This is a genomic window from Plantactinospora sp. B6F1 (genome assembly GCF_040120695.1).
GTDB lineage: Bacteria > Actinomycetota > Actinomycetes > Mycobacteriales > Micromonosporaceae > Plantactinospora.
On record NZ_JBEEAC010000002.1, the window covers coordinates 1 to 56,295 of the forward strand.

Here is a 56,295-nt window from a genome sequence, read left to right on the forward strand (position 1 = left end):
ACTCCGGCATCGGCCTGCACACCCCGGCATCAGTGCACTTCGGCACTGCCGACCAGGTCCGCCTCCAGCGAGCCGAGGTCCTCAACGCCGCCTACGCGGCCAACCCCAACCGCTTCCCACGGCAGCCCACGCCGCCACCCATCCCCGGCGCTGCCTGGATCAACCAACCACCAGCCGCCACACAAACAATGTGACCAATCCCTGCCTCATTGATCTTGACAGGTTCCGTAGCGGTCGTGACCCGCCAGAGGGTTCCGAAACTGGGTTAGGCGAGATCGGAAACAGCCCGCTCGATGCTCAGCTCGTACGTGCCCGGTCTCTGATGGCACGAGCCTGGGAGGTGCGTGGCGGGGACTGGGCCGCCACCGTCCGTCCAGAGCAGTGGGCTGAGTTCAACCCCCTGCTGCACCTGGCCGGACAGGCGAACGACCTGGCATTGCGGCTCGCACCCGAGGGCCCCACGCCGTGGGCGAACCGGCTGCGGCTCATGATCAACCAGAGCGCGCCACGGGAGGACGTCGAGGAGACGTGGCGGCAGCTGACCCGGCGGGACCCCTGGCATCGGGAGGGGCACGTACTCAAGCTGACCTACCACTGCAGGAAGTGGAGCGGCTCGCACGAGGCGTTGTTCGGCTTCGCCCGGTCGGTCGCCGCCGCGGCGCCTGCGGGCTCGCCGCTGCACGTACTGCCGGTGCGGGCCGCCTCCGAGTGGGCGCTGTGGGAGCAGGAACGCGGGTCCCCGGGGCCGCACCGCCGACGAGATCGGCCAGCGGTGGCGGCGGGATTCGGTCATGCAGTCCGTCGACAGCGCGCTGTCCCGGTGGTTCCACCAGCCGGCCACCCGGCACGCCGACTGACTCAACGACGTGAACCTCTTGGCGTACGGGCTGGCGCGCACTAGCCGCGACGCCGACGCCGCGCCGGTCTTCGCGTCGATCGGCCGGTACGTAACCGACGTTCCGTGGTCCTGGTGGGGCGGCGTGCGCGGCGATGCTGCCTTCGTCCGAGCCCGCCGCCGCGCCCGCCACGCTGCCCGGCCACCCCAGGTCTACGGCGCATCGCGGCTTGGACCACACTTCGTACCCCAGGCCGCGAGCTTGATCACCGAACGGCGCCTGCCGCGTAAAGCGCAATCGGCCCGCGCTGACAACCCCACCGTGTACGGGCCCTGTTGTCGCTGTTGGAACGCCACAACTCAGCGGGCCGGACAGCGGGCGGTTCGGCTTGTTCGGGGGCCGATGACGGTAACCAGCGCTGAAACGGGGGCGACCAGATCCAGGCCCGGCCAACGAGAGTCGCGGCAGTTCGCGAGTTGTGCTGGACGACGCCGCCGAAAACCAGCATATCGACGCCAGCGGCGACGACGGTGCGATCGGTGACGTCACCATCGGGAACGGCGGGCACCTGCTGCCAGGTGCCGGTGGTGGTGTCGAGCACTGGCCCGGCGACGTCGACATAGACGGCGGCGGCGTTGGTGTAAGCACCGGCGCCCGGGGTTCCTGTGGTCGGTGGTGCGGGCAGTACCGACCAGGTGCCGGTTGTCGGGTCGATGCGACCGCCGTTGGGGTACGGGCGGCCCCAGTTGCCGATCTGGCCGCCGTCGGCGTGGCCCAGCGTGGGGTTGACCAGTTCGCCGTTCGCCGCGATCCACGGGGCAGTGGTCAGGATGGTCGAGTCGGTCAGCCGCTCCCAGGAGCGGTTCGTCAGATCCAGGGTCGCCGCTCGGGTGACGGGGGGCTTGTCCGCACCCGGATTGCTGACCAGTTCGTGGTCGAACAGCACGACCTCACGTCCGGTCCATGCCATGGTGCGGTCGTAGCCGGCGCCCAGCGGGTCAGTTGGTAGCGGAGCCCAGGTCCGCGTCTGAGGGTCGAGGACGTAATCCTTGCCGGACCGGATCTCGTGGCTACCCGGGTACGCCACCAGCCGGTCACCGGCGGCGAGGATCCGGTAGCCGGCGTCGCCGTCGAACGGCGCCGGTAGCCGTTCCCAGCTGTCCCGATCAATGTCGTAGACGAGCAGTTCTGCGGGTACGGCCAAAGCAGTGGCGCCGGCCAGGATGTACGCGACGGACCCGATGATGACACCCTGCGCTCCCGACAGCGGCGTGGGGGAGTCAGCAAGCCGCCGCCAGTGGCCACTGAGCGGATCGAGGGCCGCCCCGTCCGTCAGCGGCGTCCGGGCGAAAACACAGTGGGCGGACACCGGACATGCCTCGTCCCTGCCGCCGATGATCAACACCTCGCGTCCCGTCCACACTCCCAACGCCGCCGCCCGAGCAGCGAGCGGGAAACTGGGTATCTCGCGCCACACTCCCGCCGGTGGCGGCACCTCGCCGGCCGGCGAGCCAGCCGTCCCGCACGCCGTCACGGCAAGCACACCACAACACGCCGCAGCGATCAGAGCCGAAGGGTTGCCTCTCATGACGGTTAAACGACGTGTCCACCGCCCCGGTTCCGCCAAACCGGTGCTCCAACTTCTCGGCTGTCAGGGACGAGCCTCGCCTTGAAGCACAGCGAGCGTAGCCGCGAACGAGGCGGTCAAGCTTTCTAGAACCGCTTTCCCTTTCGCGTCTGTGGCCAGGGACGGTTGGCCGATCACTCCGCTCTCGGTGTAGCCGCGCATTCCCAGGACCAGCAGGTCAGGGCGCTCGGCAAGGTGATCGGCGTTCCGATAGCCATCCCTGACGACCTCAGGACACAGGTGTAGCAGCAGGGAGGTTTCGATCTCGCCAGCGTGCATATCGTCGTGGCTGCTACTGGCCAGCCCAGCCCGCTGGCGGGCGGTTGCCCAGTCCTGTCGCCCGGGGAAGAGGGCCATCCGGCGGTCGCCGACGTTGGCTTCCTGCACCACGTTGGACAGCACGTAGTTCCCGCCATGGCCGTTGACCACGACCAACCGATCAACACCCGACCCGCGCAACGACTCCGCGACGTCGGTGATGATGCGGGCCAGGGTGGACGAGCGGATACTCACCGAGCCGGGCCAGCCGGTGTGCTCCTGCGAGCAACTGATGGTCACGGGTGGCAGGAGCATCAGGTCGTAGGCGGTGGCAGCAGCCTTCGCGATGGCGCAGGCGACGATCGTGTCCGTGAGCAGGGGTAGGTGATCTCCGTGTTGCTCGAAACTGCCGACGGGTAGCACGGCGACGTCCGCGGCCCGGTTGGCCTCATCCGTGGCCGTCGCGGTGGTGACCAAATCCATGATCACAGTCTGACCGTCGTGGCGACGAGGGAGAAGGCATTCCTGAACCCGACCACCTCGACGGCCGTCGTCCTCCCGGCGAGCCGGGTATGCAACTGGTTAAGGGTGCGCATCGCGCGCGCGGACGATGTCGCAGCGGTCAGAGTCAACGCTCGGCTTCCCTCAGTACCCGCCTCGACCAGCCGGCCGGAGGTGACGTAGGACAAGGCGAGCCAGGCTCGTGTCAGCGCTTCGTCCTGCCGGTAGTCGACAGGCCAGCCGGCCAGAACCTCCTCAAGTGCACGCACTGCCGCCTCAGCTCGGCCGAGACGCAGCAGACAGTAGCCCTCGTGGGCCCGCAGGTAGGCGAGAGTGCAGTGGCGGCCAATGGTGTCCGAATCGTCCGCGCCGACGTCCGCCGCCCGATCGATCAAACGATGTGCGGCCTTGATCGCGACCAGCGAGCGTGATTGGTCGCCACGGAGAGCGTGCCCCTGGGCCTGGCGAATCAGGCACAGGGCGCGGTCACGATCGGTGAGTGACACGAAGGTCTCGGCAGTCCCGGCGAGGGCGGCGGCTTGAGCGCCGTCGAGGCGGTCTGCGGCCTGCTGCGCCTGCCGCATCAAGACGTAGGCGGCCATCCGCTTGTCTCCCACCCTACGCGCCAGCCGAAGCGCCTGGTCGAGCCAGTGCGTCGCGGCGGTGGCGTCCCCAAGGTTGTCGGCGGTCCATGAGCCAAACTCCGCCCACCGCGCCTCCACCGCCAGCAGACGCTGCTTTACGTCATCCGACGCCTCGTCACGGTAGCGGCGGATGACGGCCGACTCTCGACAGACAGCGTCGTAGACCTGCCGGGATCCGAACATGTTGTGAGAGACGGCGAGGAGTCGGAGCATCTCGGTCCAGTGCAGGGCCAACACGGGGTCTACGCCCACCGAGGCGTGTCCCAGCCCAACCGAGCCCCAGCCCTCGGACCGGCCTACCGGCCAAGCGGCCAGACCGCTCGATGTTGCCGTGGGCCACGCGACCCGGCCGTCAGGAAATGGCTCCCGGCCCGTCCCGGTCAGGACGTCGCCGAGTGCTGGCGGCGAATCGCGTTCGACCTCACCCCACCGCGCACGTTGCCCAGCATCGACTTTCTCCTGATCATGCCGCTGCTTGAGTCGCCGGTACTCGTCGTACCCGGCAAGCAACTCACCACCGGCACCCAGCAGCCTCTCGCAACGCTGCCAGAAGATCCGATCAACAACCTGCTGGCCGCGCTCAACCCCGGCGACGGTGCTCCGAGTGCTGTGCACCCGCGCGGCCAGAGCAGCCTGAGTTAAACCATGCGAATTTCGCCGTTCGGCAAGCTTTGCGCCGACTGCGCGCTTCGCATCTTGGACCTGCTGCGGATCGATCACGAAACCCCGACCTCCACGACCGCGCTACCGGACACAAGTGCCAATCGACGCAGAGCGAAGCCACCGTAACCGACCACGACCCGGCCGGGCGAGCACTCACCAGGCCAAGAATCCGCCGTCCCAACATTCGGATCCCTCGGCGAGGTGCAAGCGATGCCGCCAAAACGCCCTCGCACACAGCGGGACGCCACCGGACAGGGCCGGATGCAAGGGATGCCCGTCGCACGAGCACCCACCGAGCACCCAACCATCCACAGGGGACAAAAACACGAAGGCGCCTGACCCATTCTCCCGCAGGTCAGACGCCTTTCGATCTTGCGCGCCCGAAGGGATTCGAACCCCTAACCTTCTGATCCGTAGTCAGATGCTCTATCCGTTGAGCTACGGGCGCAACTGCCGGGTCAGTCTACACACCGACCTAAGCGCGGAGACTCCGGGATTCGAACCCGGGAGGGGCTTTAAGACCCCAACCGCATTAGCAGTGCGGCGCCATAGACCAGACTAGGCGAAGTCTCCCCGTGGTCCCATCAGACCACGTCGGTCGAGGATACAGGGCAGCGACCCGGCGGGGCAAAGCGACTTCCCGGACAGCCCGTGCACCACCGTGGCCAGCCCCATCACGCCCGGCGGTCACCGCCCAGACCTCCACCGATTCCTGTTCGGTGCCGATCCGCCACCGAGACTAGGCTCACATGATATGGAGGAGCAGCCGCCCACCGAACCGCCACGCCGCCGCCCGGAGCCGAAGTCGACGCGCCGCTCCGGCCCGGCCAGGGCCGCCTTCACCTCCGGCCCGGAACCCTCGACGGAGACGCCCGACCAGTCCGTGGTGCCGCCCCGGCTGCCACGCGCCCGCAAGACGCCACCGACTGTGCTCTTCCAGCCACCAGCCGAGCCCGAGCCGCTGCCGCCCAAGCGGCCTCTCGCACGACCTACTCAATCACCCGAAGCAGTCGCGCAGCCGACTCCTGCCACGCCGTCGTCGGCCCCAGGCCGGGCCGATCGCGTTCCGCCGGCCATGGCGACACCGACCGGTGCGCAGACCGCCGGCACAGCCCCGACAACCGACCCGGCTCCGGCTCCGGCCAAGAAAGCGGCCAGAAAGGCGGCCGGGGAAGCCGCTAGGGAAGCGGCAGCGAAGCCCGACGAGGGGACCGCCGGCGGAGCGACCTCTCCGCCGGTCGGGCCTGCCGGCCCGGCCGGTGGAGCGACCGCCAGCGACACCGCCGCAGAGAACGCCCTCACGAAGGCGGCCGGATCCGAAGCCACCGCCAGCGAGGCCGGTCCGGCGAAGAAGACCACCACCACCAGGAAGACCACCACCAGGAAGACCGTCGCCAAGAAGACCGCCGCCACGAGGGCGACCCCCACGAAGAAGACCACCGCCCGGAAGACCGCCGCCACGGAAGCGACCGCCACGACCAAGGCAGCCCCTAAGAAGGCCGGCACCGTGACGAAGGCCGCCGCCAAGAAGGCAGGCCCCGCCAAGAAGGCTAACCTCGCCAAGAAGACCGCCCCGAAGAAGGCGCCCGAGACCACCGACCCCGCGGATAGCCCCGTGAGCGAAACCACGACCTCCGCCGATGCCGACACCGCCGGGCCGACCAGCACCGCCGGGCCGACCAGCATGGCGGAACAGACCGGCATGGCGGTACGGACCGATCCTCCCGACGAGAAGTCCGGCACGCCGAGCGGACCGACCGGTGTCGGTACGTCGTACCCGGTCGGCGCACCCGACGTGATCGTCCGGGCGGATCGGATGGATCGGGCGGGTCGGGCAGCCTCGGGGCGTACGCCTGGATCGGAGGCGCGGACCTCGACGGCCCGGCGGATCCTCGACCACCCCGGGTACGCTCCCGAACTGCTCGCCCTGGCCGCGGTACGCGGACTGGGCCCGGAGGCCCGAGCCTGGGCGACAGCGGTCCGGGCCGCCTACCCGGGCGCCACCGCCGACGGCCTGGTCCGGCTGGCCACCCGACGGTACGTGCGGCTCGCCGCGACCGGCGGGGCCCTGTCCACGGCGACCGGGATACTCGCCCCGCTCGCCGAGCTGGTCGCCGTCACCTGGGCTCAGGCCGGTCTGGTGCTGCACCTGGCGGCCGCGTACGACCATGATCCGACCCGGCCGGAGCGGGCCGTCGACCTGTTGGTGCTGACCCGGGTCCACCCGGATGTGGCGAGTGCGCGGGCGGCCCTGGACGCCGCCGAGGAGGCGCTCGCCGGCCGGCGGGAACGTCCCGGATCGGCCGCCGCCGCCGACGACGACTCGACGGAGGGCGTCGACGCGGAACCGGGCCGGCTGGCCGAGGCGGGCTGGCGGCTGGCCGCGCCGGTGGCCGCCCGGACCGTGAACTGGCTGGCGCTGCGGCTGGCTGTACGGCGACTGCCCGGGGCGATGACGCTGGCCGCCGCGATGCTGAGTTCGAGCGATACCGAACGGCTCGCCGCCCGGGCCGTCGGGTACTACCGCTCGGGACCGGGCTGGTCGAACCCCGCCGAGCGTCCGGGGTGACGGTCGGGGGCGAGCCCACCGCCTACAACCAGTCGAACCACTCCTCGGGCAGCAGCGCGTAACCGACGAAGGCGACCACGTCCAGCAGGGTGTGCGCCACCACCAGCGGCAGCACCCGCCTGCCGCGCAGGAAGAACAGCGCGAACACCACTCCCATGACCACGTTTCCGACGAACGCGCCGAAGCCCTGGTACAGGTGGTACGAGCCGCGCAGCAGTGCGCTGGCGGCGATGACGGCGCCGATCCGCCATCCCATCTCGCGCAGCCGGGTCATCAGGTAGCCGACCACGACGATCTCTTCGAGGATCGCGTTCTGCGCGGCCGACAGGACGAGGACCGGGACCGCCCACCACAGGTCCGGCAGCTTGGCCGGGACGACGCTGGCGTTGATGCCGAGGTGCGCGGCGACCCAGAAGAGTCCGAGTCCGGGCAGGCCGATCGTTGCGGCCAGCGCCGCCCCCCAGGCCAGGTCGCGGCCGGGTCGCCGGCCGTCGAGGCCGAGCAGCTCCCGGGCACCGCCCCGAACCTGGTCGGGCAGCGCGTCCCGGGCGAGCAACCCGTCGCGGCCCAGGGTCGGGTCGGTCCGGTCCCGGTTCAACAGGTGTACGGCGAGCAGCACCGGCACGAGGGCGAAGAAGATCCCGAGGAGCTGGTACGTGAGGTCGAGCCAGGGCCGCGTCGACTGGGAGGCGTTCAGCGTGGCGGTCTGCTGGGACAGCGGCCGGTCGGCGGTGAGCCGGGCGATGATCGTCACCGCCGAGTAGACGGCGGACTGCCCCAGGGACAGCCCGAGTACCAGGAGCACCTCGGGGCCCAGCACGCGTCGGGAGAGCGGGCGGGCGAGATCAACCGTCACCCGACAACTGTGCCCGATCGGAGCGTCCGCCGGGGGCGTCCGCAACGGTCTCCGCGCCGGCCTCCGCGCCGGTGTCCGCGCCGGTGTCCGCGCCGGCCTCCGCTACCGAACCGACGGCGAACCGGGTACGTCGGATTTGGCATCGCACACTTCCCGGCCGGTCCGCAGGCATTTCGGCTCCCGCCCGGAGTCGGTTCTCCGACAACGGGCGATTGGCCTTCGATCGCACATTCTGTGCGACCAACCCTGACTCACGGTATTCATTCTTATCCGCGCAGTGGCCCCGACCGAGAAGGTGTCATGGACAACCTCGCGCAGCTGTTGAAGGAGAGCTGGACCCTCGTCGAAGATCGACGGGACAAGATCGCGGGATACTTCTACGCCCGGATGTTCCTGTCCGATCCCGCCCTGCGCACACTCTTTCCGGTGCAGATGGACGGCCAGCGGGACCGCCTGTTGGAGGCGATCGTGACCGCCGTCCAGACCATCGACGACCCTGAGAGCTTCGACGAGTACCTCCGCTCGCTCGGCCGCGACCACCGCAAGTACCACGTCAGGCCGGCGCACTACGACACGATGGGCAGCGCGCTGCTGGCCGCGTTGCGCGAGACCGCGGGCGAGCAGTGGACCGTGGAGTACGACCAGGCGTGGCGGGACGCGTACCGGGTGATCGCCGAGCGCATGCAGGCGGGCGCGGCCGACGACCCGAACCCGCCGTTCTGGCACGCGGAGGTGATCGGCCACGAACGCCGGGGCAGCGACGTCGCCGTACTGACCTGCCGTCCACTCCAGCACCACCTGCCCTACCGCGCCGGCCAGTACGTCAGCGTCGAGGTGCCGCGCTACCAGCCGCGCCTCTGGCGGACGTACTCGATCGCCAACGCCCCGCGCGCGGACAACACGCTCGAGTTCCACGTCCGGGCGGTCGGTGCCGGCTGGGTTTCCAGTGCCCTGGTCCGCCGGGTCAGGGTCGGTGACCTGTTGCGGGTGGCCGCCCCGATGGGGGCGATGACGCTGGACCGGTCCTCCACCAGGGACGTGCTCTGCGTGGCCGGTGGGGTCGGGCTGGCTCCGATCAAGGCGCTCGCCGAGGAACTGGCCTCCTACAACCGCAGCCGGTGGATGCACGTCTTCGTCGGCGCGGCCGGCCGCGACGACCTGTACGGGCTGACCGAGCTCCAGGACCTCGCCGCCCCACATCCGTGGCTGTCGATCATTCCCGTGTGCAGCGCGGATCCGGGCTTCGACGGCGAACGGGGCGAGATCACCGACGTCTTCGCCCGGTACGGCCCGTGGACCACCCACGACTGCTACGTCTCCGGATCGGCCACCCTGGTCCGCTCCGCACTGCGCGCCCTCGCCGCCGACAACGTGCCCCCGGAGAACATCCGGTACGACGCCTTCGGCGACCTCTAGACACCCTCCCTCTCCCCCAAAGCCGGGTCTCCGTGCCCTACCTGCAGGGCACGGAGACCCGGCTCCCGTTTCAATGGGCCACGCGAAGCCGGCCCGCGCCGAGCGGCCCGCGCCGAGCGGCCCGCGCTTGAGCAGCCCGCGCCGAGCGGCCCGCGCGGAGCCGGCTCAGTAGCGCCAGGGGTTGCCGGTGTCCCGGTACTCCTCGATCGGCACCAGTGGGACCTCCGGATCCATCCGGTCGACGTAGAGCCGGCCCTCCAGGTGGTCGATCTCGTGGGCGACCAGTCGGGCCATGGCGAGTTCGAACGACGTGATCATGCGCTTGCCGTCCCAGCGGGCGTGTTCGACGTCGAGCCGGAGCGGCCGGGCGACCAGGCCACGGAGGTCGAAGAGGGAGAGGCAGCCCTCGTACTGCTCGTCGGTCTCCAGCGCGGCGTCGACCACCCGGGGGTTGAGCAGTACGACCGGCTCGGCGTCCCGCTCCGGTGGGCGAACCACGGTGGCTGCCCAGGGGAGCCCGATCTGCGGCGCGGCGAGCCCGACCCCCTTGCTGAACGGGTGCAGTTCGTCGAGGCGTTCCAGGGCGGCCCGGAGCCGGGTCACCACCTCCCGGGCGTGGGCGTCGTCCCGGGGCAGGTCGAACTGCCGGGCTGGCTGGCGGAGCAGGTCGGCGCCGAGCTGCACGATGCCGGCGGCCCGCATCCGGTCGCTGGCCCGGCCCTCCGATTCGGCCGGCGTGCTGGCGGGTGCGGTCGGCTGGGCCCGGTAACGCCACTCCAGCCGGTATCGGGCGTTCAGCGGTGGGTCGTCGGTCGACCACTCGAACAGCGCCCGGCCGTCCTCGTCGTGCCGGACCAGTGGCGTACGCAGCGGCCCCTCCTCGGCCGACAGCGACGTCTCCACGCCCCAGACCTGCGGGTCGAGATCGATCGGCAGGTCGAGCCGGAGCGCGAGCCGGCGAGTGGGCAGCCGTACGGCGCGCTGGAACCACTGCCCCCACTTGTCCTGGTTGACGCGGTACGAGTACTCGGTGGTGATTCGCTCGCCCGGATAGAGCGGAAACCGGCCGTCGCCGTTCTCGAAGAGCAGCCACACCTCCTTGAACGCGTCCCGGTCGTGCTTCTTGCGCCACTCCATCGGCTCGCGGCTGCCCTGGTCGTCGCAGAACGCCTGGAGGTCCAGTTCGCCGAAGGTCAGCGGATTCTGCCGGTGGTGCCGGTTGGACCGGGCCGGGTCGTTGGGGTAGCGATCCACGGCGATCCGTACCAGGTAGCGGGTCACCGGCTCCGTCCCGGCGTTGTAGAGCGCCCGCCGGATCACGCAGCGGTACGCGCCCTCGTGGTAGGCGAGGGTGGCGGTCTCCTGTTCCACGATCAGGCCGGTGCCGGGCGGCATCCACTGTTCGGGCACGGGTGGGTCGCGGTGCGCGACGGCGCTGGAGCGGGCCTGCCGCAGCTCGTCGTACTCCTGGAAGCGCTGCCAGATCGCTCCGGCAGCGCCGAGTACGGCCTCCGCGCGCCGGGCGAAGTCCTCGGTCGGCCGGTGCCGCCGACCCTCGACATGGCTGACGTAGGAGGGGTCGAACCCCATCCGGGCCGCGAGCTGCTTCTTGGTCATGCCCCGCTCGACCCGCCGGCGGGAAAGCTCGGCCGCGAACGAGTCGGCAGCCCGCTCGATTGGCGTGGTCATCAGGTTCCTCTGGCCGGGAATCTCAGTTTGCTGGCCGAGCCGGCCAGTCTGACAGAACTGGCGCGTTAACGACAATGGCTTGACATTCCGGGCCCTGTAGATCACCATCCCGGGCCCCGTAGCAACCTCGCGTCCCGGTCGGATCCGCGACGTGTCGGGAAAACATCTCGGTCGGGCACCCGAAACCTCCCGACTCTGGTTAGCCTTGCCTTAGTAGGCTAGGGTGACGTTCAGTCGTCAGACGTGGGGGGTTGATCCAGGTGGCATCGAGGCAGACCAGTCCGCTTGCGGACGTCGTGCCGGGCACCTGTCCGCCCTTCGGACCGCTGCGAAACGGCGACCAAGCGTGACGATCCTGATCGGCGATCGGGCCGCCACACCACTGGCTCCGGTGACCGCCACGCTGCGGGCCGCCTTCGGCACCGACGATCTGCCCGGCCTCGCGACCGGCCTGCTGATCTCCGACGAGACCGGCTGGACCCCGGCGACCGAGCTGGTGGACGGCACCCGGCTGCCCGAGTTGCTGGCCGTCAGCCGGCACCGCTTGGGCGCCAGCTCGCACGCCGCCGCCGCGCTGGCCTGGAAGTCCTACACATACTGGCTGCTCCTGCCCGTGGTGCTCGGCTGGGCCTCCGCGCGCCGGGTGCCGCTGCTGCGCCCGTCGGACGTACTGATCCGGTTCGAGGACCAGCGGCCGCTGCTCACCCTCGGCCTGCGCCGCTCCACCGAGATCGCGGTGCTTCCGTCGGACCCGCTGGCCCTGCACGGCCTGCCCGAGGTGCGGGTGGTGCTGGGTGAGGCCGAGCTGCTCGCGGCGCTGCGCTCGTCCCTGCTCGACACGCACCTGACCCCGATGCTCGATTCACTACACCAGCAGGTGCGGGTGGGTGCCCGTACGCTGCTCGGCTCGGTCGCGTCGAGTGTGGCGTACGGCGTGCTGCGGGCCGCCGACGCGCTGCCCGGCGGCTCCGCCGAGACGATCGGGGCGCTGCTCGACACCCTCGGTGTGGCGGACCTGATCGAGCTGGTGCCCGGCCCGACCGGCGAGCTGACCGTCCAGCGCAAGACCTGCTGCCTGGCCTTCACCCTGCCGCAGCCCAAGGTCTGCGCCGGCTGCTGCATCCGTACCCCCTGACCGCCGGGCCGCGGCCGCAGCGGGCCACCCCGGCGCCGCGTTCCCGGACGTCGCCGGGCGTGGTGAACCGCCGCGGGAGATCGACGCTGGACTGTTACCGCCCTGACATGCCGGTCACACCTCTTCGGGTTATGTTCGGATGGTCTGTACCAAAACAACCCTCAACTGGTCACAACCGATGCCTGAAGTCACGAGTTCGGCTCGCACGAGTGCCCCAATTTTCCTACGGTCGTCGTAGATGGTTCACTCTGTCGGTCCAGTGCAGGTCGAGTCAGAGCGTGAGGGATCTACGCATGGCAGAAATAACTGGAGATCAGCGTATTCAGGAAGAGGTGCTTGAAGGCCTGGCCACCGCCGTCAACCACCGACGCTGGTTCGTCGAGCTGGCCCTCCCCTACCTCGGGGACAACCCGATCGAGATCGGCAGTGGCCTGGGTGACTACGCCATCGAGTGGGCGCCGTTCCTGGAGCGGTTCACCGCGACCGAGGCCGACCCGGACCGGCTGATCGCTCTGAAGGAACGCCTCGCCGGCGAGCCGAGCATCGAGGTACGTCAGATGCTGTTGCCCACCACCGAGGACGGCGACTACAGCGCCGCCGTCTCCTACAACGTGCTGGAGCACATCGAGGACCACGTCGGGGCGCTGCGCAGCATGCGCAACCTGGTCCGGCCCCGCGGGGCGGTCGTGCTGATCGTGCCGGCCTTCGAGTTCGCGATGAGTCCCGCCGACATCGCCACCGGGCACGTCCGGCGCTACACCAAGAAGACCATGCGGGCCGCCCTCGAAGAGGCGGGCCTGGAGGTCGAGACGCTGCACTACGCCAACGCGCTGGGTCTGCTCGGCTACTACATGGCGACCAGTGTCTTCCGGCTGATGCCCAAGGAAGGGCCGATGGTCAAGGTGTACGACACTCTCGTCCTGCCGGTGACCAAGGCCGCCGAGCGGGTGGTCCGCCCCCCGTTCGGCCAGTCCGTCTTCGCGGTCGCCCGAGTGCCCGCCTGAAGCCACCACGGGCCACGGGCCGGCATCGGCACATCTCCCGGATGCCGGCCCCGCCGCCAGCCTCAGCCCTTGACCTGGTACGTCGGCCGGATCACCGCCCGGGCCAGGGTGTGGAAGGCCAGGTTGAAACCGACGTACGCCGGGCTCGCCTCCGGGGTGAGGTCGAGCTTCTCCACATCAAGGGCATGCACGGCGAAGACGTACCGGTGCGGGCGATCCCCGGCCGGCGGGGCTGAGCCGCCGTACGTCTGCTCGCCGTAGTCGTTGCGCACACTGAACGCACCCGGGACACCGGCCGACGACGTCTGCCCGGCTCCCCTGGGCAGCTCGGTCACCTCGACGGGTACGTTGACCAGCACCCAGTGCCAGAATCCGCTTCCGGTGGGCGCGTCGGGGTCGTAGCAGGTGACCGTGAAGCTCCTGGTCTCGGCCGGGAAGCCGGTCCAGGCGAGCTGCGGCGACAGGTTCGCGCCACCGACGCTCGGGTGGATGAACTCGGCGGCCATCGGCTCGCCGTTCTGCACGTCGTCGCTGGTCAGCGTGAACGCCGGAACGGTCGGCAGCAGCTCGTACGGGTCGGGTGGAACGGGTCGGTCGAGAGTCATCGCGAGTCCTTTCCGCGTGGCGGGTGGCTCGGGCCGAGAACCGGCCTCGTGCCCTTTCTACCCGTTCGACGGGTAACCACCCGCGCGCACCTCGCCGCCGGCCACCTGCGCCCACTGTCGCCCACCCCGTCCGTCCGGTCGGGACTCGTCTGCCCCGGCACGCAGCCGGGCGGCGGTACGTAGCTGGCCGGGGGTGACGCCGGGCGGGGGTACGGCGGCGCGACGGTGGATCTCGACCACCAACGGGCGGCGTGGCTGCTCGACTCGGGCCAGATAGCCACGGGCCGCCGCCAGCGCCTCGCAGTGCAGTACGCCGCAGGTGCGGCAGATCCCCTCCGCGTCCGGGGCGTGGTCGGCGACGATCCGCCGGGCCACCAGGATCAGTCGGTTCCGCACCTGCACCGGGGTGAGCCGCAGCTCCATGGCGCCCTCGCTTCACTCCGTACGCCCACCCGGGCGTGACCGTCGCCAGCGGCCCCGTACCGCCGATTTCCACAGAAGTTGTGCACACAGAATCACTGTGCGATTACTACGCGTAGAGCGTAGGGGTACCTACCGCGTGGCAGTCAACCGAGTGTGGAACATCTCCCAGGTACCGGAACAGCCCCCGGACAGCCGAAACGACCGCAAGCGGGGAGGCGGGGAGCTTCGCCTCGAACCCACAGACTGGTAGAGATGATCTCCCCGCCGTCCGTCACCCGCCGGCCCCACGTGGTCGTGTCTACGACTCGCGAACCGATCATGTACGGGAGGATGTCGAATGGCTGCGGGTGTGGGGACACACGCCCCGATGCGGCAGCCAACCGGACCACGGCCCGTGTATCACCCTGATAGCCCGGGTCGGCGCCATCCTCGACGCTATGGACGAGCCGCTACTGACGTCGGAGGACCGGCCATGACTCCGATGTTCGACGGCTGGTCACCGAACCTTGAGGATCTGACCGCCCGCCGATTCCTGCTCGTGCACCGCAACGGTTGCCGCTTGCCAATCCTGTGACGGAGACGGGAATGCCGGCACCTGACGTGGGCCGTCGACTACTTCCGCCAGCCCGACCAGCCGGTGCCGGGACAGTTATCCACAGACCCCGATGACAGCCCCTGCCCACCCGACCAGTCGGCGGCAAGCTCCACACGTCGGCGAGGCCACTCCGACCAGCGCCGGCCACACTTACGGGGCGGTGGGGCGCCGCGACAGTAGGCCACCTGCAGCAGGACGCGGCCCCGTCCACCCGGGCGGGGCCGCAGCGCGTTCGGACGTGACGGGCTCGACGAGCGGGCATGACCGCTGTCACCTGGCCGACACGGAGCGAGTACGGTCGATCACGAGGCGCCAGGATGGCCGGGCCGACAACCGCCCGAGGGAGATGCCGTGACCCACCAGCCGCCCACAGACCCAGTCCCGCATGTCCCCGGCCCGCAAACGCCGGCCTACAACCCGCTCGCCGGAGACCCGCCGCCTCCGTCGCCCTCGTACGCCACCCCGCTGCACGCACCGCCCAAGAAGCGATCCTCGGCGCCGTGGATCGTCGGCGGCCTAGCCAGCATCGTGCGCGTCGACATCAAGGTCGTTTCCGACCAGTTGGGGCACTCGACGACCACGATCACGCGGGACAGCTACCAGCACGTCCGGCGGGCGATGCACGACGGTGCGGTCGAGGCGGTCGTGGCGCTGCTGCCGGAGCGTACCCGGGTCGAGGCGGCCGAGTGACCAACCGGGTGTCCATGGCGTGTCCACAGCGAAGGGGCACGGCTCCTGGCCGCACCCCTGGCGATTCGGTGGTGATCTGCGTTTGTACTGGTCAGCGCGGAGGGCGTGGGATTCGAACCCACGAGGACGTTGCCGCCCTACCGGTTTTCAAGACCAGCGCCATCGGCCACTAGGCGAGCCCTCCCGGTGCCGCGGTGGTCGATCCGACGGTCCACGGCCGTGCCTAGTGTGCCATGGCCGGTCGCCGACCGGGCGTACCCGGCCGGGGAGCCGCCGACCGACCCCGGCGGCCCTCGACGAGTCCCGGCCGGATCGACCGGCGTACCCGGCACGGGACCACCGATTCCGGGCCGAGGCTTCGAACGCATGCCGGATCGGGTAAGACTGGAGCGATGAAGGCGATCACGATCCCGCAGCCGGGTGGGCCCGACGCGTTGGTCTGGGCCGACGTGCCGGACCCGACTCCGGCGCCGGACGAGGTGATGCTCGAGATCCGGGCGAGCGCGGTCAACCGGGCCGACCTGCTGCAACGCCAGGGACACTATCCGCCTCCGCCGGGTGCCCCGCCGTACCCGGGACTGGAGTGCGCGGGGGTGGTCAGCGCGGTCGGCGCCGAGGTGACCGGCTGGAGCGTCGGCGATCCGGCCTGTGCGCTGCTCAGCGGCGGCGGCTACGCCGAACGGGTGGCGGTGCCGGCCGGGCAGCTCCTGCCGGTACCGGCGGGGGTCGACCTGGCCGACGCGGCGGCGCTGCCCGAGGTCGCCTGCACGGTCTGGTCCAACGTGGTCCAGCTGGCCCGGCTCGGCAGCGGGGAGACGCTGCTGGTGCACGGCGGCGGCAGCGGCATCGGCACCTTCGCGGTCCAACTCGGCGCGGCCCTCGGCGCCACCGTGCTGGCCACCGCACGGGGCAGCAAGCACGACCGACTCCGTGAGCTGGGCGCCAGCGGCGTCATCGACTATGCCGAGGAGGACTTCGTCGAGGCGACGGAACGGCTCACCGACGGCCGGGGCGCCGACGTGATCCTGGACATCATGGGTGCGTCCTATCTGGGACGTAACGTCCGGGCACTGGCCACCGGCGGCCGGCTCGTGGTGATCGGCCTTCAGGGCGGCCGCCGGGGCGAGCTGGACCTGGCCGCGCTGTTGGCCAAGCGGGGGTCGGTGGCCGCCACCGCGCTGCGCTCCCGACCCGCCGTGGAGAAGGCCGCGATCGTCCGGGGCGTACGTGAGGAGGTCTGGCCGCTGGTCGAGGCGGGCATGGTCCGCCCGGTTATCTACCGGCGGTTGCCGATGTCGGAGGCGGCCGAGGCGCACCGGATCGTCGATTCCAGCGACCATGTCGGCAAGGTGCTACTCACCGTCGACTGAGTCACCTCGCTCAGAGACCGGGGCGGGCAGCATCCGGCGCGGGCCGGCGCCCTGGGCGGCCAGTTCGTCGCCCGGGTTGTAGAGGTTGCAGCTGCGCAGCGACAGGCAGCCACAGCCGATGCAGTTGCTCAGGTTGTCGCGGAGCCGGACCATCAGGTCGATCTTCTCGTCCAGCCGATGGCGCCATTTCGCCGAGAGCCGCGCCCAGTCGGCCTTGGTCGGGGTACGCCCGTCCGGCAGCTCGGCGAGCGCCGCCCGGATGTCCTCCAGTGACACCCCGAGCTGCTGGGAGATCCGGATGAACGACACCCGGCGCAGCGCGGCCCGCTCGAAGCGCCGCTGGTTGCCCCCGGTACGCCCGGCCTGGATCAGCCCGAGCCGCTCGTAGTAGCGCAGCGCCGAGGTCGCCACGCCGGAACGGGCGGCCAGCTCTCCGATGGTCAGGGCCTCCTGCCGCACGTCATCCCCCTCGTCATGCCTTCGCGATCCTCTGCTCTTGAGTTGAAGCGCACTTCAACTTGCAGGGTAGGGGAATGACGACGACAACCGCACCGGGGCGTAGCCCCACCCGGCGATCCGCACCGCAGGTCCGGCGCACCGGCCCGCCGGTCGAACTCGGGCCGCTGCTACGCCGGCTCACCGGTGACGAGAAACACGCCGCCAGCGCACACTCGACCCTCGACGTGCTCTGGGTGCTCTACGACCGGCTGCTCCGGGTCTCCCCGGCGACCGTCGACGACCCGGACCGGGACCGATTCCTGCTCTCCAAGGGGCACGGACCGGCCGCGTACTACGCGGTGCTCGCCGCCAAGGAGTTCATCCCGGAACACTGGCTCGACGACCTTGCCGGTCCGGAGAGCCGGCTCGGCCACCACCCGGACCGGATGCTGGTCCCGGGGGTCGAGATCGGCACCGGCTCGCTCGGCCACGGCCTCGGGCTGGGCATCGGCACCGCGCTCGGGCTCCGCGCCCAGGGCCTGACCCAACCCCGGGTGTACGTACTGCTCGGCGACGCCGAACTCGACGAGGGATCGAACCACGAGGCGATGGCGTACGCCGGCGCGACCGGGCTCGACAGGCTCACCGCGATCGTGATCGACAACCGGTCCGCCACTCACGGCTGGCCGGGCGGGATCGCCAGCCGGTTCACCGTGCACGGCTGGTCCGCCGCCACGGTCGACGGCCGGGACCACACCGCGATCGAGAACGCCCTCACCGCCACCCGACCGGACCGGCCACACGTGGTCGTCGCGGTCGTCGACCCCAAGGAGTGACCGACGATGCGCGACACCTTCGTCAACACCGCCAGCGCGCTGCTGGACGACGACCCGCGTACTGCGGTCGTGCTCGCCGACATCTCGGCCTCGGCCTTCGCGCCCACCGCCCGGCGACACCCGGACCGGGTGCTCAACGTCGGCATCCGGGAGCAGTTGATGGTCGGGGTGGCCGGCGGGCTCGCCCTGACCGGGCTGCGCCCGATCGTGCACTCGTACGCCACGTTCGCCGTCGACCGGGCGTACGAGCAGCTCAAGCTCGATCTCGACCATCAGGGGGTCGGGGCCGTCGTGGTCACCGTCGGCGCGTCGTACGACGGGGCGAGCATGGGCCGCACCCACATGTCCCCGGGCGACGTGGCCCTGCTCGACACCCTCACCGACTGGACGGTGCACGTGCCCGGGCATCCGGCCGAGGTACCCGAGCTGCTCCGGGCCGCCGCCCGGCACGACGACCGGGTCTACGTACGGCTCTCCACTCAGGTCAACGAGGGACCGCTGCCCGGGGCCGGACGGCTGGCGGTGGTCCGGCGAGGCTCGGCCGGCGCCGCCGTGGTGGTGGCGGTCGGCCCGATGCTCCGCCCGGTGCTGGCGGCGGTCGCCGGGCTGGACGTGACGGTCGGATACACCCACACGCCGCGCCCGTTCGACGTCGTCGGACTCCGGGAACTGGTCGGGGCGGCCAGCTCGGCCGGCACCCCTGCGGCGGTGGTACTGGTCGAGCCGTACCTGGCCGGTACCTCCAGTGCACTGCTCGGCACCGCGCTGGGCGGGGTACCGCACCGGTCGCTGTCGCTGGGGGTGGGTCGCACCGATCTGCGGCGCTACGGTGAGCCGGCCGACCACGCCCGATGGCACGGCCTCGACCCGGCCGGCCTGCGCCGCTCGATCAGCGCTTTCCTCGGGTGAACCCGACCCGGTGCCGGGACCGCCAGGCCACCGCCGTCGGCTCCGGCACCGGCACCGGCGGGTGGACAGCGGCGGGGGTGCCTTTGCGACGGGGCGACGCCCTGCTCTACTCTGCGCCCGGAGCAAGGCGTCTCTGCGCCGGAGCAAGGGGTCGTCGCTCGCCGAGTCGGAGCCGAGGGGAACGAGGCTGACGTGAACGGATCCGTTGCTGAGCCGAGGATGTACGGGGGCGACCGGCACGGGCGACGGGGGCCGAGCACTGTGGTCGACGGCACCCTCAGCGGTGGTGACCGGTATCGCCGGGCAGTCCGGCCCCGCGGACCCCGCTCCACCCTCCCCCGCTGATGAGCACCCCGCCGGCGGTCGAGCAGCAGCCGCGGGCACGGTCCCGGTGGTTGCCGGAGGTACGGGGCCGCGTCGGCCGGGTCACCCGGGGCGCCTCGTGGACACCCGAGCGGCGTAACCACTGGCTGCTCGTCGGCGTCGCGATGTGCTTCGCCGTCTACGTACTGGTGGTCGTGGGTCTGCGCTATCCCCTCACGACGGACGAGGCGATCTATCTCAGCCAACTGAACCCGCGGGTACCGGACTACGGGTGGGTCGCCTGGCGTGCGTGGGGGATGCCCATCCTCGCCGGCCCGGTCGCGCTGATCGATGCCCCGTTGACCGGCGTGCGGGTCTACCTCGTGGCCCTGTCGAGCGTCGGGCTCTTCCTGGCCTTCCGGCCGTGGTTGGCAGTTTCCCGCCAACCACTGGCGCCGATCGCCGCCGCGCTCTTCGGCGCCACCTCTGCGGCCGCCTACAACGGCCCGTTGGCCCTGCCGAACCTCTACTCCGCGCTCGCGGCGATCGCCGCGACGGGGTACTTCATGACCTGCCGGCGCGGTGCCGACAACTACCGACGCTCGCTGGTGGGACTGGTCGCGGCGATCGCCATCGCGGCCCTGGTACGGCCGAGCGACAGCGTGTGGCTCGTGATGCCGCTCTTCCTGGCCTGGCTCGGGCTGGCCGCCTGGCGGCGACGGGCGGTCTTCGGGGCACTCGTGCTGGGCCAGGTGGTGGGCTGGGCACCGTGGATCATCGAGTCGATCTTCCGGTTCGAGGGGCCGCTCAACCGGTTGAACCTCTCGTCCGCCTCGCTCGGCGGCACCCACCTCTATCCCAATCTCGGCATGGTCCGGCTGTACGTACGGCTGTGGAACACCGGTGACCCCCGACCCGTCAGCCTGAACGTGCCGGTGGAGTTCCGTGGCGGCTCGCCCACGCTCGCGACCGTGCACCTGGCGCCGGCCGGTACCCTCGCGATGATCTGGTGGATCGCCGTGGTCTGCGCGATCCTCGCGGGCGTCCTCGGCGCGATTCTCACTCGCCGTCGCCATCAGGGCGGGCTTCCGGTCGTGCTGATGCCCCTGCTCGTCGGCTTGAGCGTCGTCTTTCCCTACCTCTTCATGATGAGGTACGGCCAGCTCCGGTTCCTGTTGCCGGCGATCGGGCTGCTCGCGCTGCCCGTCGCGGCGGGCCTGATCCAGCTCGGCAGGTTACCCGGCCCCTCGCGGCGGGTGTTCGCCCCCGGCCTGGCCGTGGTACTCGCGCTCGCGCTCGTCGGCGTCCAGGCGGTCGCGACCCGGCCGTACCGCGCCTCGGTGGCGAACGCGGACGCCGCCTTCTCGGCACTCATCCGGCTGATCCGGCAGGCCGAGGTGTCGCAGCCGTGCGCGATGGCCGGGGACGGCTCGTTCAACGTGGCGTACCAGGTCGGGTGCGACCACATCGGCAGGCTCAACCGTCCCGGTGCCGAGGAACCGGCGCGTGTCGCCTCGGCGCGGGGCCGCGGGGAGACGGTCGTGATCGCGCTGCGGGAAGCCCCGCCCGCCGGCACCTTCATGGACGGGTGGCGACTGGTGACCGGCGACGTTCCCGGCCAGCGGGCACCCTGGTTCGTCTACCTGCCGCCGGTCTAGCGTTGCGAAGGGTACCGGAGGCACGAACGGTTCGGTCAGCGCCCGTCCGACGGGATCCGGCGCCGGGTACGTTCGCGACCGAGGATGAGCAGCGCCTCGACGCCGTCCTTCCAGGTGATCTTCTTGCCCTCGTCCCGACCCCGTGCCCGGTAACTGATCGGCACCTCGTACGGGCGGATGCGCCGACGCAGCAGCTTGCCAGTCACCTCCGCCTCCATCCCGAAGCCCCGGGAACGGACGTCGAGCGAGCGGTACAGCGCGACCGGCATCAGTTTGAAGCAGGTCTCCAGGTCGCCGATGTAGGAGTTGAACAGCACGTTCGCGGCGGTGGTGACGGCCTTGTTGCCCATCACGTACCAGAAGCTGTATGCGCTGTGACTACCGAACGTCCTGTTTCCGTAAACCACCGTCGCCCGGCCGTCCAGCACCGGCGCCAGCAGCTTGGGAATGTCCTGCGGGTCGTACTCGAGGTCGGCGTCGAGGATCACCATGTACTCGCCCTCGGCGCTGTCGACGGCGGTCTTGATCGCCGCGCCCTTGCCGGCGTTACGCGGATGGGTGATCACCCGTAGCCGGGTGTCGTCGGCCCGTTCGAGGATCTCCGCAGTAGCATCACGGCTGCCGTCGTTGACCACGACAAGCTCGATCTCGCATGGATAATCGACCGCAAGGGCCTGCTTGAGGGCGTCCGCGATGCGTTCTTCCTCGTTGTAGACCGGCATTAGGATCGAGAGCTTCACGGGGATCTCCACGGCGCCGACGACGAAACGGGCCTAGCCTAGCTCGAACACGGCCCTGCGCCATGCCCGGCGTCCGTCCCCATTTCCTGGACCTCCCCCGACCGGCGAGGATCGACGAGGACTCTCCCCTGCGCCCGGCGGACCATGCCGGCCGGAATCGGTGCGGAATCGGGTACCAATCCGGTCCGGGCGATCCGGTCGGTGTCTCAGATCGCCACGACGGGGCTCAGCCGCGGCGCGCGGGCCGGGGTGGCCAGTCGGGCCGGCGGGGTCACCGCCACGGTCGGGACCGGTCGGTGCTGGGCACGGACGGCTGGCCGGTCCATCAGCGCGGCGGAGTTCGCCACCCCGGACCGGGCCGCCATCTTCGGCCGGAACACCTGGCTGAACAGGGCGTCGAGCTGCCACATCTGGCTGGGCCGGTCGGCCCGGATCAGAAAGCGCTCGCGTACGCCGTCGACGGCGGTCGCGGCCAGCTCGACCATCGAAGCCCGCGAGTCGGGGTTCCACGCGACGTTGTTGAGGTGCCGCAGCTCGGTATTGAGGTGCAGGCGCATCCGGTGCAGCAGGCGGGTCTGCTCGGTGACCACCAGCCGGCGGCTGGTGAGCAGCAGCAGGCAGCCGTGCGCGGGCTGTTCCGGGCGGGTGCACCGGGTCACCAGTACCGTGATCTCGCCGGCCGGTACGCAGTTGCGCAGCAACGACAGGTGCCGGCTCACGGTCGGGCTGGCCACCCCGGTCTCGGCGGCGGCCGGTAGGAACGTTCGACAGAACACATCCACACCTCCTCCAACGAGAACCGGCCGGGGATGACGCGGTCAAGGCATGGATGAGAATGAACTTATAGAAGTTCCACGATGGTTGCGTTGGCCATCCCGCCGCCCTCGCACATGGTCTGGAGGCCGTACCGGACGTCGTGGTCGCGCATGTACTGGAGCATCGTGGTCATGATCCGGGCGCCGGAGCCGCCGAGCGGATGGCCGAGGGCGATCGCGCCACCCCGGGGGTTGAGCCGGGCCGGGTCCGCCCCGGTCTCGGCCAGCCAGGCGAGCGGCACCGGGGCGAAGGCCTCGTTGACCTCGTACACCCCGATCTCCTCGATGGCGAGCCCGGCCCGACGCAGCGCCCTGGCGGTGGCCGGGATGGGCGCGGTGAGCATCAGTACCGGATCGTCGGCGGTGACCACGGCGGTGTGGATCCGGGCCAGCGGGCGCAGTCCGTGCCGGCGGGCCCAGTCGGAAGTGGTCACCGCGAGCGCGGCCGCACCGTCGGAGATCTGCGAGGCGGAGCCGGCGGTGACCACCCCGTCGGCCCGGAACGGCGTCTTCAGCCCACCCAGCCGCTCCAGGCTGGTGTCCCGGCGGATCCCCTCGTCGGCGACGACCTTGGTTCCGTCCGGTACGACCACCGGGACGATCTCCGAGGTGAAGGCACCGGCGTCCTGCGCGGCGGCCGCCTTCTCGTGACTGGCCAGCGCGTACTCGTCGAGTTGCCGCCGGGTCAGTTCCCACCGGGCGGCGATCAACTCCGCGCCGACGCCCTGGTTGAACGGCACCGGATCGTCGGCGGCGAAGCCGGGCGTACCCCGGTAGCGGTCGCGGACCCGGTCGCCGTAGGGCAGACCGGTGCCGGTCGAGCCGCCGCCCGGCGCGATGCTGCTGCCCATCGGCACCCGGGTCATCGACTCCACGCCACCGGCGACCACCAGGTCGGCCTGGCCGGAGGCGACCGCCGCCGCCGCGAAGTGCAGCGCCTGCTGGCTCGACCCGCACTGCCGGTCGAGGGTGGTGCCGGGCACCGACTCCGGCCAGCCGGCGGCGAGTACGGCGTTCCGGCCGACGTTCCAGGCCTGCTCACCGACCTGGGAGACACAGCCCCAGATCACGTCGTCCACCTCGGCCGGGTCCAGCCCGGTACGTTCGGCGAGCGCCGTGAGCACCCGCGCCGAGAGGTCGACCGGATGCACGGTGGCGAGTGCTCCGCCGCGCCGTCCGACCGGGGTCCGTACCGCACCGACGATGACCGCGTCCGCCATGTCTACTCCCCAGTAACTTGGCTAACCCCGATACTACGTCGTCGCCGGGTGGCGATCGAACCCGGACCGGAGACAGGCGACCCGGACCGCCGCGGATGGCGGTGGCATCCTGGATCCGTGCACTCCGAACCGGACACTCCCGCACGGCGCTGGCGCGTCGAGATCGCGCTGCCGGTGTGCAAGCTGGGTGGCGCGGCCCTCTTCGTCACGCTCGGCGCCCTCTTCTCCGACGGCGACCCGGTACGCCTCGGCGCCGGTCTGCTGGTCGGAGCCGTCCTGCTCGGCTGGGGCGTACGGGACCTGGTGGCGCCGGTCCGGCTCGCGGTCGACCCCGGCGGGGTCACCGTGATCCAGGGCTTCGCCGGGCGGCGGCGCATCCCGTGGGCGGAGATCGAACGGATCACCGTCGACACCCGGCCCCGCCTCGGGCTGGCGACCGAGATGCTGGAGATCGACCGAGGCGCCTCGCTGCACCTGTTCAGCCGGTACGACCTCGGGGTCGCACCGCGCGAGGTCGCCGAGGTGCTGCACGCGGTACGCGAGGGCGGCCCGGCGTACTGAGCCGTCGCACCGCCGGAGCCGGCCTCCGGGTCGGCGGACACCGACGCCACCCCGGCGCGGCGACCACGGTGCGAGCCCGGCTGCCGGTGGATGCGGGCCGGGGCAATGATGCGATTCCGGGTGAGGATGCGAGTCCGGGCAATGATGCGAGTCCGGGCGAGGATGCGGGCTGGCTCAGGCGAGCAGGGTGGCGGACTGCATCAGGGTCAGCCCGGCCAGTACCAGGCCGATGACCGCACCGCCACCGACCTGGAAGAGTGTGCGGCGGGACCGGGGCGCGTAGGCCAGCACCAGGGCCATCGCCGCCCCCGCGGTCAGCCCGCCCAGGTGACCGGCGATGGAGATCCCGGGTACGGCGAAGGTGAAGACCAGGTTGATCACGAGAATCGGGATCACCGACGAGGTGTCCCGACCCAGTCGACGCATGATCACGAAGAGCGCGGCGAAGAGCCCGAAGATCGCCGTCGACGCGCCGACCGTGCGGGCGTTCACCGGGCTGAACAGGTAGGCCGCGACGTTTCCACCCACCCCGGCGACCAGATAGAGCGCCAGGAACCGCAGCGGACCGAGGACGGCCTCCAGGGACCGGCCGAGCACCCAGAGCGCCCACATGTTCATCAACAGGTGCAGCAGCCCGTAGTGCAGAAACATCGCGGTGAAGAGCCGGTAGTACTCACCCGCGGCGATGCCCTCCTCGGCGCCGAACGGGCCGAACCGGTCCAGGCCGAGCACGGCTCCCCAGGAGGTCAGCGGGGTCGGCCCGCCGAGCAGGCCGCCGAAGCCGGCCCCGGCCACCGCGTCGCCGCCCCGGGCGCTGTAGATGGAGATCAGGATCAGCGCGACGTTGATCGCGATCAGCGTCTTGGTGACGTAGCCCTGGCGGCCGGCGGCACCGCCGCCGAAGGCGGTGCGCGCCGGCCGTTGCCCGCGGCGGCCCTCCGCCACGCACTCCGGGCACTGGTGTCCGACCGAGGCCTCCCGCATGCAGTCGGGGCAGATCGGGCGGTTACACCGGGTGCACCGGACGTAGGTCTCCCGGGAGGGGTGGCGGTAACAGACCGGTGTGGTCGGCGGCGACTCGCTCATGCCGCTCCTCCGCTCATGCCCGACCTCCGCCCGCTACGACTCATGCCGGCAAAGGTACCCGGGATCGACGTCAGCCGTCTTTACGCTCGATCTCGACGCGCTCGATGACCACGTCCTGGATCGGCCGGTCCTGGGCACCTGTCGGGGTGTTGGCGATCGAGTCGACGACCTTCGCCGACGCCTCGTCGGCGACCTGACCGAAGATGGTGTGCCGGTTGTTCAGGTGCGGGGTCGGCGCGACGGTGATGAAGAACTGCGAGCCGTTGGTGCCCGGGCCGGCGTTCGCCATGGCGAGCAGGTACGGCCGGTCGAACCGCAGGTCCGGGTGGAACTCGTCGGCGAAGTTGTAGCCCGGGCCACCCCGGCCGGTGCCGGTCGGGTCACCCATCTGGATCATGAATCCGCTGATCACCCGGTGCGAGACGGTGCCGTCGTAGTACGGTCCGCTGCCCGGCTGGCCGGTACGCGGGTCGGTGTACTGCCGGGTCCCCTCGGCCAGTTCCACGAAGTTCCGCACGGTCTTCGGGGCGTGGTTCGGAAACAGTTCCAGCCGGATCGGGCCGGCGTTGGTGTGCAGGGTTGCGTAGGCGGCCTCGGCCACGAGTACTCCTCGATCGAGTTGCCGCCGGCCGCGTGGTGCCGACCGACGGGACGGTCCGCCGGCCAGGAGGCACGGGCCGGCGCTGGTAGGTGTTTCTATGCGGATCCTCCCATGTGCCCGTTCTGGCAGTGCGAGCGCATCCGAGGGTGCAGGATGACGGAGGAACAACACCCAAGGAGGTGGGGACCGGTGTTTGGATTCGGGGGGCGCAGATCCCGCAGGCAGCTCGTCAAGGCCGAACTGGGCGAGAGCTTCGATCACCTGATGCGCGCGGCCACCCACGCGGCGTCCGGGGTCGGGGCAACGGTGGGGCCACAGGCGTACGCCGCCCGGGCCTATCTCGCACCGACGGCGACCAGGGTGCGGGCGACGGCTTCGGACGGTTGGGAATCGGCGATGACCAGGTTCGCGCCGTTGGCCACGGCCGCCACGGACGGCGCCCGCCAGGCCGGCTCGGTCGCCCGCAAGGCGAGGTCGAAGAAGATGAGAGCGATGCGGAAGAAGAACTCGATGATGCGTCGACGCTGGCCGGTCCTGACCGGGCTGTTGGTCGCGGGGGCGGTGGCCGGTGCCATGGGCGCGGTCGCGATGCGGCGGCGCGGGCAGCGCCCGTGGGACGAGTACGACCCGGCGGCCACGCTGGACGCCGTACGCGACGACGCGGCCACGATCATGGGCGGCTCGGCGGCCGGCATGACCCGGGAACCCACCGGGCCCAAGTCGGTGCCGACGGCGAAGGACCGCGCGGTGACGGCCGGCGAGAAGATCTCGACCGGGCCGATCACCGACGGGGCCAAGAAGGCGGCGCCGAAGAGCGGCGACAAGTCCGACGGACTCCTCGGCACGGCCGCATCGCGCAACAGCGGTAACTGAACGAATCGGCGGATGCCGGCGTCCGGGCGAAGCCGCAGGGGCGTCTGGACGAAGCCGCGGTGCGGCGTCCGGACGACGGTCACGGCGGCGTGGGGCAGATCACGCCCCACGCCGCGGCCGTCGACGGAGCTGGATCAGAGCCGGCGGTTGCGGCGGAGCTGGATCAGAGCCAGCGGTTGCGGCGGAACCAGCGGTAGAGGCCGAGCGAGATCAGCAGCATCAGCGCGAGTACCACCGGATAGCCGTACTTCCACCCGGTCTCCGGCATGAAGTCGAAGTTCATCCCGTAGATGCCGGCGATCGCGGTCCAGACCGCGGCGATGGCGGCCCAGGCGGCAATCTTGCGCATGTCGTTGTTCTGGTCGACCGTCACCTGGGCCAGCCGGGCCTGGAGTATCGAGTTGAGCAGGTCGTCGTAGGAGTTGACCTGCTCGACCGTGCGGGTCAGGTGGTCCTGCACGTCCCGGAAGTACCGCCGGATCTCCTTCGGCACGTCCCGGTTGACCTGCGCGGTCAGCGTCATCATCGGGCGTTGCAGCGGGCCGACCGCCCGCTTGAACTCGACGAGTTCCCGTTTCATCTGGTAGATGCGCTGGATCCGGCCGTGTGCCTGCCGGGCGAAGACCTCGCCCTCCAGCACGTCCAGGTCGTCGCCGACCCGGTCGGTCACCTCCAGGTAGACGTCCACCACCCGGTCCGTGACCGCGTACGCCACCGCCCACGGCCCCTGGCGCAGGATCTCCTGCCGCGCCTCCAGTTCGGAGCGGACCGGCGCCAGCCGGCAGGCGTCGCCGTGCCGCACGGTGAGCACGAAGTTCGGCCCGATGAAGAGCATCACCTGGCCGGTCTCGATCACGTCGGAGTTCTCGGTCAGTTCGCCTTTCCGGACATACCGAACGGTACGCAGCACCAGGAAGTGGACGTCGCCGAAGTGTTCCAGCTTGGGGCGCTGCTCCGCCTTGACGGCATCCTCGACGGCAAGTTCGTGCAGCCCGTACGCCGCCGCGATGCCGGCCATCTCCGCCTGGCTCGGCTCGTGCAGGCCGAGCCACACGAAGGCGCCGGGCCGCTTCCGCGCGGCGTCCAGCGCCTCGGCGTAACCGATCTGCCCCGGCTGGCGTACGCCGTCGACGTAGAGTCCGCAGTCGACCACACCGAGCCCGTCCGGCCGGCGGCTCGCCGGGTTTCGTTGCTGGCCGGCCTCGGTGCTCAGCATCCGGGTCATCGCCGCGCGTACCGGCGCCGTCCAGGCCCGGGGTCTCTGCCGACTGTTCCCACTGACCGCCACTCGATCGGAATCGGTCTGATCCGGCATCGTCACCGCCCCCTTTCGGCCTGTTCGGGTGCGGGTTGCAGCGTACGCCGTCGCCGCTCGACGGCGGACATGTCGCGGATCACCCCAGCCCACCCCCCGACGGCCGCACCGCCGGATGCCTTCGTCCGGACGGCTTCGCCCGGTCAAGGGCTGTCGAGGGCTGGCGAGGGCTGACGATGGCGGGCCCGGCTCCGGGGTGGCTGCCGAAAAGTGGCGCCGGGTGGACCGTCCACGTCGGGGGGTAAAGGTGCGGACGGCCCACCCGGCACCTGGGGGGCGGGGGTTCTGCTCCGGGCGCGCCAGCCGCAGCCGGAGACCCGCCGTCGTTCCGGGGGGGCGGAACGACGGCCTCCACACGAGTGGCGCTCGCAGCATTGTGAGCCTGCTACCGGCGCGTAGGAAGACCTGAATTCGCCGGCGGCCACTATTGTCAGATATCTGACAGGACACTCCCCAGAACCGACCGAATGGCCAGAAAGCCGCCCATCGATGCGAGCGGTCCCCGGGGCACGAACCACCGGCGGCGTCCGCCCGATGTTCGCACCCCGGCATCCGGCACAACCGGTCGGCCGGGGACGCCGCTACTCGCGTACCGCCCCTACCGCGTCGGCGAGCCGGCGGACCCCCTCGTCGATCTGGTCCACGGTCACCCCGGAGTACGCCAGCCGCAGCGCGTGCTGGCCGCCCTCCACCAGGAAGTCGCTGCCCTTGACCACCGTGACGCCGCGCTCGGCCGCGGCCGGCGCGAGCCGGTCCGCCCGCACGTTCTGCGGCAGCTCCACCCAGAGGAAGTAGCCGCCGTTCGGCTCGGTGAACCGCGCGTCCGGAATGTGCTCGCGCAGCGCGGCGGCCAGGGCTGCGGCCCGCTCGCCGAGAGCGGTGCTGACGGTGCGGATCGACCGCTCCAGGTCACCGTTGACACAGAACTGGTGCACGATCGCCTGGGCCACCATCCCGGGCGAGATGTAGAGGTTCGTCGCCTCCTTGGCGATCTCCGCGATCAGCGGGGCCGGACCGACCAGGTAGCCGACCCGGACCCCCGGGCAGACCGTCTTGGTGAAGCTGGACGCGTGCACCACCCGGCCCTGCCGGTCGAGCGAGAGCATCGAGGGCAGCGGCTCACCCCGGAACCGGACATCCGCGTACGGGTCGTCCTCGAAGATCGTGAAGTCGTACTCGACGGCCAGGTCGAGCAGGGTCTGCCGCTTCTCCTCCGACAGGGTCACCCCGGCCGGGTTCTGAAAGTTGGGGATGATGTGCGCCAGCTTCGGGCGCACCCCGGATTCGAGCAGTTTGCCCAGCTCGTCGGTGTCGATCCCGTCCGGCTGGATGGTGACCGGGTGCAGTTCGCCGCCCTGGCGTTGCAGGTTGAGCAGGGTCCGGTCGTAGGTCGGCCGCTCCACCACCACGGCGTCACCGGGGCGTACCAGGTGTTGGAAGAGGAACGCGTCGGCCTGGAGCGACCCGTTGGTGACGAGAACCTGGTCGACCTCGACGCCGTGCTTGTCGGCGATCCACTTCCGCAGGGGTGGGTATCCGACGGATGTCCCGTACCCGGTGATGCCGGCCGGATCGGCGTCGAAGGCGCGGCCCGCCGCGGCCTTCAACCCCGCGATGTCGACGATGTCCAGCGACGGCGCCCCACGGGCGAAGGAGATCAGCTGCTCGACAGTCATGACTACCCAGCGTACGGGCGCCGCCAGCGTCCCGGGCAGAGGCACGACAATGTCCGTATCTTGGGCGACCGGAACCCTGCCGGCGGGCGATTCGCCCCGGCTGGTGCCGATCGTCCCCGTCGACGAGCGGCGAAGACGGTCAGATCGAGGCGACCGCCGGGGCGCCGACCCAGACCCGGACGATGTCCCGGACCGAGATCATCCCGACCACCTCGTCGCCGTCCAACACCACCAGGTGCCGGAAGCCGCCCCGGGACATCGCCTCGGCCGCCTCGTGCACGGTCCAGTCCGGCCCGGCGTAGACCACGTCCCAGGTCAGGTGCGCGCCGGTCCGTTCGACGTCGACGTCGAGGCCGGCGCCGACGGCCTTGAGCACGTCGCGTTCGGTCATGATGCCGACGCCCTCGGAGTCGGGGTCGACGACGACCGCCGAGCCGACGCCCCGGGCGGCCATCATCTCGGCGGCCTGCCGGAGCGTGTGCTCCGGACCGACCATCAGAACATTTCCGGACATCGCTTCACGTACCCGCATCACTCATCACAACCTCGCGGACGGGGACACCGGTCAGGGACAGACTGGACGCTCACCCGGACAACCACAAGCGGCGGTGTGGCCGGCGGGACCGGGGTGGCTAGTCTCGACCCGTGTCCACGGAGCCCCTACGCTGCGCCGGAGCCCTGATCGTCGACGACGAGGGCCGGATCTTCTTCCAGCGACGGTCCCCCCATCGGAAGCTCTTTCCCAACACCTGGGACATCGTCGGTGGTCACCTCGAACCGGGCGAGACGGTCGAGGAGGCACTGTTCCGCGAGGTCACCGAGGAGACCGGCTGGACCGTCTCGCTGGTGCTGGGCACCGTCGGCGAGTACCGGTACATCCCCGACGACGGCATCGAGCGGATCGAGACCGAGTTCCTCGTCCGGGTCGACGGCGACCTCGGCCGCCCCCGGCTGGAGGTGGGCAAGCACACCGAGTTCCGGTGGCTCGCCGAGGACGAGATCGGGCTGCTCGACGAGCACCGCGACGTCAACGACGGACTGATCCGGCGGATCGCGGAGGACGGCTTCCGCGCCCTGCACCTGATCGGCCTGTGAACGACCTCGTCCCGCTCGCCCCGCACCAGGCCGCCGCGCTGGTCGGGCCGGCCGTCGACCGCGTCTTCCGGTCCGTCATGGCCACCACCCGGATCCGGGGTGGAGCCGAGCTGGTCCAGAGCTACGGCGGTCCGGCCGCGACCGGCTTCCTGATCGACTTCCGGACCAGGCTCGCCGCACCCGGCGGCATCGTCGACGACACCGGGCTGGCCGCCCTGCTCCGCTACGGCGACCCGGCCGAGTGCCAGCGGGCGCTGGACAAGCAGGTCGCGCACGGGATGCTGTACCGGCGGCCGGACGGCGGCGTCCTGGCCACCGAGCGCGGCCGGGCCTTTCTGGCCGAACTCGCCGCGCTGCACGCCGAGGTGACCGGGGAGCTCTGGGCGGCGCACCCCGAACGGATACGCGGGCTCGTCGGCACCCTCGGCCGACTGCTCTCGGCCGCGCTCGACGAACTGTGGCCCGCCGAGGTCGGCACCCCGGGCCCCGGGCACGGGCACCTGCCTCCCGCGCCCGTCGAGACCGTCCCGGTCGAGGGGCCGACCGACGGGCGGGCGTTCGCGGCGATGGCACCGCCGTACGAGCCGGACGGCACCCCGCCGGGCGTACTGCTGCTCAATCGGCTCGGCACGCTGCGGTACCACCGCGCCGACGCGCACGCCGCCGCGTGGCAGGCCGCCGGGCACACCGCCCGGAGCATCGTTGAACTCGCGGCGGGACCGGAACGGCTCGCCATCGAGCTGGAGACGGACCGCCGGGCGGCCGGCCCGTACGCCGCGCTGACCCCGGCCGAACGGCTGCGCCTCCTCGCAGACCTGGCCGCGCTGCCCGGCTGAGCCGACAAGACCACGCTGCCCGGCTGAGCCGACCTGGCCGCGCTGCCCGGCTGAGCCGACCTGGCCGTGCTGCCCGGCTGAACACCCGGACCTGGATTGCCGGGCCGTTCGCCGGGAATTCGTACCGCTGGCCCGCGGCGCTATCCTCCGTGCGTCGGACGTGTCGCGAGAGAGGACCCGGAATGATCGGTGTGGTACTGGCCGCTGGAGCGGGTCGCCGGCTGCGGCCGTACACCGACACCCTGCCCAAGGCACTCATTCCGGTCGACGGCGACACCACGATCCTCGACATCGCGCTGCGCAACCTGGCCGAGGTCGGGCTGACCGACGTGACCGTGGTGGTCGGATACGCGGCCGAGGCGGTACGGGCCCGGCAGGCCGCCCTGGCCGACCGGTACGGGGTCAAGCTCACCCTGGTGCACAACGATCGGGCCGAGGAGTGGAACAACGCGTACTCGCTCTGGCTGGCCCGGGAACACTTCGCCCAGGGCGCACTGCTCGTCAACGGCGACACCGTGCACCCGGTCGACGTGGAGCGGACCCTGCTCGCCCAGCGCGGCCCCGGCATCCTGCTCGCGGTCGACACCGTCAAGAAGCTCGCCGACGAGGAGATGAAGACCGTCCTCGACGACTCCGGCCAACTCGTCCGGATCAGCAAGCTGATCGACCCGGCGCAGGCGTACGGGGAGTACATCGGGGCGACCCTGATCGAATCCCGGGTCGCCGGTGAGCTGGCGGACGCGCTGGAAGCGACCTGGCGGCGCGATCCGAACCTCTACTACGAGGACGGCTACCAGGAGTTCGCGCAGCGCGGCGGCGAGGTGCGGGCGGCACCCATCGGCGACCTGCCCTGGGTCGAGGTCGACAACCACGAGGACCTGACCCGAGCCCAGGAGATCGCATGCCACTACTAGCCCGTACCGTCAACACTCCGCTCGTGATCGACGTGCGTCGCGGCGCCATCGCGGACCTCGGCACGCTGCTGGCCGACCGGCGGATTTCGGCCGGCGGCGAGGTGGCGGTGGTGGTCGGCCCCGGGCAGGGCGAGCGGATCGCCGAGCTGTGCCGGCCCGGCCTCGGCAACGCCGATGTCTTCACGGTGACCGGCGGCACCCTGGACGCCGCCCAGGAACTCGGCGAGAACCTGCGCCGCCGCTCCTACGACGCGGTGGTGGGGATCGGCGGCGGCAAGACCATCGACACCGCGAAGTGGGCCGCCTCGCGCTACGGCATCCCGATGGTGAGCGTGGCGACCAGCCTGGCGCACGACGGGATCGCCTCGCCGACCGCCTCGCTCGACCACGACGGCGGCAAGGGCTCCTACGGGGTACACATCCCGATCGCCATCGTGGTCGACCTGGATTTCGTGGAGAACGGCCCGGACCGGCAGACCCAGGCCGGGATCGGGGACGCGCTGAGCAACCTCAGTGCGGTCGCGGACTGGGAGCTGGCCCATCGGGTACGCGCCGAGCCGATCGACGGGCTCGCCGTCACGCTGGCCCGCGCCGGGGCCGAGGCCCTGATCAACCACCCCGGAAAGATCACCGACGACGCCTTCCTGACCACCCTGGCCGAGGCGCTGATCCTGGGCGGGATCGCCTCCTCGATCTGCGGCTCGACCCGGCCGGTCAGCGGCGGCTGCCACGAGATCTCGCACGCGCTGGACCGGCTCAACCCGGGCACCGCGTCGCATGGCGAGCAGGTCGGGCTCGGCGCGCTCTTCTGCACGTACCTCCGGGGCGACCTGGAGCGGTTCGGCCAGCTCGCCTCCTGCCTGCACCGACACGGGCTACCCACCACCCCGGCCGAGCTGGGGCTAGCCGCCGAGGAGTTCGTGGCCGCCGTCCACTATGCCCCGAACACCCGCCCGGATCGGTACACGGTGCTGGAGCACCTCGACCTGCCTCCTGCCGCGATCGGTGAGCGGCTGGCAAACTACCTCGATGCACTCCGCGAACATCTCGGCTGACCCGGTGTCCCCGCCCACCGCCACCGACTTCTACCGGGTCAACCGCGGCGGGGGCCTGTTCAGCGAGGCGATCAGCCAGCGCATCGGCGCCGCCCTGGCCCTGGCCGCGCACCGGACGGGGTTGCCGCCCACCGCGCTGACCATGGCCAACCTGGTGCTCGGGCTGGCGGTCTCGGTGACCGTGGTGGCCCTGGCCGGGCCGGTTGCCGCCGGAGAGGTGCCAGCCTGGGCGGTCGGGCTGGCCGCACTGCTCGGCTGGCAACTGGCGTACGCCCTGGACTGCGCGGACGGGCAGCTCGCCCGGGTCACCGGCCAGGGCAGCCCGGCCGGCGCCCGGGTGGACGTGCTCTGTGACGTGGCGGCCCAGATCGCGCTGGTGACCGCGCTGTCGGCGACGGCCGTCGCGCAGCGACCCGCGACGCCGGTCTGGCTGGTCGCGGCGTTCGCCGGTACCTGGATGGTCAACCTGGTGACCTCGGTGATGGCGGCCGGCCCGAACACGGCCAGCATGGTCACCTCGACCTCGCTGCCGGTACGGCTGGTGAAGCTGATCCGGGACTACGGTGCGGTGATCTTCGTGGCCGCTCTGATCCTCGCCGTCGTGCCGGAATGGACGACCTGGCTGATCGCCGCGTTCACCCTCGTCAACGGCGGCTTCCTGCTGGCCAGCATCGCCTTCTCCGCCCGCGCCTCACTCCGCTGAGGTGTAAGGAAGGGCCCCTTCCTTACATGCCGGTGTAGACGTCACATGCCGGTGTAGACGTCGAGGAGTTGCTTGGTGACCACGTCGGGGTGGAAGGTGCGCTCGTAGCGGGAGCGGGCCCGTGGGGCGACGGCGGCGGCCGCGTCCCGGGCGGCGGGCAGCGCCCCGGCCAACGCGGCCGGGTCTGCCGGTACCAGCCAGCCCGACGCACCGGCCGGGTCGTCCGCGCCGACCAGGTACGGGATGCCACCGAGCGCGGTACCCAGCACCGGACGCCCGGCGGCCAGCGCCTCGATCACCACCGTGGGCAGTACGTCGTGCCAGGTCGGTACGGCCAGCACCACGGCGGCGGCCCGGAGCGCGGCGGCCACCCCGGCCCGGTCCAGCGGGCCGAGGAACTCGACGTCGGCCCGTTCGGCGGCCGCCGCCTCGGCCTGCGGTCGCAGTTCGCCGTCCCCGGCGATGCGCAGCGGCCCGAGCGCGCCGTCGGGATGCCGGCGCCAGGCGTCGAGCAGCAGCCCGACACCCTTCTCCGGGGAGAGCCGGCCGAAGAAGAGGAAGCCCTCGCCGAGCGGCGCCGGTGCGCCCGGGTCCGGGATGCCGTTCGGCTTCACCACGATCCGGTCGTCCGGGATGCCGTAGTCGCGCAGGTGTGCGGCGATCCCGGAGGTGAGCGCGATGTAGCGGTCCACGGAGCGCCAGGTCGGCCGGTGTACGGCCAGGGTGGTCGCCATCAGTGCGCTCTGTGCCCGGGAGCCCCGGTAGCAGCGGTGCACGATCGCCGGCACGCCGAGCGCCCGGCCCCGGCAGTCCTGGCAGATCTTTCCGTCCCGGAAGTAGAGCCCGGAGGAGCAGACCTGCCGGTAGTTGTGCACGGTCTGCACCACCGGCACCCCGTGTCTGTGCGCGGTCCGGACCACCCAGGGCGAGAGCAGCGGGTACGGGTTGTGCAGGTGCAGTACGTCCGGCCGGTGCTCGATGATCAGCCGGCTCAGCTCCTGCTGCGCCTTTGGCGCGTAGATCGGCGAGATCGGCAGCAGCGCCTTGGCGGCCGGGGAGAACTCCGCGATCTCGTCGGAACTGCGCAGGAAGGGATGGACGGTCACCCCGGCGGCCCTGAGCTGGGTGATCTCCTGGTCGACGATGGTGTTCTCGCCGGAGGGCTGCGCCTCGCGGTACCGGTTGTGCGCCACGATCACCTGCACGCCGGTCGCCCCTCCTCCATGATCGCGTTCAGCCCCGTCCGCGCGTTCCGCGCCTGGCCGGGGATGAACGCTACCGTTAGTTCCGTGCCCGAGTTACCTGAGGTGGAGGCGCTCGCCGGCTACCTGCGCGAGCGGGCGGTCGGCCGGCGGGTCGACCGGATCGAGGTCGCGGCGATCAGCGCCCTGAAGACGTACGACCCGGCGCCGTCGGCGGCTGCCGGCCGGGAGGTCGTGGACGCAGGCCGGCACGGCAAGTTCCTCGACGTGACGCTGGCCGGGAACGGCGAGCCGGAGCTGCACCTGGTGACGCACCTGGCCCGGGCCGGCTGGCTGCACTACCGGGAGGCGTTCAACTCGGCGATGCCGCTCAAACCCGGCAAGGGCCCGATCGCGCTGCGGGTACGCCTGGACGACGGGTCCGGTTTCGACCTGACCGAGGCCGGTACCCAGAAGAAGCTCGCCGTGTACCTGGTGACCGATCCGAGCCAGGTGCCCGGGGTGGCCCGGCTCGGGCCGGACGCGCTCGCCGCCGACCTGCCCACCTTCGCCGAGCGGCTGCGCGGCCGGCGGGGGCAGGTCAAGGGGGTGCTGACCGACCAGGAGGTGCTGGCCGGGGTCGGCAACGCGTACTCGGACGAGATCCTGCACGCGGCGAAGCTGTCGCCGTTCGCGCTGACCAACCGGCTCACCGACGAGCAGATGGCGGCGCTGCACGCGGCGGCCCGGCAGATTCTCGGCGACGCCGTCGAGCGGTCGCTGGGGCAGCGGGCGGCGGAGCTGAAGGGGGAGAAGCGGGCCGGGTTGCGGGTGCATGCCCGGACCGGGCTGCCCTGTCCGGTCTGTGCCGACACGATCCGTGAGGTGTCGTTCGCCGACTCCAGCCTCCAGTACTGCCCGAAATGTCAGACCGGCGGGAAACCTCTCGCGGACCGTCGGCTCTCCCGGTTGGTGCGCTAGCCCGTAGATTCAGCGATCGCGCTTGTACGTTGTGTGATCCCGGCCCACACACCGGGTCGAAATCGCCCAGCGGGCAAGAAATCGCCACCCGCCGGCTCTACCGCCGCCGCTGTCCGTCGGTATAGTGACCCCGGTCTGCGACTCCGCTATGGGCAGCCCGCTACTCGTGTTTCGCGGGGCGGGCGGGGGCCGTCCCTCGGGCCGGCGTCCCCGACGATCGTTATTGGGCCTCCGCGCCGCGAGGCGGCGCTCCGGACCGGATGAGGATCGGGGCCTGCATGGGAGAGACTGAGACGGTGGGCGACCCGAGCCCTTACGGCAAAGGGGCGGCACGTGTCACGCGGGAGGACGTGGGTGAGGTGACGACAAGCCTCCAGCGCCCGGTAGGCAACGGCCGACCGAGTACTCTGCGTCACGTCGACAGCTTCGAGATCCAGCCACCGACGACTCGGCAGCCGAACGGGGTACCCCGGTCGGCGTGGGCGCGGGCGCGGCGGCGGGTGTCCCGCTGGCACCGGCCGTACATCGCGATCCTCCTGCTGCTGGACTTCGGGGCGGCGGTACTGGCGAGTTGGCTCGCCATCTCGCAGTTCGACAAGGCGGCGTCCGGCTTCCAGATAAACGACAATGACGCCACCTGGTTCCACACCGTGTCGTACCTGCTGCTGCCGCTCGGCTGGCTGATCGTGCTCTGGGGTAACGGCGCATACGACCGCCGCTACCTGGGGCTCGGCACCGACGAGTTCAAGCGGGTCACCCGGGCCGGGGTGGCGGTGGCGGCCACTGTCTCCTTCCTCGCCTTCGCCACCAAGACCGACCTGTCCCGGCTCACCGTCGGCACCGTGCTGCTCGGTGCCCTGCTGCTGATCCTGCTCGCCCGCTCCACCGCCCGGCTGATCCTGCACACCGTGCGCCGCCGCAGCAGCCAGGCCGCGCAGCGGATCGTGCTGGTCGGCACCCTGCCGGAGGCGCTGGAGGTCTACACGGCGATCAACCGGGTACCCGCCGCCGGGCTCAAACCGGTGGCGATCCACCTCACCGACGGTTACGCCGCGGCCCGGGGCCTCGAAACGCCGATCCCGGTCTACGCCGGCCGGGACATCCTCTCGCTGGTCCGCGAGGTCGGTGGCGACACCATCGCGGTCTGCGGCTCGGCCAGCACCGAGCCCGGCGAGCTGCGCCGGCTGGCCTGGCAGTTGGAGGGCTCCGGCGTCGACCTGATCGTGGCACCGCAGCTCACCGACATCGCCGGCCCCCGGGTGCACATCCGGCCGATCGAGGGTCTGCCGCTGCTGCACGTCGAGGAACCGACGCTCTCCGGCCCCGCGCTGCTGGCGAAGAACCTGCTCGACCGCTTCGCCGCCGGGCTGGGGCTGCTGCTGCTGGTCCCGCTCTTCGTCGCGATCGCGATCGCGATCCGGATCTCCGATCCCGGGCCGGTCTTCTTCCGGCAGCCCCGGGTGGGGCACGAGGGGCGGACGTTCCGGGTCTGGAAGTTCCGGACCATGTACGTCGACGCCGAGCAGCGCCTGGCCAGCCTGGTCGACCAGAACGAGACCGACGGCATGCTGTTCAAGATCAAGCAGGATCCCCGGGTCTTCCCGGCCGGGCGGTTCCTCCGGGCCAGCTCGCTCGACGAGCTGCCCCAGTTGATCAACGTACTCCGGGGCGAGATGTCCCTGGTCGGTCCCCGCCCGCTCCCCGCCGACGACGGCGACTTCCTCGGCGACGTACGGCGCCGGCTGCTGGTCCGGCCCGGCATCACCGGGCTGTGGCAGGTCTCCGGCCGCTCCGACCTCTCCTGGGACGAGGCCGTCCGGCTGGACCTCTACTACGTCGACAACTGGTCGCTGGCGTACGACCTGAGCATCCTGTGGCGGACCGTCGGAGTGGTACTGGCCCGCAAGGGCGCGTACTAGCGACCCGCTCGGGACGGCCTGCGGGGATCCGGCCGGACCGGTGGCTTGGCGAACCGGCCGACCAACCGTCAGGATCTCTGGGTGGGGTGGCCCAACCTGTCCACCGCGGTGGCCGTGGTGGCGATGATCAGTGCACTGGCGGCTGCCCTCTTCGCCGTCGTCCGGCTGCGCGCCCGGCAGGGCATCGCCACCGCCACCCAGCGAGCCACCTACGAGGTACTGCACACCGCCGGGCTGGCCGCCGAGCCGCTGCGCGCCGGGCTCACCCCGGCCGGCGCGGCGAAGGCGGTCCGCCACCTGCGTACCCTGGTCGGCTCCGCCGGGCTCGCGCTGGCCGACCGGGACCGGCTGCTCGCCATCGACGGGCGCGGCGGCCACCACGGCGAGCAGCTCCTCGCCGCCGCCGCCAACACCATCACGACCCGCCGGTCGACGGTGCTCGGCGAGTCCGAGCTGCGCTGTGACCGGGTCGACTGCCCGGTCCGGGGCGCGGTGATCGCCCCGCTGACCGGCCCCGACGGCCTGGCCTGCGCCGCGCTGGTGGCGATCGTCGACGATCAGCCGGCACCCGGTCTGGTGCAGGCCGCGCTGGAGACGGCGCACTGGGCCGGCGCCCAACTCGCGCTCGCCGAACTCGACTCGTCGCGGGAGCGGCTGGCCCGGGCCGAGGTACGCGCCCTGCGGGCCCAGATCAGCCCACACTTCATCTACAACGCCCTGACCGCGATCGGCTCGTTCGTCCGGACCGACCCGGAGCGGGCCCGGGAACTGATCCTGGAGTTCGCCGAGTTCACCCGCTACTCCTTCCGGGCGCACGGCGAGTTCACCACGCTCGCCGAGGAGCTGCGCTCGATCGACCGCTACCTGACCATCGAGCGGGCCCGGTTCGGCGACCGGCTCCAGGTGAAGTTGCAGATCGCCCCGGAGGTGCTGCCGGTCAGCCTGCCGTTCCTCTGCCTGCAACCACTGGTCGAGAACGCTGTCCGGCACGGGCTGTCCCGCAAGCCCGGGGTGGGGATGATCAGCATCGAGGCCCGGGACGCCGGGGCGGAATGCCACATAACCGTCGAGGACGACGGCGTCGGGATGGACCCGGCCGCGCTGGCCGCCGGCATCGCCGACGACCCGGCCGACGACTCCGGCCAGCACGTCGGCCTCTCCAACGTGGACGAACGGCTCCGGTCGGTCTTCGGGGACCAGTTCGGCCTGGTCGTCGAGACCGACCTCGGATCGGGTACGAAGGTGAGCATGCGGATACCGAAGTTCCACCGTCATGTCCGGGCGAGCACGTGACCGGGGCCGGGCCGGTGCACCGGGACCGGCAGGGGTTGTGGAGGGCTGACCCGTGACCGGTTTCCTGCGCGTGTTGGCCGTCGACGACGAACCACCGGCGCTCGACGAGCTGGCGTACCACCTGCGGGCCGATCCACGGGTGTCCCGGCTGCACACCGCCGGCGACGCCACCGAGGCACTGCGGGTGCTCCGGGACGCCGACGTCGACGTGGTCTTCCTCGATATCCGGATGCCCGGCCTCGACGGCGTGGAGCTGGCCCGGGTACTCCGCCGGTTCGCCCGGCCACCGGCGATCGTCTTCGTCACCGCGTACGACGACGGGGCGGTCGACGCCTTCGACCTCGGCGCCACCGACTACGTGCGCAAGCCGGTCCGGGCCGAGCGGCTCGCCGAGTCGCTGCGTCGGGTGGTCGGCTCCCGGGTGGTACCCACCCATCCGGCGGCACTGGCCCGGGCCGAACCCGACCCGACGATCCCGGTGGAGCTGGCCGGCACCACCCGGATGCTGCCCCGCTCGGCCGTACGCTGGGTCGAGGCGCAGGGCGACTACGCCCGGCTGCACACCGCCGACGGCTCACACCTGGTGCGGGTGCCGCTGGCCACCCTCGCCGAGCGGTGGGCCGACGCGGGCTTCGTCCGGATCCACCGCTCCTACCTCGTGCAGCTCCGGTTGATCGCCGAACTCCGGCTCGCCAACTCCGGGTACGTCGTGGTGGTCGACGACACCGAGCTGCCGGTCAGCCGCCGGCACACCCGGGAGCTGAAGGACAAGCTGGTCCGGGCGGCGAAGCAGGACTGGAACCGCTGACCCGCCGCCCGCAGACCGCTACTTCGGTTCGGTGAAGCGGATGCTGTTGCCGAAGGGGTCACGCAGGCCGCAGTCGATGCCGTACGGGCGTTCGGTCGGTTCCTCGGTGAACTCGACGCCCCGGCCCAGCAGCGTCTCGTACGTCTTGCGGCAGTCGTCGGTGCTGAAGATGAGCCAGCCGCCCATCGCACCCTTCGTCACCAACTCCCGGACCTGCTTGGCCGTCTCCTCGGAGAGTGCCGGCGGCCCCGGCGTCGTCAACAGGATCTGCCGCTCCGGAGAACCGGGGACGTTGACGGTCAGCCAGCGCATGAAGCCGAGGTCGGCATCCGTGTGGACCTCCAGGCCGAGCGTGCCGACGTAGAAGTCGAGGGCCTCGTCCTGGTCGAGTACGTAGATCTGCGAGTGCGTGATGGCGTTGAACATGTCCCTCACGCTACGGCCAGAGCCGGCCGGAAACTTATCCAAAACCGCTCAGTCGGCGGGCTGTTCCGGCAGCTCAGCGGCGTCAGGCGGTCGGTCGCATCCAGGCCATCGTGAAGCAGGTCGGCACGTTCAGCGCCGCCGTCCCCTTCCGGTACGCCCGCGGGGAGCAGCCGACGATGTCCCGGAACGTCCGGCTGAAGGTGCCGAGGCTGCCGAAGCCGACATCGAAGCAGATGTCGGTCACGCTTCGCCCGGTCTCCCGGAGCAGGAACATCGCCCGCTCGACCCGGCGCCGCTGGAGATAGCGGTGCGGCGTCTCGCCGAAGGTGGCCCGGAAGGTACGCGTGAAGTGCGCCTCCGAGACGTGCGCGATCCGGGCCAGCGTCGGTACGTCCAGCGGCTGCGCGTACGCCCGGTCCATCGCGTCCCGGGCCCGGAGCATCCGGCGGTTACGCTCCTCCACTGCCCGGCTCACGGCTCCATCACACCACGCTCTGCCGAGCAGCCGCATTCGTCCACCCTGCCGGAAAGCTCGCCGACGGCGAAAACAAGGCGTCGCGCATCACCTGACAGAACCGCGTCGCGCATCAGCTGACGGACCAAAGAGAGGCAAAAAAGGGCGGCAGCCGGGCCGGTCAACGAGGTCGGTGCGGGCTACGTCATGGTCTCGTTCAGAACCCATTGCAGGTAGGCGGGGTTGCCGTGTACCACAGGCACGGCGATGACGCAGGGCACATCGTACGGGTGTTCCTCGTTGGCGCGTGCCGTGAGGCGTTCGACCAGGCTTGCCCGGGTGTGCAACGCCACTCGAGCCTCCGGTTCGTCGTGAACGCTGCCCTGCCAGCGGTAGATGGAGCGGATTGGAGCGATGTTGTGTCCGCATGCGGCTAGCCGGTCGTCGACCAGGCGGCGAGTGAATTCGGCAAGCCATTCTGCGTCCGGGCCGGTGATGATCACCTCGACTACATCAGTCACTTCCCGCCCTCCTCGGTCTTGAGTCGGTCAATGATGGAGCGCGCCTCCTGCTCGCTGTGCGCCATGCCGCCGAATCCAGTGACGATCTTGCCGTCGTAGCTCAGCCCCACCCAGCGACCGGCCATCTCTTGCCCGTGCGGGTGAAGCACGAAGTACATCGTTCCCTTGGACCGCACAGAACCATCGTTGGCCGCGTACCAGCCCATGAGGATCTCGTTATCCCACAGGCGAAGCTCGCCACGCCAGTGGTAGCCTCCGTCCTCGACCTCGATGCCACGGGTGACGGCCTGGAGCTGGAGTACGTCGCCCTCTTGGCGGAACCGCACCTCTTGCGCGGTGATCACCTCAGCGCCGTCCTTCGATGTCTGCCAGGACGCCCACCAGTCGCCCGAGAGGTTGACGCGGTGGGTCGGGATGCCGGCCAGCTCGCCGACGGTGATCTGTAGCGCCTTGGCGATCGCGACGGCGACTGAGAACAGCGGCTGCTGCTCGCCGGCCTCGTACCGCCGGATCTGGCGCTTGTCGACACCGGCTGCGGCAGCGAGATCCGCCTGAGAAACGCCGAGTTCTGTCCTACGTCGCCGGATGACTTCCGAGATCTCCACGTCGTAATTCTGGGGGACTAAGTAGTCCTTGACAACCGGACGAGCGGGTCCCATATTGGAAGTGGCTAACTAGTCCCCTAGTTGAGGACTAAGAAGGTTCAGCGGGCGCTCACCCGCTGAGGTCGGTGCATCGGTTCTCTCCCCGAAAGGACCACACGATGCCTGTTCAGCGTCCCTGCGCGTCGCGTCTCGGATCTTCAGACAAGGTCCCGACCCTGCCCTCGTTCCCGGGACGTGGCGGGAGATGGTCGCGGTGAGCGGGGCGCCTCGGCAGCGGCCCGAGGTGGCACATCCGCCGTGGTGTGTGCCTCAGCGGTGTGAGTTCGTGGTGCCGCCGCAGATGCAGCACGCGCTTCGCCATCACAAGGGGCCGGTACGGAGTTTCGGCGACCGGCGCGGCGGCGGCAACGCCGTCGTGTACCTGTTCGCCGGGCAGGCAGGTCAGCCAATGATCGGGCTTCATGCTGTCGGCCGGTGGTGGGGATCTGGCGGGGCCGCGCTTCGGCTGGCCGAGGTGTGGCGGCTCGCTCGGCACCTGGACGAACTGCTGCACCAGGCCGGTTTCACTCCGCCACAGGGAGACGACCATGGCCGGCAATGACCACAACGCCGGAGGGCTGCCGTGGACGAGGGGCCTGCGGCGTGACGTGTGCCCCGTCTGGTGTCAGGGCTGCGTCGCTGCGGACACGAGGCACCGTAGCCGGCTGGCGACCGTCGGCCGGGAGGGTAGCGGTTGGCTCAGCGTCCAGCTCGTCGCTGATCGCGGCGCCGCGCACGCTCCGCTGTTGAAGGTCGATGTCACGCGCTACGGGTCTACCGAAACCGTCCTGCTCACATTCGCGCAGACAGGGCGGATACTCGCTGAGATCATCCACCTTCCCCATCCGGTCGGAGCCTGGCAGCTTCGAGATGATCCGCTGCTTGGGAACGAGGGCGGTGACTGACCGGCGCGACAGGTCGACGGCCCGGCAGACGTACCAACGTCTGGGCGATAGCGTAAGCGTCGTGAACTCTCGTGACTGGCGTCCGCGCTACCTCCAGCTTGCCGAGGAGCTGCGCGCCCGGATCGAGAGCGGCGAGCTTGCCCGGGGTACGGCCATGCCGAGCGAGACGGAGTTGGCCGACTCGTCCGGACTGTCCCGGACCAGCGTCCGCAACGCCATCCGGCAGCTTCGGGATTGGGGCCTGGTCCGGGCCGAGCAGGGTCGGGGCACCTACGTTCGGGCGCCTCGGCAGCGGGTCCGTCGGCGCAACACCGAGCGGTACCAGTGGGAGAAGGACCGGGTACTCCTCGACGAGGCCGAGCGGCGGCGGATCGGCGGGACCGAGCACGACGCCGGCCTGACGGTGGATGATCTCCGCTTCCACGCCGAGTACACCGAGGTGAAGGCGGACGAGGAGATGGCGGCAGCGTTCGGGCTGCCGGTCGGTGCGCCGCTGCTGCGGCGGGTCTACTGGACCAGTTCCCGGCACGAAACCGCGCCGCTGTCGGTGTCCTACTCCTACCTGCCGTATGGCCTGGTTAAGGGCAACAAGCAACTGCTGTCCGCCGACTACGAGCCCTGGCCGGGTGGCACGCAACATCAGCTCTCCACCGTTGGTATTGAGCTGGACCGGATCGAGGAGGTCGTACAGGCTCGGCCGCCGCTGCCGGACGAGGCGGAACTACTCAGCATCGAGGCCGGGGTTGCCGTCCTGGACGTGCGCAAGACGTCGTACGACATCCGGGACCGCGTGGTAGAGGTCGCGGACGTCGTTTTCCCCGGTGACCGGACAGAACTCTGCTTCACGACGAAGCTGAAGCGGTGGAACGCTTGAGCCGACTCGTCTCGGTCATCACGCTGGTGCACTGGCCGCCCAGTGTCGGCTACTTTGCCGATGCTTACGGGTCGTTGGCCGCTTACGAGTCGTGCGGACGATGCCAGCGACGGACCCATCAGCCGCGGTGCGGTCCTCGCCTTCTGGAAGGCCAACGACTACCGGGCACCCGTACACCCGGCGACCCTGTGCATGCGCCGGGATCTCCTCCTGGCCCTCGGCGGCTGGATGGCCCTACCCGCCTCCGAGGACACCGGCCTACTCATCGCGGCCAACGTCGTCAGTGACGGCTACTTCATCGCCGAACCTGGACTGCACTACCGCAAGTGGCCCGGCCAGATGACCGACCAAGCCGCACACCGCGACCCGGCCGAGCACGCCGCACGAATGCGGATCATCGAAGCACGGGCCGAAGCCCTGCGCTCGCTGCTGTCGGCCTCGCTGGCGTCGTTCGCCTCGTCGGCCTCGCCGACTTCCTGACGCTCCCACGTCTGCCGCACGGAAGGGCGCGCGGAACCGGAGGGGCGCACAGGGGCACGACGCCCGGACAGATCAGATACGTCAAAGGCCCAGCGTCAGAAAGTATTCTCCGACCTGGGCCTTCGTTGTTGGAGCGGGTGACGGGAATCGAACCCGCACTGTCAGCTTGGGAACTCGCTGGGGTACCGATCCGGCTGAAGGTCAACGGGCCGCGCTCCTGGTCACGGTGCCCGTGGTTGACCGCCGTTCCCCGTGGCTTCCCGGCGCTACGGGCACGTAGGGGGCACAGGCGGCGGCCGAGTACGCCTAGACGGCCACGACGGGTAGCGACCCGGGCGCTCGATGGCAAGCCAGTCCGGGGTGTGGACTGGCGCGGCAGCCGGAAGCCCCAACCTCGACGGCGGGTGGTGCGCGGGCTTCCGTATCGGCCTTCGTGGTCCAATCCTCGGGTGAGGTGGGACGAGCGTGTACCGGAGCTGCTGACGTGTTTCGGCGAGTTGGGCTTGGTAGGCATCATCAAGGTAGACGGGGAGCGGGCGCACAAGCCCTGGACCGTGGTGACCTCCGGCCAGCAGCTCGGCGGGGCGTCAATCAGGTACGACGGCAGCAGCCTCGACGACTGCTTGCGCAATGCGGTGGCCGCGCTCCACGAGCGCTATCCGGACGATCTCAGCCTGGGATGACCTGCTCGCCCGACTGCCCACGACAGCGCGTGGGGGCGGCGTCCCGGCGGCTGTCGGCGGTTCACCGCCCCGGCGCCGAAGGCGACCGGGGCGGCTTGCCGCCGGCCGGGCTTGCCGCCCCGCACCGCGCGGAGCGCGGTGCCTTGATCCAAGAACAGGGCTATTCGGCAGTTGCCGATCAAGCATCGGCTGACGACAAGCCAGAACGCGGAGCGTGTTTCGACATCTCGCTTACAAGCTCTGTGCAGTCCGTCCGGGCGCATCTGTTCTCGTGCGTGACCTCGGCCCACCTCCATCCGTCCATCGTTGGCCTTGGCTAGCAGCAGGGGTTGGGACCGTTGCTGTCGACAGCCACCAGTGTCGACAGGTTGTCGTCAACGAATAGGGGGTGGCAGGGCATCCCGCAGGCACCGAGGGGCGCCGGGCTCCTGGTGCTCGATCTCGTACCGGCACTCGGCATAGCCACGCCGAGCCCGACCCCTTCCTTGACGAGGTGCCCGTCCGATAGCTGCGGTGGGGTCGATGAAACCTCCCCACCGCCGACCCCGAACCTGGCCGGACGCCGGTAGCATAGACATGGATCAGGTAGCGGAGGGGTGAGGTGGCCAAGCAGCTCGACAGCGACATGCTTCCATTGGCGAAGCTATTCTCTCAAGATTTCTTCTTCCGAATTCCCGAGTATCAACGACCCTTCATGTGGGACGACGAGGACTTTACAAACTTAATCGATGATCTCACTGGCGCAAAGTGGGACGAACCATACTTCCTCGGAACTCTTGTACTTCATAAGCAGGAAAGCTCGGACTACGACGTAGTGGACGGGCAGCAGCGCCTGACGGCACTTTGTATTCTGATCGCATGCGTGAGAGATGCTCTCCGTGACGCGGGCGAGGAAAAACTGGCCGGAGAACTGCACGCGAAGATTTATCAGCCGGAGAACACGCTGGATGCGATCCCAGCGAAAAATAGGCTCCAAGCCAAAGACCAAGCCGTCTTCAACTCGCTAATCGGCGCCATTGGTGGGACCGAGAAGGCGGTTTCCGACTTTAACAGCAGCACGGCTGCTGGCCGTCGTTATGAGTCAGCAAGGGCGATCTTCTGGGACGAACTGAAGGCGATGTCGCCTGAGACGGTCAAAAGCTTTGCTATCTTCGTCAACAAGTGGTGTACATTAATTTATCTGGCTACCGACTCGTTCGAAGACGCCTTCAGACTCTTCACCGTCGTCAACGATCGCGGCAAACAACTCCGTCGAATCGACGTACTAAAGGCGTTCAATCTAGATCCGATTCGAACGCCTCACTCAGATGCGAGAATAAAGTATGCTCACCAGTGGGAGGACATGGAGGCCCAACTCGGGGAATCGAAATTCGAGGACATCTTTCACCTACTACGCCTAATTTACACCAAGGATAAGCCCGCCGCAGATCTGCACACGGAATATGTCGATAGGATCCTGGGCAAGGGCGACGCACCAAAGCCCGGCGGGCAATTCATCGAGGAGCTCACCAAGTACGTCGACTTGTACGACAAACTCTTCGTCGATCGAGACTACCTAGACTCCGCATCGAGCCAGCACGTCGAATACCACACGATGATGCATGCCATGGTCGAGCACTTCCCAGCGTCAGAGTGGAAGGCATGCCTGCTCTACTTCGCTGATAAGTTTGGCAGAGAGCATCTGTACCAGTTCGTGCTCGAACTTGAGAAGGTATATCTCGATCATTGGGTGCGAGCGATCCGCAAGGATGAGCGATATGGGACGTACACCCGGCTTCTGAGGGAAATTCAGGCGGCCAAGTCAGCCACGGATGTCACCGCAAGCACCAGGGTGGAACTTAAGCACATCCAAGCTGCGTGCCGTTCAGAAAATTTTTACGGCGCTAGCCACGCGAAATACTTGCTTGTCCGCGCCGAGATCGTGACGAGCGAGTTGGATCACGCCCATCATTTTCAAGTTCGTTCGATCGAACACGTTCTTCCTCAAAACCCCAAGCCCGCCGGGCAGTGGGATACGACTTTCAGCAAAGAAGAGCACGAGAAGCTTGTTAATTCGGCCGGGAACCTGGTATTGCTCAGCAAAAGCAAAAATTCGTCAGCCGGCCGAAGAGAATTTGATGACAAGAAGGTTACCTACCTCGCCAACCGTGTATCTGACTTCCCTCGGAGTGTCCAGGTCCTCAAGTACCACACGTGGACGGCCGATGTAATCCGGCAGCGGACCGAGGAGTTCGCGAACGTCGTCCTGGACAACCCGTAGGTTGGACCCGTCCGCTACATAACGCCCGAGAGGCGCAGCGATAGTAGTGGGTCCGGGGCAAGCCCGAGCGCCGGGCGGAACTGCTCCTGCCCCGTGCAAGCCTCTGGAGATCGAACTGGCGGCAATCCACTCACAAGCGCTGCCGGTCCCGTCCGCAGACGACCGCGAGCGACTGCACGTCAAAACTCAATCCGTGCCTGTGTTACCAAAGGTGGCCATAAAGGCCCCCCGGGTCTAGTCGAAGTCCTGAGGTCCGAGACCAGCCCGACGGTCGTCCTGACTGCGATACGCGGCGCTATGGAGGACAGCCCGGGTCCTAGCCACTTCTCTCGCCTTACGATCGAAGGCCACATGATCGACGTCACCCTCAAGAACAGCTCGATAGTGCTCATAGAATGACTTCGTGCGCTCATGAATATCGCGCCACGTTAGCAGCTCAATATCCTCGCGGTCATTCCATACTTCGAACGTCTTCTTCGGGATTGCATACCGATCTCCGGTAATGAAAGCCATCGAAACATTGTCGCGGCTTTGCTGGAGCCGATCGGCATAGCCTTCTACTTGCTGGAGATCCTTGAGCGCCACCGGATGACCGGCTCTTTTGATCTCTATTACGATCAGATTGCCGTCGCCTTCTAGCGCCAGAAAGTCGTATCTACGCCGGTCGTCGGCGTTAAGGATATCTATGTCACCCCACTCTCGGAGCTGCTTGGTAAGGGTTTTTTCCTCAGCCAAGACCTGCCACTCTGGATTAATTAGCCACGGGTAGTCCGCAACCAAGTCGTGCATGTTGTCGCGACCAATCCCGGGTGCCGTCTCCGGCGCATCCTCGGTAATCATGCGATAGAACTTGTCGACGATGTCGATTCGGCCCTTGACAACTTCCAAGACCGCCCGGCTTTCGAGAACCTTCCAGCCGCGCAGCAGGTCCAGCAGCTTATACAGTTGATCGGGATCGCCCGCAACCGCATCGATTTGATCGATATAGTCGTGAAACTGGCGATACTCATAAGCGCGCAGAATCGTGTCGGCCAGATCTTCGACTTTTTCTAAGTCCGACTCGGACGAGCCGATTGCCTTAATAAAGCGCTTAGCCTGATCCTTCGACGGACGATCCAGCGCTTCGAGTCGCCGCGCCAGTTCGGGGTTCTGCTCTACCTTTTTCTGAGCGATGCCACCCTTGCGATCAGCATGCTCTCGAAGCAGACGACGAACCAGTGCTTGGCCCCATTCCTTGAAGTCCTTGATGGAGGCGTCAGACCAATCGATTTCCTGACGGTCGGTAGAAATTCGGTCACTCTGATCATCGATGCCTTCGTCTAGGAAGTCCGCTTCGATGACCCCGGTAAGGTACTTGGTGCCATGCTGGCCTGATGCTTTGCTTTCCACATCAAAGAAGTAGGGGGGCGCCTGAGCGGTTTTGCCGCGAACTAGGATAGCAAATCCTTGCATCTCCGAGGACAGCACCTTCGTACTGAATCCGGCCCACCAGTGCACCTTACCGCCCGAAGGTAAGGTCTGAGTGAACGCGCTATTAGAGCCCGTTGGTTCACGATACGAAAGAGTCAACAATGGATCGGTTACGTCTGTACCGTTAACCTTAATTACCATCACTCCGCGAACGGACCTGCTAAAGCGCCTAGCAAGACTGTTGCGAAGGTCATCTTCCTCAAGTGCCGTCGAGTGCTTCAGGCCCTGCAAAGTAATTCGAGTTCCTGACGGAGTAGCTTCCGCAGAGGGTTCAACCGATCCTGGCAGCGCCAAGGTTCGAACGTCCCCTGGGTCAGTCTTCAGGCGCTCAACGTCTAGAGTGACAGTGGTCAGAATATCGTTCTGCCATGTCTGGACCGTCATGCGCTGGGCTAAGCCGAAGCCAGCTAGCTTACCGATTCCCTTGCGGCCCATGACCTTCCGAGCAGGCGGCTGGTCTTCGGCCGCTGGCTGCTGCGCAGCCTCCAAACCCGCCTGCACTGCAGCTGCGGCTTCGTCAGTTCGCCGGTTTCGTCCAATAACTAGGTACTGACTCTGGAGGTCTGTGTCGGACATTCCGGCCCCATCATCCTCTATGATGATCGAGCTTGCGGCTGAGTCGTACCCCTGTGGGCTGGGCAACGTGATGCGGACGCACTTGGCCCCAGCATCCCAAGCGTTCGCTACCAGTTCGGCAAGGGCCGCGTCCCGCCGCTTGTACATCTGGACACCAAGATGCTCCAGCGTTCGGCCCATAACCTGGATCTTGAAGTTGCGCCCCGACGGCGCTGCGTCCCCCACCATGCCGCGACACTACTGTCTGAGGCAGTTCCACAACAGACCGTGTCTCACATCGGTCAGTCCTGGCAACGGCTCGATCTTTCAACACTGCGGCTTCAAGGCTCGCGCTGGAACCCCAGGGGCTGGCACAATCGCGCAGGTGGCGACGAGCGAGGTTAGCAACATGGCTGGCGGAGACCAAGATCCGGGGCAGGCGAAGTCTCGGCGGCAGCGACCGACGGCTCTAGACCTCTTCGCAGGTGCTGGCGGTCTCACACAGGGTCTTAGGCAGTCAGGATTTCGCGTCGTCGGTGCGGTCGAGTTGAACGCTCTCGCTGCCGAGACATACCGACTCAACCACAAGAGAGTCAGGATGTGGAACGCCGACATCCGTAAACTCGATGCCCATAAGGCCATGGCGAGTCTCGGCCTGGCCCCTGGAGAACTCGGACTCCTTGCCGGCTGCCCCCCGTGCCAAGGCTTCTCGAACTTGAGAACGCTTAATCGAAGCCGGGCGGTCGCCGACGAACGTAACGACTTAGTGTTTGATTATCTCAGGTTTGTGGCGGCCTTCCAACCGAAAGCAGTCCTGCTCGAAAACGTGCCAGCGCTGGCAGATGACGTGCGGATGGAGCAGCTAGTCGAGGGGCTGACTTCTCTTGGCTACCCAGCCGAAGGCGGCTACGCGATTCTTAATGCCGCGAATTTCGGAGTACCGCAACGCCGGCAGCGACTCGTCTTGTTGGTGGGAAGGGATGGCCACTTCGCCGCACCTAAACCACAACTGGCAAGGACCGTAAGGAATGCCATCGGTCGCCTTGTCAGTCCAGGAAACAGCGGGGACCCACTCCACGACTTGCCAGAGCGCCGGAGCCAAAAGGTTCTTGACCTCATCCGGAAGATTCCATTAGATGGCGGGAGCAGGACCGATCTGGATCTGACTGAACAGCTTGAATGCCACACGAGGACGACGGGCTTCCGCGACGTGTACGGCCGTATGGCCTGGGACAAACCTGCGCCAACGATCACCACAGGGTGCCACAACCCGTCGCGGGGTCGGTTCTTGCATCCATCGGAACATCGCGCTATAACCATGCGTGAGGCGGCACTACTCCAAACCTTCCCAATGGGCTACAAGTTCTCCTTGAAAGGCGGAAAGGAAGGCGTCGCCGCAATGATTGGAAACGCCATCCCTCCGCGCTTTGTAGCTGCCCATACGCGGGAAGCAGCCCGAGTGCTTCAATGACGCACGAGGCACAGTCTTGGGCGTCGACTCCTGGGACTCGAAAGAGTATGCGCAGCAACAAGGGCCGGGATACCGGTCCGGAGCTACGTCTACGCTCGGCGCTGCACCGCCGTGGTTTACGATTCCGCGTAAACTATCGTCCAGAATCTGACCTCAGACGAACCGGAGACATCGTCTTTACGCGAGCGCGAGTGGTCGTGTTTGTCGACGGATGTTTCTGGCATGGGTGCCCAGCGCACTACACCGCCGCTAAGCGCAACGCCGAATTCTGGGCCGATAAAATTGCTTCAAATAGGGCGCGCGACAACTCAACGGACGAGAGCTTGATTAAGCGAGGTTGGTCAGTAGTACGCATCTGGGAACACGAAAAACTCGAAGAGGCGGTGATGCGCGTAATCGCGCTAGTGTCGCCGCGCCGGCACTAGCTGAACGCGACCAACCCGTCTGCCGTCGACCCGCCCCGCTGGGGGACGGGCCGCCCCCAGGCCCGCCACGTCAAGACGGCCTTGGCGGCTCGTACGGACGCTGGCGGATCGGTCGGTGGTCTGCATGGCTCGCCCGAGTCGACGGCGGCAAGCCCGATGGCTCCCCATCGCAACCACTCACGGGGACCGTCAGCCGCCGACGCAAGCCCGGCCATCCTGGAGCCGAAGCGCCCCCGCCAGAGGCGCAGTAACCGCAGCCCTCCATCCCGCTGGCGGCTGCCGGCAGACCCGGCGTGCGCTCCCCAACACCGCGCGGGGCTCTTGGCCGCACGGCCCGGCAGGCTGCCGGCACACAGATCACCGGGCAACGTTCTGTCGTTCTGAAGCGGGCCCTCGGGGCTCTCTGCTGGCCACGGCAGCCCGCCGGCGTGTTGTGTGACGTGATGGAGCGAAAGACGCGCGCCCTGGTGGCAGGCAGCCAGTTTTGGGCCGCCTTGAGAGCGTATAAAAGGTCTGGACGGCTGGACATGGAGAGCTATGTCCGGATCTCGTACTCCAGAGCGGTACGGTTCGCAGGAAGCACCATGCTGGTTGCAACCTCTACTGTTCGCGTTTGAGCGTAGGTCCGACGGATCACGGCGAGGACAGGAACGCCCATTGGCAATCGGAGAGATTTGACCTCGTCGGTTGTGGGCATTCGCGCCTGTACAACTTCTTGGACCTTTGTCACCTCGACGCCGAGTGAACGTAGCTGCGCCACGTGGCCGCCTGGCCATGGTTCACGACGTGGATCTGCTACCGGTGTTCCAGCAACCATCCCGAGCAGGTAGTACGCAGTTGTCAGTTGTTGCGGCACGCCGTACGCGCTAGCCAGAAGACAGCGTTCGAGCAGGCTAGTTCCAGGCTCGACCCCGAACATCTCGGCGAGTTCGGGAGCTGCCGAGACTTCGTGATATTCGGCGTCGACCTGTTCAGCGGGCGGGAGTCGATCACTTCCGGGCTCGGTAACCTCGTCTCCTGGCTGTGGGAGTCGGTTCAGATAGCGCTCGGGGCCGAGTCGATGTATCGGCAGGTTGGGGCGTGCGTAGGTGCCTCGGCCGTGTTCAGTGACGACTAGGCCCTCACTGCGAAGCAGGTTGATGGCTTCACGGATGGTTCCTCGGGCGACGCGGAACTCTACGGTCAGCGTGCTTTCGGAGGGGATGAGGGCGCCAGCTGGGATCGCACCTGCGGCGATGCGGCGCCGGAGTTCGTTTGCGATGGCACGGTACCGGGGCTGTCTGTGCGGGGCTGGCACGGCCATCACCGTACCTGTCTGCCGTGTTCTCGTCAGCCATCCATCGTCATCGTGGATGTATAGACAAGCTGCCTGGTTGTAGGTACCTTTCTGAGGTGCGGTCGCGGTAGCTGGTCTGGCAAGGGGTTGGCATGCCGTCACCTCGGCTGCACATCTAGATGCACTGACGCGCTGAACAGTGGTTCGACGCGTCCCCGCGTGTTCCTGAGCTAGGCACGGCGATACCCGACGCCGCCATCCCCGGTGGTGCGCCGTGCCGTCATCGGGGCCGGTGGCCGGTTCAGCCTTCCCCGGGAAGCCGGTCAGCGGCCCTCTCAATCGCCCTGCAAGGAGGTCATGATGCGTCGTGCTCGCTTACTTGTCTGGCTCGCGTTCTGGCGCTCGCTCTGGCGCCGCACTCGACAAGCAAGGTCGGTGCCCACTGCACGCCGAGTCGTGGCCCACGCGACTCCTCGGCCTGCTGCGCCGTCCTGGGCAACGGCCCGAACGCGTGAGTACGCCTGCTGGCGTGACGCGCCGTTGCTGACGCTCGGGCAGGAGTTCCGGGGACATGGCGGCAGGCGGTCCCGGTGAGCGAAGCGCCTAGACATCGCCCTGAGGTAGTTCATCCGCCCTGGTGTGTGCCTCAGCGGTGCGAGTTCGTAATTCCGCCGCAAATGCAGCACCCGCTTCGCCATCACAAGGGACCAGTGAGGACCTTCGGCGACCGGCGCACCGGCGGCAGCGCCGTCGTGTACCTGTTCGCTGGGCACGCGGGTCACCCGATGCTCAGGCTTCATGCTGTCGGCCGGTGGCAGGGATCTGGCGGGTCGGTGCTTCGGCTGGCCGACGTGTGGCGGCTCGCTCGGCATTTGGACGAACTGCTGCACCAAGCGGGATTCACACCGCCACGGGGAGACGACGATGGCCGACCATGACCAAGGCAAGCATCCACCGTGTGTGGGGAGCCTACGGCGCGACGTGTGCCCGGTCTGGTGTCAGGGCTGCGCGGCGGCGGACACAAGGCACCGTAGCCGTCTGGCGACCGTCGGCCGGGAGGGCAGCGGGTGGCTCAGCGTCCAGCTCGTCGCTGATCGGGGGGCGGCGCACGCGCCGCTGTTGAAGATCGATGTCACGCGCTACGGGTCTACCGAAACGGTGCTGCTCACCTTCGCGCAGACAGGGCGGATGATCGCTGAGATCATGCACCTTCCGCATCCGGTCGGGGCCCGGCAGCTTCGAGAGGATCCGCTGCTTGGGGACGAGGGCGGTGGCTGACCGGCGCGATAGGTCGACGGCCCGGCAGACGTATCAACGTCTAGGCGGTAGCGTAAGCGGCGTGAATTCTCGTGACTGGCGTCCGCGCTACCTCCAGCTTGCGGAGGAGCTGCGCGCCCGAATCGAGAGTGGCGAGCTTGCCCGGGGTACGGCCATGCCCAGCGAAACGGAGTTGGCCGACTCCTCCGGGCTGTCCCGAACCAGCGTGCGCAACGCCATCCGGCAGCTTCGGGAATGGGGCCTGGTACGGGCGGAGCAGGGTCGGGGCACCTACGTGCGGGCGCCCCGACAACGGGTCCGCCGGCGCAACACCGAGCGGTACCAGTGGGAGAAGGACCGGGTACTGCTCGACGAGGCCGAGCGGCGGCGAACCGGCGGCACCGAGCATGACACCGGCCTGACAGTCGATGACCTCAAGTTCCACGCCGAGTACTCCGAGGTGAAGGCAGACGAGGAGATGGCGGGGGCCTTCGGGCTGCGGGTCGGTGCGCCGCTGCTGCGCCGGGTCTACTGGACCAGTTCCCGGCACGAAACCGCGCCGCTGTCGGCGTCGTACTCCTACCTGCCATATGACCTGGTGAAGGGGAACAAGCAACTACTGTCCGCCGACTACGAACCCTGGCCCGGCGGCACCCAACATCAGCTCTCCACCGTCGGTATCGAGCTGGACCGGATCGAGGAGGTCGTACAGGCCCGGCCGCCGCTGCCGGACGAGGCGGAACTACTCGACATTGAGGCCGGGGTCGCCGTCCTGGACGTGCGCAAGACGTCGTACGACATCCGGGATCGCGTGGTAGAGATCGCGGACATCGTTTTTCCTGGTGACCGGACGGAACTCTGCTTCACGACGAAGCTGAAGCGGTGGAACGCTTGAGCCGACTCGTCTCGGTCGTCACGCCGGTTCACTGGCCCAGCGTCGGCTACCTCGCCGACGCCTACGGGTCGTTGGTCGGGCAGAAGATGCCGGACGGGTGGGATTGGCAGTGGCTCGTCCAGGAGGACGGGCAGGACGGGCTACTGCTCGACCAACTCCCCGACGATCCCCGAATCCTGCCCGGCAGCGGCCGTCCCGGCGGCCCAGGTGTCGCCCGAACCCTCGCCCTGGCACGGGCGGAAGGCGAATTCGTCAAGGTCCTCGACGCCGACGACCAACTCACCCCGGGCGCGCTCGCCCGGGACATCGCCACGCTCACCGACAATCCGCGCCTCGGCTGGGTCACGTCACGGGTCCTGGACCTGCATCCCGACGGGTCAACCCACGGATGGGACAAGGACCCACCCGACGGACCGATCAGCCGCGGTGCTGTCCTCGCCTTCTGGAAGGCCAACGACTACCGGGCACCTGTACACCCGGCGACCCTGTGCATGCGCCGGGATCTCCTCCTAGCCCTGGGCGGCTGGATGGCCCTACCCGCCTCCGAGGACACCGGCCTACTCATCGCGGCCAACGTCGTCAGTGACGGCTACTTCATCTCCGAACCCGGCCTGCTCTACCGCAAGTGGCCCGGCCAGATGACCGGCCAAGCCGCACACCGCGACCCGGCCGAACACACCGCACGAATGCGGATCATCGAAGCACGGGCCGAAGCCCTGCGGTCGCTCCTGTCGGCCTCGCCGTCGTCGTCCGCTTCGGGCCTGCCAACTTCCTGACGTTCCCGCCTCCGCCGGGCTCGGCATCCCTCGGCGCGCGCCCGTAGGGGACTTTCTGCTCAAAGCAGACGACTTCCGATCGACTTGTTGACTTGTCTGCCAAGTCGCCATACCTTCGAAGCTCATACATGGCAGCCAAGTTGATTGGTTGGCAGACAAGCTTCGGAGGTCTGGGCGATGGCTCTGCGTGGTGGGACCCGGTTCGCGGTCCGGTGTGAGGACGTGT

At 69.0% G+C, this 56,295-nt stretch carries 57 protein-coding genes, 3 tRNA genes and 1 pseudogene (1 of these 61 only partly in view); 34 read left to right on the plus strand and 27 right to left on the minus strand.

Annotated features, from left to right (window positions below):
• Nucleotides 1-194: pseudogene (locus ABNF97_RS34085) on the plus strand (IS3 family transposase); the annotation flags it as partial.
• Nucleotides 195-322: 128 nt separating this feature from the next.
• Complete coding sequence (locus ABNF97_RS03080) at nt 323-901, plus strand: hypothetical protein (RefSeq protein ID WP_349337578.1); 579 nt, start codon at nt 323-325, stop codon at nt 899-901.
• Between the two features lie 200 nt (nt 902-1,101).
• Here ABNF97_RS03080 and ABNF97_RS03085 read toward each other — a convergent pair whose 3' ends face one another.
• From ABNF97_RS03085 to ABNF97_RS03110, 6 genes are all read right to left on the minus strand, one after another.
• Nucleotides 1,102-2,241 (minus strand): Kelch repeat-containing protein, encoded by a 1,140-nt coding sequence (locus tag ABNF97_RS03085; protein ID WP_349337579.1) that lies wholly within the window; start codon nt 2,239-2,241, stop codon nt 1,102-1,104.
• A 246-nt stretch (nt 2,242-2,487) separates the two neighbouring features.
• Complete coding sequence (locus ABNF97_RS03090) at nt 2,488-3,204, minus strand: creatininase family protein (RefSeq protein ID WP_349337580.1); 717 nt, start codon at nt 3,202-3,204, stop codon at nt 2,488-2,490.
• 2 nt (nt 3,205-3,206) lie between these two features.
• Nucleotides 3,207-4,586 carry an NsdA family TPR-like regulatory protein gene (locus tag ABNF97_RS03095; protein ID WP_349337581.1) on the minus strand — a complete coding sequence of 460 codons (1,380 nt, stop codon included), beginning with the start codon at nt 4,584-4,586 and terminating at the stop codon, nt 3,207-3,209.
• 318 nt (nt 4,587-4,904) lie between these two features.
• Nucleotides 4,905-4,977, minus strand: a tRNA-Arg gene (locus ABNF97_RS03100).
• Between the two features lie 34 nt (nt 4,978-5,011).
• Nucleotides 5,012-5,102, minus strand: a tRNA-Ser gene (locus tag ABNF97_RS03105).
• A gap of 420 nt (nt 5,103-5,522) precedes the next feature.
• A complete protein-coding gene (locus tag ABNF97_RS03110) occupies nt 5,523-6,125 on the minus strand; it encodes a hypothetical protein (protein WP_349337582.1) in 603 nt (200 codons plus the stop codon).
• A 19-nt stretch (nt 6,126-6,144) separates the two neighbouring features.
• Between ABNF97_RS03110 and ABNF97_RS03115 the strand changes: the two genes are divergently transcribed.
• On the plus strand, nt 6,145-7,098 hold the full coding sequence (locus tag ABNF97_RS03115; protein ID WP_349337583.1) for a hypothetical protein: 954 nt from the start codon (nt 6,145-6,147) through the stop codon (nt 7,096-7,098).
• Between the two features lie 22 nt (nt 7,099-7,120).
• Here the strand turns inward: ABNF97_RS03115 and ABNF97_RS03120 are convergent, their stop codons facing one another.
• A complete protein-coding gene (locus ABNF97_RS03120) occupies nt 7,121-7,954 on the minus strand; it encodes a CPBP family glutamic-type intramembrane protease (protein WP_130461134.1) in 834 nt (277 codons plus the stop codon).
• Nucleotides 7,955-8,254: 300 nt separating this feature from the next.
• On the opposite strand from ABNF97_RS03120, the gene ABNF97_RS03125 reads away from it, so the two are divergent.
• Complete coding sequence (locus ABNF97_RS03125) at nt 8,255-9,370, plus strand: globin domain-containing protein (RefSeq protein WP_349337584.1); 1,116 nt, start codon at nt 8,255-8,257, stop codon at nt 9,368-9,370.
• Between the two features lie 165 nt (nt 9,371-9,535).
• Here ABNF97_RS03125 and ABNF97_RS03130 read toward each other — a convergent pair whose 3' ends face one another.
• Nucleotides 9,536-11,062, minus strand: a complete 1,527-nt coding sequence (locus ABNF97_RS03130; RefSeq protein WP_130465685.1) for a peptide deformylase — start codon at nt 11,060-11,062, stop codon at nt 9,536-9,538.
• A gap of 352 nt (nt 11,063-11,414) precedes the next feature.
• On the opposite strand from ABNF97_RS03130, the gene ABNF97_RS03135 reads away from it, so the two are divergent.
• Nucleotides 11,415-12,194: an IucA/IucC family C-terminal-domain containing protein gene (locus ABNF97_RS03135; protein ID WP_130465686.1), complete on the plus strand. Its 780-nt coding sequence runs from the start codon at nt 11,415-11,417 to the stop codon at nt 12,192-12,194.
• Nucleotides 12,195-12,487: 293 nt separating this feature from the next.
• Nucleotides 12,488-13,198, plus strand: coding sequence for a class I SAM-dependent methyltransferase (locus tag ABNF97_RS03140; protein WP_349337585.1), 711 nt, complete (start codon nt 12,488-12,490; stop codon nt 13,196-13,198).
• A gap of 62 nt (nt 13,199-13,260) precedes the next feature.
• Here the strand turns inward: ABNF97_RS03140 and ABNF97_RS03145 are convergent, their stop codons facing one another.
• Together ABNF97_RS03145 and ABNF97_RS03150 are read right to left on the minus strand one after the other, a co-directional pair.
• Nucleotides 13,261-13,803, minus strand: coding sequence for a YbhB/YbcL family Raf kinase inhibitor-like protein (locus ABNF97_RS03145; protein WP_349337586.1), 543 nt, complete (start codon nt 13,801-13,803; stop codon nt 13,261-13,263).
• A 57-nt stretch (nt 13,804-13,860) separates the two neighbouring features.
• A complete protein-coding gene (locus tag ABNF97_RS03150) occupies nt 13,861-14,226 on the minus strand; it encodes a hypothetical protein (protein ID WP_130461138.1) in 366 nt (121 codons plus the stop codon).
• Nucleotides 14,227-15,172: 946 nt separating this feature from the next.
• Here ABNF97_RS03150 and ABNF97_RS03155 point away from each other — a divergent pair.
• Nucleotides 15,173-15,511, plus strand: coding sequence for a hypothetical protein (locus ABNF97_RS03155; RefSeq protein WP_349337587.1), 339 nt, complete (start codon nt 15,173-15,175; stop codon nt 15,509-15,511).
• A 97-nt stretch (nt 15,512-15,608) separates the two neighbouring features.
• Here ABNF97_RS03155 and ABNF97_RS03160 read toward each other — a convergent pair.
• A tRNA-Ser gene (locus ABNF97_RS03160) sits at nt 15,609-15,695 on the minus strand.
• Between the two features lie 208 nt (nt 15,696-15,903).
• On the opposite strand from ABNF97_RS03160, the gene ABNF97_RS03165 reads away from it, so the two are divergent.
• Nucleotides 15,904-16,881: a zinc-binding dehydrogenase gene (locus tag ABNF97_RS03165; protein WP_130461139.1), complete on the plus strand. Its 978-nt coding sequence runs from the start codon at nt 15,904-15,906 to the stop codon at nt 16,879-16,881.
• On the opposite strand, the gene soxR is transcribed toward ABNF97_RS03165, so the two are convergent.
• Nucleotides 16,864-17,340 carry a redox-sensitive transcriptional activator SoxR gene (gene soxR, locus ABNF97_RS03170; RefSeq protein WP_130461140.1) on the minus strand — a complete coding sequence of 159 codons (477 nt, stop codon included), beginning with the start codon at nt 17,338-17,340 and terminating at the stop codon, nt 16,864-16,866. The genes ABNF97_RS03165 and soxR overlap by 18 nt on opposite strands.
• 74 nt (nt 17,341-17,414) lie before the next feature.
• Between soxR and ABNF97_RS03175 the strand changes: the two genes are divergently transcribed.
• The 3 genes from ABNF97_RS03175 to ABNF97_RS03185 all read left to right on the plus strand — a co-directional run bounded on the left by ABNF97_RS03175 (nt 17,415) and on the right by ABNF97_RS03185 (nt 21,025).
• Nucleotides 17,415-18,155 (plus strand): thiamine pyrophosphate-binding protein, encoded by a 741-nt coding sequence (locus tag ABNF97_RS03175; RefSeq protein WP_130461141.1) that lies wholly within the window; start codon nt 17,415-17,417, stop codon nt 18,153-18,155.
• A gap of 6 nt (nt 18,156-18,161) precedes the next feature.
• The gene (locus ABNF97_RS03180) at nt 18,162-19,064 is read left to right on the plus strand and encodes a transketolase family protein (protein ID WP_130461142.1); all 903 of its coding nucleotides are present in this window, start codon (nt 18,162-18,164) and stop codon (nt 19,062-19,064) included.
• Nucleotides 19,065-19,408: 344 nt separating this feature from the next.
• The gene (locus tag ABNF97_RS03185; RefSeq protein WP_349337588.1) at nt 19,409-21,025 is read left to right on the plus strand and encodes a hypothetical protein; all 1,617 of its coding nucleotides are present in this window, start codon (nt 19,409-19,411) and stop codon (nt 21,023-21,025) included.
• A gap of 35 nt (nt 21,026-21,060) precedes the next feature.
• Here ABNF97_RS03185 and ABNF97_RS03190 read toward each other — a convergent pair whose 3' ends face one another.
• The 3 genes from ABNF97_RS03190 to ABNF97_RS03200 all read right to left on the minus strand — a co-directional run bounded on the left by ABNF97_RS03190 (nt 21,061) and on the right by ABNF97_RS03200 (nt 23,800).
• Nucleotides 21,061-21,765, minus strand: a complete 705-nt coding sequence (locus ABNF97_RS03190; RefSeq protein ID WP_130461144.1) for a glycosyltransferase — start codon at nt 21,763-21,765, stop codon at nt 21,061-21,063.
• Nucleotides 21,766-21,971: 206 nt separating this feature from the next.
• Nucleotides 21,972-22,547: a hypothetical protein gene (locus tag ABNF97_RS03195; protein ID WP_349337589.1), complete on the minus strand. Its 576-nt coding sequence runs from the start codon at nt 22,545-22,547 to the stop codon at nt 21,972-21,974.
• Between the two features lie 59 nt (nt 22,548-22,606).
• Entirely contained in the window at nt 22,607-23,800 is a 1,194-nt protein-coding gene (locus ABNF97_RS03200) for an acetyl-CoA C-acyltransferase (protein ID WP_130461145.1), read from the minus strand.
• A 117-nt stretch (nt 23,801-23,917) separates the two neighbouring features.
• Between ABNF97_RS03200 and ABNF97_RS03205 the strand changes: the two genes are divergently transcribed.
• Complete coding sequence (locus ABNF97_RS03205) at nt 23,918-24,361, plus strand: PH domain-containing protein (protein WP_349337590.1); 444 nt, start codon at nt 23,918-23,920, stop codon at nt 24,359-24,361.
• A 174-nt stretch (nt 24,362-24,535) separates the two neighbouring features.
• On the opposite strand, the gene ABNF97_RS03210 is transcribed toward ABNF97_RS03205, so the two are convergent.
• Both ABNF97_RS03210 and ABNF97_RS03215 read right to left on the minus strand, forming a co-directional pair.
• On the minus strand, nt 24,536-25,447 hold the full coding sequence (locus tag ABNF97_RS03210) for a rhomboid family intramembrane serine protease (protein WP_130461147.1): 912 nt from the start codon (nt 25,445-25,447) through the stop codon (nt 24,536-24,538).
• Between the two features lie 70 nt (nt 25,448-25,517).
• Nucleotides 25,518-26,048 carry a peptidylprolyl isomerase gene (locus tag ABNF97_RS03215; RefSeq protein WP_130461148.1) on the minus strand — a complete coding sequence of 177 codons (531 nt, stop codon included), beginning with the start codon at nt 26,046-26,048 and terminating at the stop codon, nt 25,518-25,520.
• Between the two features lie 189 nt (nt 26,049-26,237).
• Between ABNF97_RS03215 and ABNF97_RS03220 the strand changes: the two genes are divergently transcribed.
• On the plus strand, nt 26,238-26,921 hold the full coding sequence (locus tag ABNF97_RS03220; RefSeq protein WP_130461149.1) for a hypothetical protein: 684 nt from the start codon (nt 26,238-26,240) through the stop codon (nt 26,919-26,921).
• Between the two features lie 163 nt (nt 26,922-27,084).
• On the opposite strand, the gene corA is transcribed toward ABNF97_RS03220, so the two are convergent.
• From corA to ABNF97_RS03235, 3 genes are all read right to left on the minus strand, one after another.
• Nucleotides 27,085-28,146, minus strand: a complete 1,062-nt coding sequence (gene corA, locus ABNF97_RS03225; RefSeq protein ID WP_207230417.1) for a magnesium/cobalt transporter CorA — start codon at nt 28,144-28,146, stop codon at nt 27,085-27,087.
• Nucleotides 28,147-28,817: 671 nt separating this feature from the next.
• Entirely contained in the window at nt 28,818-29,912 is a 1,095-nt protein-coding gene (locus ABNF97_RS03230) for an aminotransferase class I/II-fold pyridoxal phosphate-dependent enzyme (protein WP_130461151.1), read from the minus strand.
• 139 nt (nt 29,913-30,051) lie between these two features.
• Nucleotides 30,052-30,444, minus strand: coding sequence for a CBS domain-containing protein (locus ABNF97_RS03235; RefSeq protein ID WP_130461152.1), 393 nt, complete (start codon nt 30,442-30,444; stop codon nt 30,052-30,054).
• Between the two features lie 113 nt (nt 30,445-30,557).
• Between ABNF97_RS03235 and ABNF97_RS03240 the strand changes: the two genes are divergently transcribed.
• From ABNF97_RS03240 to ABNF97_RS03260, 5 genes are all read left to right on the plus strand, one after another.
• Entirely contained in the window at nt 30,558-31,007 is a 450-nt protein-coding gene (locus ABNF97_RS03240) for an NUDIX domain-containing protein (protein WP_130461153.1), read from the plus strand.
• A complete protein-coding gene (locus ABNF97_RS03245; protein ID WP_349337591.1) occupies nt 31,004-31,843 on the plus strand; it encodes a hypothetical protein in 840 nt (279 codons plus the stop codon). Before ABNF97_RS03240 ends, ABNF97_RS03245 begins: the two co-directional genes overlap by 4 nt.
• Nucleotides 31,844-32,025: 182 nt before the next feature.
• The gene (locus ABNF97_RS03250; protein WP_130461155.1) at nt 32,026-32,757 is read left to right on the plus strand and encodes a sugar phosphate nucleotidyltransferase; all 732 of its coding nucleotides are present in this window, start codon (nt 32,026-32,028) and stop codon (nt 32,755-32,757) included.
• A complete protein-coding gene (locus tag ABNF97_RS03255) occupies nt 32,745-33,812 on the plus strand; it encodes an iron-containing alcohol dehydrogenase (RefSeq protein ID WP_130461156.1) in 1,068 nt (355 codons plus the stop codon). The genes ABNF97_RS03250 and ABNF97_RS03255 overlap by 13 nt, the downstream gene beginning before the upstream one ends.
• A complete protein-coding gene (locus ABNF97_RS03260) occupies nt 33,787-34,515 on the plus strand; it encodes a CDP-alcohol phosphatidyltransferase family protein (RefSeq protein ID WP_349337592.1) in 729 nt (242 codons plus the stop codon). The genes ABNF97_RS03255 and ABNF97_RS03260 overlap by 26 nt, the downstream gene beginning before the upstream one ends.
• Nucleotides 34,516-34,556: 41 nt before the next feature.
• Here the strand turns inward: ABNF97_RS03260 and ABNF97_RS03265 are convergent, their stop codons facing one another.
• Entirely contained in the window at nt 34,557-35,720 is a 1,164-nt protein-coding gene (locus ABNF97_RS03265; RefSeq protein WP_349337593.1) for a glycosyltransferase family 4 protein, read from the minus strand.
• A gap of 84 nt (nt 35,721-35,804) precedes the next feature.
• On the opposite strand from ABNF97_RS03265, the gene ABNF97_RS03270 reads away from it, so the two are divergent.
• From ABNF97_RS03270 to ABNF97_RS03285, 4 genes are all read left to right on the plus strand, one after another.
• Complete coding sequence (locus tag ABNF97_RS03270) at nt 35,805-36,677, plus strand: DNA-formamidopyrimidine glycosylase family protein (RefSeq protein WP_130461159.1); 873 nt, start codon at nt 35,805-35,807, stop codon at nt 36,675-36,677.
• Between the two features lie 350 nt (nt 36,678-37,027).
• Nucleotides 37,028-38,596 (plus strand): sugar transferase, encoded by a 1,569-nt coding sequence (locus ABNF97_RS03275; protein ID WP_486484912.1) that lies wholly within the window; start codon nt 37,028-37,030, stop codon nt 38,594-38,596.
• A gap of 123 nt (nt 38,597-38,719) precedes the next feature.
• A complete protein-coding gene (locus ABNF97_RS03280) occupies nt 38,720-39,889 on the plus strand; it encodes a sensor histidine kinase (protein WP_502930446.1) in 1,170 nt (389 codons plus the stop codon).
• A gap of 52 nt (nt 39,890-39,941) precedes the next feature.
• Nucleotides 39,942-40,697 carry a response regulator gene (locus ABNF97_RS03285; RefSeq protein ID WP_130461162.1) on the plus strand — a complete coding sequence of 252 codons (756 nt, stop codon included), beginning with the start codon at nt 39,942-39,944 and terminating at the stop codon, nt 40,695-40,697.
• Between the two features lie 18 nt (nt 40,698-40,715).
• Here ABNF97_RS03285 and ABNF97_RS03290 read toward each other — a convergent pair whose 3' ends face one another.
• The 4 genes from ABNF97_RS03290 to ABNF97_RS03305 form a co-directional block, all read right to left on the minus strand.
• Nucleotides 40,716-41,123 (minus strand): VOC family protein, encoded by a 408-nt coding sequence (locus ABNF97_RS03290; RefSeq protein WP_349337595.1) that lies wholly within the window; start codon nt 41,121-41,123, stop codon nt 40,716-40,718.
• A gap of 82 nt (nt 41,124-41,205) precedes the next feature.
• On the minus strand, nt 41,206-41,598 hold the full coding sequence (locus tag ABNF97_RS03295) for a helix-turn-helix domain-containing protein (protein ID WP_207230418.1): 393 nt from the start codon (nt 41,596-41,598) through the stop codon (nt 41,206-41,208).
• Between the two features lie 179 nt (nt 41,599-41,777).
• On the minus strand, nt 41,778-42,098 hold the full coding sequence (gene cutA, locus ABNF97_RS03300; protein WP_349337596.1) for a divalent-cation tolerance protein CutA: 321 nt from the start codon (nt 42,096-42,098) through the stop codon (nt 41,778-41,780).
• Complete coding sequence (locus tag ABNF97_RS03305; RefSeq protein ID WP_349337597.1) at nt 42,095-42,703, minus strand: helix-turn-helix domain-containing protein; 609 nt, start codon at nt 42,701-42,703, stop codon at nt 42,095-42,097. Before ABNF97_RS03305 ends, cutA begins: the two co-directional genes overlap by 4 nt.
• A gap of 325 nt (nt 42,704-43,028) precedes the next feature.
• Here ABNF97_RS03305 and ABNF97_RS03310 point away from each other — a divergent pair, with 325 nt between their 5' ends.
• The 6 genes from ABNF97_RS03310 (at nt 43,029) to ABNF97_RS03335 (ending at nt 47,944) form a co-directional block, all read left to right on the plus strand.
• The gene (locus tag ABNF97_RS03310) at nt 43,029-43,304 is read left to right on the plus strand and encodes a hypothetical protein (protein ID WP_349337598.1); all 276 of its coding nucleotides are present in this window, start codon (nt 43,029-43,031) and stop codon (nt 43,302-43,304) included.
• Nucleotides 43,291-43,647 (plus strand): hypothetical protein, encoded by a 357-nt coding sequence (locus ABNF97_RS03315; protein WP_349337599.1) that lies wholly within the window; start codon nt 43,291-43,293, stop codon nt 43,645-43,647. The genes ABNF97_RS03310 and ABNF97_RS03315 overlap by 14 nt, the downstream gene beginning before the upstream one ends.
• A 61-nt stretch (nt 43,648-43,708) precedes the next feature.
• On the plus strand, nt 43,709-44,521 hold the full coding sequence (locus ABNF97_RS03320) for a GntR family transcriptional regulator (protein WP_349337600.1): 813 nt from the start codon (nt 43,709-43,711) through the stop codon (nt 44,519-44,521).
• 192 nt (nt 44,522-44,713) lie between these two features.
• The gene (locus tag ABNF97_RS03325) at nt 44,714-45,001 is read left to right on the plus strand and encodes a hypothetical protein (protein WP_349337601.1); all 288 of its coding nucleotides are present in this window, start codon (nt 44,714-44,716) and stop codon (nt 44,999-45,001) included.
• Between the two features lie 449 nt (nt 45,002-45,450).
• Nucleotides 45,451-45,684 carry a hypothetical protein gene (locus tag ABNF97_RS03330; RefSeq protein ID WP_349337602.1) on the plus strand — a complete coding sequence of 78 codons (234 nt, stop codon included), beginning with the start codon at nt 45,451-45,453 and terminating at the stop codon, nt 45,682-45,684.
• 601 nt (nt 45,685-46,285) lie between these two features.
• A complete protein-coding gene (locus tag ABNF97_RS03335) occupies nt 46,286-47,944 on the plus strand; it encodes a DUF262 domain-containing protein (protein WP_349337603.1) in 1,659 nt (552 codons plus the stop codon).
• A gap of 234 nt (nt 47,945-48,178) precedes the next feature.
• Here the strand turns inward: ABNF97_RS03335 and ABNF97_RS03340 are convergent, their stop codons facing one another.
• Nucleotides 48,179-50,218 carry an ATP-binding protein gene (locus ABNF97_RS03340; RefSeq protein WP_349337604.1) on the minus strand — a complete coding sequence of 680 codons (2,040 nt, stop codon included), beginning with the start codon at nt 50,216-50,218 and terminating at the stop codon, nt 48,179-48,181.
• A gap of 136 nt (nt 50,219-50,354) precedes the next feature.
• Between ABNF97_RS03340 and ABNF97_RS03345 the strand changes: the two genes are divergently transcribed.
• Together ABNF97_RS03345 and ABNF97_RS03350 are read left to right on the plus strand one after the other, a co-directional pair.
• Nucleotides 50,355-51,440, plus strand: coding sequence for a DNA cytosine methyltransferase (locus tag ABNF97_RS03345; RefSeq protein ID WP_349337605.1), 1,086 nt, complete (start codon nt 50,355-50,357; stop codon nt 51,438-51,440).
• A gap of 47 nt (nt 51,441-51,487) precedes the next feature.
• Nucleotides 51,488-51,865 (plus strand): very short patch repair endonuclease, encoded by a 378-nt coding sequence (locus ABNF97_RS03350; RefSeq protein WP_502930435.1) that lies wholly within the window; start codon nt 51,488-51,490, stop codon nt 51,863-51,865.
• 535 nt (nt 51,866-52,400) lie between these two features.
• On the opposite strand, the gene ABNF97_RS03355 is transcribed toward ABNF97_RS03350, so the two are convergent.
• A complete protein-coding gene (locus tag ABNF97_RS03355; RefSeq protein ID WP_349337607.1) occupies nt 52,401-53,168 on the minus strand; it encodes a GntR family transcriptional regulator in 768 nt (255 codons plus the stop codon).
• Between the two features lie 897 nt (nt 53,169-54,065).
• Here ABNF97_RS03355 and ABNF97_RS03360 point away from each other — a divergent pair.
• The 4 genes from ABNF97_RS03360 to ABNF97_RS03375 all read left to right on the plus strand — a co-directional run.
• A complete protein-coding gene (locus tag ABNF97_RS03360; protein WP_349337608.1) occupies nt 54,066-54,419 on the plus strand; it encodes a hypothetical protein in 354 nt (117 codons plus the stop codon).
• Between the two features lie 61 nt (nt 54,420-54,480).
• A complete protein-coding gene (locus tag ABNF97_RS03365) occupies nt 54,481-55,293 on the plus strand; it encodes a GntR family transcriptional regulator (protein ID WP_349337609.1) in 813 nt (270 codons plus the stop codon).
• Nucleotides 55,281-56,069: a glycosyltransferase gene (locus ABNF97_RS03370; protein ID WP_349337610.1), complete on the plus strand. Its 789-nt coding sequence runs from the start codon at nt 55,281-55,283 to the stop codon at nt 56,067-56,069. The genes ABNF97_RS03365 and ABNF97_RS03370 overlap by 13 nt, the downstream gene beginning before the upstream one ends.
• Nucleotides 56,070-56,246: 177 nt before the next feature.
• A protein-coding gene (locus tag ABNF97_RS03375) for a transcriptional regulator (protein WP_349337611.1) crosses the window boundary here: on the plus strand, nt 56,247-56,295 show its 5' portion. It continues 356 nt past the right edge of the window; only the first 49 of its 405 coding nucleotides appear in the window; the start codon lies at nt 56,247-56,249; its stop codon lies off the right edge, out of view.

Bases quoted from the DNA above. Each gene is read 5' to 3' on its own strand.
- ABNF97_RS03080 (WP_349337578.1), top strand. From the start codon at position 323: ATGGCACGAGCCTGGGAGGTGCGTGGCGGGGACTGGGCCGCCACCGTC.
- ABNF97_RS03090 (WP_349337580.1), bottom strand. From the start codon at position 3,204: ATGGATTTGGTCACCACCGCGACGGCCACGGATGAGGCCAACCGGGCC.
- ABNF97_RS03125 (WP_349337584.1), top strand. From the start codon at position 8,255: ATGGACAACCTCGCGCAGCTGTTGAAGGAGAGCTGGACCCTCGTCGAA.
- ABNF97_RS03140 (WP_349337585.1), top strand. From the start codon at position 12,488: ATGGCAGAAATAACTGGAGATCAGCGTATTCAGGAAGAGGTGCTTGAA.
- ABNF97_RS03145 (WP_349337586.1), bottom strand. From the start codon at position 13,803: ATGACTCTCGACCGACCCGTTCCACCCGACCCGTACGAGCTGCTGCCG.
- ABNF97_RS03150 (WP_130461138.1), bottom strand. From the start codon at position 14,226: ATGGAGCTGCGGCTCACCCCGGTGCAGGTGCGGAACCGACTGATCCTG.
- ABNF97_RS03165 (WP_130461139.1), top strand. From the start codon at position 15,904: ATGAAGGCGATCACGATCCCGCAGCCGGGTGGGCCCGACGCGTTGGTC.
- ABNF97_RS03175 (WP_130461141.1), top strand. From the start codon at position 17,415: ATGACGACGACAACCGCACCGGGGCGTAGCCCCACCCGGCGATCCGCA.
- ABNF97_RS03180 (WP_130461142.1), top strand. From the start codon at position 18,162: ATGCGCGACACCTTCGTCAACACCGCCAGCGCGCTGCTGGACGACGAC.
- ABNF97_RS03185 (WP_349337588.1), top strand. From the start codon at position 19,409: ATGAGCACCCCGCCGGCGGTCGAGCAGCAGCCGCGGGCACGGTCCCGG.
- ABNF97_RS03200 (WP_130461145.1), bottom strand. From the start codon at position 23,800: ATGGCGGACGCGGTCATCGTCGGTGCGGTACGGACCCCGGTCGGACGG.
- ABNF97_RS03210 (WP_130461147.1), bottom strand. From the start codon at position 25,447: ATGAGCGAGTCGCCGCCGACCACACCGGTCTGTTACCGCCACCCCTCC.
- corA (WP_207230417.1), bottom strand. From the start codon at position 28,146: ATGACCCGGATGCTGAGCACCGAGGCCGGCCAGCAACGAAACCCGGCG.
- ABNF97_RS03230 (WP_130461151.1), bottom strand. From the start codon at position 29,912: ATGACTGTCGAGCAGCTGATCTCCTTCGCCCGTGGGGCGCCGTCGCTG.
- ABNF97_RS03235 (WP_130461152.1), bottom strand. From the start codon at position 30,444: ATGCGGGTACGTGAAGCGATGTCCGGAAATGTTCTGATGGTCGGTCCG.
- ABNF97_RS03250 (WP_130461155.1), top strand. From the start codon at position 32,026: ATGATCGGTGTGGTACTGGCCGCTGGAGCGGGTCGCCGGCTGCGGCCG.
- ABNF97_RS03255 (WP_130461156.1), top strand. From the start codon at position 32,745: ATGCCACTACTAGCCCGTACCGTCAACACTCCGCTCGTGATCGACGTG.
- ABNF97_RS03260 (WP_349337592.1), top strand. From the start codon at position 33,787: ATGCACTCCGCGAACATCTCGGCTGACCCGGTGTCCCCGCCCACCGCC.
- ABNF97_RS03280 (WP_502930446.1), top strand. From the start codon at position 38,720: ATGATCAGTGCACTGGCGGCTGCCCTCTTCGCCGTCGTCCGGCTGCGC.
- ABNF97_RS03290 (WP_349337595.1), bottom strand. From the start codon at position 41,123: ATGTTCAACGCCATCACGCACTCGCAGATCTACGTACTCGACCAGGAC.
- ABNF97_RS03315 (WP_349337599.1), top strand. From the start codon at position 43,291: ATGGCCGGCAATGACCACAACGCCGGAGGGCTGCCGTGGACGAGGGGC.
- ABNF97_RS03325 (WP_349337601.1), top strand. From the start codon at position 44,714: ATGCGCCGGGATCTCCTCCTGGCCCTCGGCGGCTGGATGGCCCTACCC.
- ABNF97_RS03340 (WP_349337604.1), bottom strand. From the start codon at position 50,218: ATGGTGGGGGACGCAGCGCCGTCGGGGCGCAACTTCAAGATCCAGGTT.
- ABNF97_RS03350 (WP_502930435.1), top strand. From the start codon at position 51,488: ATGCGCAGCAACAAGGGCCGGGATACCGGTCCGGAGCTACGTCTACGC.
- ABNF97_RS03355 (WP_349337607.1), bottom strand. From the start codon at position 53,168: ATGGCCGTGCCAGCCCCGCACAGACAGCCCCGGTACCGTGCCATCGCA.
- ABNF97_RS03360 (WP_349337608.1), top strand. From the start codon at position 54,066: ATGGCCGACCATGACCAAGGCAAGCATCCACCGTGTGTGGGGAGCCTA.